This is a genomic window from Nocardia carnea, assembly GCF_029869215.1.
GTDB lineage: Bacteria > Actinomycetota > Actinomycetes > Mycobacteriales > Mycobacteriaceae > Nocardia > Nocardia carnea_B.
The window spans coordinates 1-57,671 of the sequence record NZ_JARWPM010000429.1; the positions used below are offsets into that span (position 1 = coordinate 1).

The window sequence follows — 57,671 nt, forward strand, 5'->3', positions numbered from 1 at the left end:
GCGCTGGGCTACCGCACCCCGGCCGAGTACGCTGCGGCCTGCACCCACACCCACCACCCCGTGGGCTGCGACATCAACTGAACACCGACCGAACGACACCGACTCTGAAACCGGGTGGTCGCGTTATCGGGGACTGGCCAACCTCATAGCTGACTGCGCGTGTATACCAGGTCTTCAGAGACATCGCCCTGCGTATCGCCTTTACTGCCGCCGATCGTAGACGGCAGCGGGCTTCAGGCTGCTGGGGTTCGTTCGCTTCGACGCTAGTGCTCGGCCAAGTACCGGTACACGGTCGCTCGGGAGCAACCGAGCATTCGAGCGATATCCGACGCAGCGATACCCTTGGCCTTCATATCTTTGGCCTTGGCAGCACTGGCGTCATTCACTTTACGTGGTCGCCCCCCTTTTCGGCCGTTAGCAGCAGCGGCGACGAGACCGGCACGGGTGCGCTCGATCATTGTGTCCCGTTCTAGTTGAGCAAAGGCGGCCATGATCGTGACCATCGCCTTGCCCATCGGCCCATCCGTATGAAGCCCTTCGGTGACACTCCGGAAGCCGATGCCGCGCTCGGTCAGTTCTTCGATGAGCTGGAGCACATGAACCGTATTTCGGCCCAGCCGGTCGAGCTTCCACACGACCAGCACGTCACCATCGCGGAGGTGATCCAGGCACCGGCCCAACTCGGACCGTTCGGTCTTCGCTCCCGATACGCCGTGATCGGTGAAGATGCGCCCGCACCCCGCTGCGTTGAGCGCATCCAACTGAAGTTGGGGGTCCTGGTCGGTGGTGCTGACTCGTGCGTATCCGATGAAGGCCACTGATTCGGTCCTGTCTCATAATCCCGTAGATCTACACGGTTTTGAGACTAATGGTTATGAGACGGGTTTTCAAGACACTCTTGGCACCGGTTTACCGAGGATGGTGAGAAACCGCCAGGAGTTCGGTCTCAGTCGCAACAAGGGATCGTTTTTGATACAAGCGACCGACCTCGAGTCAGAGTGCAGGCCACCTGTGAGATGTCGTCTCGAAGCGACAAGAGCTCTCGCCCTTGTTCCTGCGTGATGAACTCCCGCTGGGTTGCGACCTCGATAACCGCGAGAAGGACATCCTCGGCGTAGTCCTGCTTACCCTGCTCGATCGCTGCGGAGTACTCCCGGTTTGTCTCGGCTATCTGGTCTGCTAGATGCACGTGCCCGTTATGTCCATACGTGAGGCTGGAGCCCTTCACGGGGACGGTCGTGCCGATCAGTTCCCGCCAGTCGCTGTCCTCGATACGAACTTGTACATTCACCGACCCGAAGCTTGCAACGGTGCCGTGGGAGCGGCGACCGTATCCTCGCCCCCCTTTGACGACCTCGTCCCACACTGTGACTGGATCTCCGACCTTCAGATCCCGCCCCTGGCTATCGCGCCCGACTGTCACTTGCGTTCTCCTTCGTATGCAGGCTTCGCCGCTTGCATGACAGTACTCGAGCACGCCGACGTGCTACTGGGGAGAATTCGCCATCACCAGGCCGACGATGTAGCGGCGGCATCGGCTTCCGCAGAGGGACAGGTCAAGTCACACACGTGTCCAGGGGGCGTGCCCCCGCCCCGGGCTTAAGACCGGTGGTCAATGCGGCTGCCTGGTCTTGTACGGGTTTTCAATCCGTTTGACTCGGATTTTGTACCAGGATGGATAGTGAGTGATGCAATCAGCTATTCCGCTGCCCGGCAGCGGGTTCGATGCCAGCGCGGGCCAGCGCACGATTACCCGTGCGACGACTGCGGAGGAGAAGCCGACTGGTGGACCTACACCGGCGGCTGCCCGGAGGAGCAAGAAGGCTGGGTAGGCGATAGGCCAGTTACGTACTCTCCGAACCCGGCTCGATACGTTCCGATGTGCCGGACATGCCGTGAGTACCGCTAGGGCAGCGCCAACGAACAACGCGCCAACTTGCAATCATGTTATCATTTTTCATATGTACATTTGGTACGGTTCGCGCTCGCGTACTTACCGAAGTGCAGCACAAGCCATGCGGCTGGCAGTAGTGCACCAGCCGCATGACCTGCAGGTTTTACCGCTATCCCTCGCCGCGGTCGCCAAACTTAGCGAGAAGGATCAGCGTTAGGCCCGCGCTCTTGAGCGCAACCCAGGGCCATAGTGGGTCGAGTCCAAGTACGTCAGCGGACGTGCTGAGGACTTTGCCGGACATCGCCGCCCAGATCCTTAGTTGGCGGCGGTGTTCTGGCTCTTGGTTATCAGACGACTCGGTGTCGCCTGAATCGTTGGGCGGCGTGCCGCCCGGTTCCTCCGAGGGCGAGTGCCCTTCTTGCGGGGTGGACATGATGTCCTTCCTCAACAGCCCCGGCCCTGGAGGGTCCGCGCTAGGGCTGAAGCTCTAACTCCTTTCCCTGCCGCCTACGCCCTGGAGCTTCATCGTCCGGGGGCGGCAACGTTCGTGTGTTCCAACAGATTAGCTTGCCGTGTTTCCGAAAATTCGTCTCGCACAGGCTTTTGAGTCGCGTGAGCGCAACTTGAACCCCCAGTCAAAACTAGGACGATGACGCTTAGCGATCAGCCCGACCTCACCGGTTACCAGATTGGCTACAGTCAACTACGCTGCGGTCACAAACATTCAATGTGACTAGAGTCACATTTGATGCCGACCTGATTGAACGGTAGCGCGTGGAGCCGGGTTCATGCTCCAGGCGTATCGGTTGCGCCACTGAGCAAGCGCTCGTTCCAGCCCTTCGGGGGCGGCCAGGGAACACCCCAACTCAGCTAGTTGCTCCTTCGTCCAAACGCCGGCCGAAGTCCGGGCCGCTTCTATCTCCTCGGCGGCGGGGGTCGGTGCACCTTTCCGATGACACAGAGCCGTATGCAAAGGCAGCCCCGGAGTGCCACGGCGTGGTTGCTGGGTGGATCGTTGGAGGGCAACCGGGCTCCCCAGCCCTGTCTCCGTGGCCGGGCTCTATGCAGTCCCAGTCCCTGTGGGCCGAGTAATTCCCGTGCCCGCGTGCATCACCGAAGCGACCGACCGGCGTACCGGGGGCATCCGTACTTTGCGGTACCGGGGTGCCCCTTCGCTCCCTCCGCTTCACTCTCTCCCAGCGTGGTCGGAACCAGCGCCCGTTGATTGGCGTCCAATCGGTATGACTGAGCTGAGCCCGATACCCCAGTACGAACCGCCACTCGACACCAACAAGGTCCCTGACGAACGCTCTGCTAGGACGTGGCGCGACTGGTTGAGCGACCACCCCAAGGAACGTCAATCCGAAGTTGAGTCGCATCCGTCCGGCTAGGCATTGTGTGAATTAAGCATCCAGATGCGCCCGAATGGACGGTTGTAGGCTAAGCTAAGAATCTGACCGTGCCCCGCCCGGCGTTGGCGCGCCGGACGGGAAACAGCAGGTCAGCTCAGCTTTTGCGCTTGTACAGCCAGGAGCCGAGTAATACCAGACCACTTCCCAAGGTTCCGAAGATCGGGGAGAGTGGCAAAGGAGCACCGTCAAACACGGCAAGTGCTGGTGCTACCGTTTGAATAGCCCGACCGGTGCGGGCCATGTACTTACCGAGTGTCGCGAGCCGATACGAAGCTCGTGGCTCGCCCGGTCCCGGGTCCTCCGACGCTGCCGGAGCCTGATGCGCATTTTCCATTGCACCGCGTGCTTTCTCTGATCGCCCCTGCTGGCGCCGGGGCTCTTGGTTGAACTGTCATCGCAGGCCCTTTCTTTTGCGGTCACATCGCGTGGCCAGGTCACGTCGCGTGACCTACTCAGATACTAGTTCTTGTGGCCGACTGAAAGAAACAACACGAGATGTTGCGAGTCACAACCATGTGATTTCACTGCTGTAAGCCGCAGGACAGCACTTCGACACGCCGTGTTGGCGGTGGTGCAGATCACAATTTGTGATGTGGTATCGAGTCACAGCAAACACTGACATATACAGGCGTCCCAGCAGTACTGCTAAGTCCCGCCTGTCACTCCGGCAACCTGCGACCGTCACCTTCGCTGCCCCTCGGCGAGTCAGACCGGCGATGCAGATGCGAAAGAGCGCGAATGATCGCGGGTCGGGTTTCGGGGGGAGCGCCTCGTAGCGCGTAGATGTTCACGGCTGACCTGCCGAGCGGGATGAGTGCACCGCTGCCGAAGGTCGTTGCGAGCGCGATAGCAGTACCGGCGTCCATCTAAGTCCTTTGCCTCACTCGGGTCGAGCAAGGGGCGGGCGGCCTCGGCTCGACCAGTACGTGTCTGGTGGAACCAAGGTCCGGCCTCCGGCAAGCAGGATCTTGATGTATTCAGGTAGCGAGCGAAGTACAGACCATCGGAACCGTTGACATCTGCCGGTGAGTTGCCAACCCGCGATCACGCGGAAAGTTCCAGTGCTTGCTCCCAATGGAACGGGAGCAAGGCCAGCTCATCAGGAAGAGTACAGGCGCTGGGCAGTTCAATGCAATTGGCGCAATCCCTAACGGCCGGCTACAGACTCGGCCTCCTCTGCCGGTTGCCGCCCAAAGAATTTGCAGGTAGACCACCGAACGAATGCTCTACCTGTCCGGTCAGCTTGCCGGTGAGTCAGCTACCTCCTCCGCCAGCTGAACATCTTGTTCAACTCCGCGAGGATGTCCTTACGCTTCGCAGCCTCTACGCCGTCTTCCCGTAAGGCCAGCCAAGCGATGGTGATCTTGGTGATGGCGGCGAGTACCGCAGCAATGATCAAGCCGAGGGCGGTCGGCTGCATGTAGTCGATGAAGGTCGACACTCGGAAGATTCCTCTCTGACTTGGGTCGAGAGAGGATGTGCGTAACCTCAGCTCGACCAGTATCACTGGTGAACCAAGGTCCCGCTCTCCGGCAGACAGGAACTTGACTTACTCGGCCAAAGCCGAAACCCGTTCATGCTCCCTGCATCGAAGAGATCGCTACGCAGGGCCGGAGGGGGCCGGGGCACCATCCGCCTGTCCTGCTTCGTGCAGGACGCGTATGTCGATTGCCAGAAACGCTACATCGCACGAACCAGCGCGGCCAGTTGATGTAGTGCTCGACAACTGAGTACGCGATCGGGACCATAGCCGCGGCGGCCTTCGGCGCCGTCCTGTACACCGTGGTCACCGGGGAGAGCATCCCCGACGCCTTGACCGGGATCATCGAAAAGGCCCTGAACACAAGCGTTTAGGAACGCCGGTGTCCAGCGATGAGAGCGGTACGTGCGCGCGTCGCCGACCGCCCGGCGCGACAACAGAGCGGGCCGAGCAGTCGGCGGTGCTGCGCGGTGACAGGGGGTCGGTAACCGTCGAGGCGGCGATCGCGCTCGGTGCGCTCGCTGCCGCGGTAGCGCTGTGTGTGGGCGCGGTTTTCGCGGCGGTTGCCCAGGTGCGTTGTGTCGACGCCGCCCGCGAAGCGGCGCGGCTCGCGGCCAGGGGAGACCGGGCGGCCGCGGTACCCACCGCCCGCCGGGTGGCTCCGGATGGAGCGGATATCTCGTTGCGTGACGAGGGAAACCGCGTAGTCGCGGTGGTCACCGCAGACGCCCCGCTGCTGCCCGCGCTGCAACTGCGAGCCGAGGCGGTCGCGGTCCGTGAACCGGGCGAGGGCCCGTGAACCGGGGATGCCCCGTCCGCTCGGGCGACGGACTCTCGGCTGAGCCCAAGGCCGTCCGCCGGGGTTACCCGGGGCCGGTAGCGGCGGACGGCTCGAGCCCGGTACGTCTGTCCAGCGGTAACCGGGCCGGCCTACGCCCGAGGAATGGCTGTCGGTTCGGCCGGATGCGCGGTGACCGGGGGTCGGCCACGGTAACGGCATGCTTCGCCGTGGCCGCCCTGATCGCGCTGACCGTACTGGTGACCCACATCGGTGGGGTCGTCGTAGCGCGGCACCGCGCGCAGGCGGCCGCGGACCTGTCGGCGCTGGCTGCCGCCGCCGGACTACGCGACGGCGCCGAGGTGGGATGCGCCGCCGCCGAATCCCTCGGCCGGCGGATGCGGGCCGCGATAACCCGATGCCAAGTCGCGGGCTGGGATGTCCTGATCGAAGTGGAGGAAAAGGTACCGGTAGGTCCGTTCGGGGCGCGGCGTATACGTGCGATTGCGCGGGCCGGCCCGGTCGAAGAAGGGCGCTGAGGGACTTCGCGGATATTGGTCGACAACGAATTGGTCGTTCACTTAGCGGTGGCAATTAACTGCTCGTTACCGGAAATAGGAGTTCGTTATTGAAATGATCCGAATACATTGCCGCCGGCTACCGGCCGGTTAAGTGGCAACAATTCAGTTAACATGAGCGGCTTCCTTTTAATTCGGCGACGCGGCGGTCCGCGTGGTAGGTCGTGTGCCCACCAGTGAGCCGATGACCTGCGTGGTTCCGTTACGCGGTGGGTGCTGCGCGATCGGGCCCGCCCGGCTCGGCCAGAATCGCCGTCAACAACCGGACCGCTCCCGCTTTGTCCAGCGGGTCATTGCCGTTGCCGCACTTGGGTGATTGCACACACGACGGGCATCCGGAGCGGCAGGAACACGACTCCACGGCGGCGAGTGTGGCACCCAGCCAGCGCCGGAACAGGGCGTAGCCGCGCTCGGCGAAACCGGCCCCGCCGGCCTGTCCGTCGTAGACGAACACGGTGGGCAGGCCGGTATCGGGATGCCGGGCGGTGGAAACGCCCCCGATATCCCATCGGTCGCACGTCGCGACCAGCGGCAACAGCCCGATGGCCGCATGTTCGGCGGCGTGCAGCGATCCCGGCACGTCGGCCGGCGCGATACCGGCCCGGTCCAGCAGCTCCGGGGTGACGGTGTAGAGCACGGCCGCGGTGGACAGGCGCTGTGGCGGCAGATCGAGCTCGACCAGGTCGAGCACCTCGCCGGTGAGCGCGGTGCGAAGGTAACCGACGACCTGGCTGTGCACGGTGACCTCGGCCAATGCCGCCGTGACCTGCCCGAAGGCGCGGGTCTCCCGGACCGAATCGATCGTGATGGAGGTGATCTGCCGGGCACTGGTGGACCAGCCGGGGCTCTCCTCGTGGACGAAGGCCACCCCCGCTTCGAGATCCAGTTCGTCGACCACATAGGTCTCGCCCTGGTGCAGATGTACCGCGCCCTGATGGAGGGTCGCCGGGGCCCGGCCCGGGTCTGCCGTCCCGAGGAACCGCCCGGTCTCGCCGACCACGATCGCGACCTGTGTACCGATACCGCCGCGGACGTCGACCGAATCGTGTGGTGGCTCGGGTCCGGTATAGAACCAGTGCTGGCCGCCGTTGGACTTCCGGCGGCGAAGTAGGCCCTGACCTGCCAATTCCGCCAGGATCCGGTGGTTGCCGAACTGCTGTGCCTCGGCATCACCGAGCGGCAGTTCCATGGCCGCGCACAACAACTGCGGGCCCAGGACATAGGGGTTGGCCGGGTCGATGATCGTGGCTTCCACCGGCCGGTCCAGGAGCGCTCCGGGGTGGTGGACGAGGTAGGTGTCGAGCGGATCGTCACGTGCCACCAGCACGGCGAGTGCCCCCTGGGTGCGCCGTCCGGCCCGGCCGATCTGCTGGCGGAACGAGGCGACTGTGCCCGGGAATCCCGCGAGCACCACAGCGTCCAGCCCCGCGATATCCACGCCGAGTTCCAGGGCGTTCGTGGTCGCCGCGGCCACCAGTGATCCGTCGGTGAGGCCCGCTTCGAGGGCGCGGCGGTCTTCGGGCAGGTAGCCGCCGCGGTAGGCGGCGACCCGTTCTGCCAGGCCGGGGTCGATTTCCGCGAGCCGCTGCCGGGTGTGCAGGGCGATGAGTTCGGCGGCGCGGCGTGATCGGGCGAAGGTCAGCGTGCGGGCACCCTCCAGCACCAGATCGGCGGTGATTCGGGCGGCTTCGGTGGTCGCGCCGAGGCGTACGGGCGCCCCGTTCTCGCCGTGTACCGAGGTCAGCAGCGGTGGCTCCCAGAAGGCCACGGTGCGCGGGCCACGTGGGGAGCCGTCCTCGGTGACTGCCACGCAGTCCGCGCCGGTCAGCCGCGCCGCGGCCGCGGCCGGGTCCGCGGCGGTCGCCGAGCACAGCACGAATACCGGGTCGGCACCGTAATAGGCGGCCAGCCGGCGGAGCCGCCGCAGCACCAGCGCCACATGGGAGCCGAAGACTCCGCGGTAGGCGTGGCATTCGTCGACCACCACGTAGCGCAACCGGCGAAACAGCCGTGACCAGCGGCGATGCGATCGCAAGATGCCGAGGTGCAGCATGTCGGGGTTGGTGAACACCCAGCGTGCCTCCGCGCGCACCCACTGCCGGATCTCGGTGGGCGTATCGCCGTCATAGGCGGCGATCGCGATATCGCGCAGCGGACGGTGCCGGACGAGTTCGCCGGCCGTTCGCAGCTGGTCGGCCCCGAGTGCTTTGGTCGGCGCGATATACAGGGCGGTCGCCCGCGGATCGTCGTGTAATGCCGTGAGAACGGGCAGCTGGTAGCCCAGTGATTTGCCCGACGCGGTCCCGGTCGACACCACCACATTGCGCCCGTTGTGGGCATGTTCCGCGGTTTCGGCCTGATGGCTCCAGGGAGCTTCGATACCCTCCGCGCGCAGCGCTTCGACCACCGCCGTCGCCGCCCACAGCGGCCATTCGGTGGTTCGCGCGGCACGCCCGGGTACCTCCGCGATATGCGTCAGTCGCTCATCGGTATCCCCGGCGCCGCCGAGGACACGATTCAGCAACGATCGACCGTAGCTGGTCTCGGATCGGACCTCGCGCGTCATTCCGCCATGCCTTCTGTGCCGCCGGAAGGTGTGAAACACCGTCTTCCGCCGCTCGCTGCCTGCGGATTCGATACCCAATAGCGATCTGGGTCACAGGTGGGTACACGGTCCGTCGGCTGGTTATCGGTAAGCAAACATACCGGAGGTACAGATTCCGGCCGGCTATCCCTTACCCCTGCATTCGCGAGATCATTTTTTTTGCAAATTGTCGGTAACTCCGCTGTTGAATTTCCCGAAGACATGGTTCACTGGGTCTCGGTCGCAAGCTTCTGTGTTCGAGGGAATGGATGCAAAGTCCAAACCTTGGCAGGATCGATGTTGCGAACCGCTTACGAAGGCCCCCATGGGAGTCCAGAGTACAGGGGTTCGGAACAGGCCCGGTGGACGAAACTCAGTTGTCCGCCGTTCCGAGTAAGAAAAGAGAAGGAACAGAATGGCACAGGGAACTGTGAAGTGGTTCAACGCGGAGAAGGGCTTCGGCTTCATCGCGCCCGAAGACGGCTCCGCGGATGTCTTCGTCCACTACTCCGAAATCCAGGGTTCGGGGTTCCGTACCCTCGAAGAAAATCAGAAGGTCGAGTTCGAGGTTGGTCAGGGCACCAAGGGCCCGCAGGCCACCGGAGTTCGCGCGCTCAGCTGAGCGAGTACACCTCCCAGTTCGTCCCTCGATCCCGTAACGGGAGCGAGGGACGAACTATATGTGCAGTATGCGTACTTCCGCGCTCATCGCTCGTCCTCTGCGTACTCCCGAGTTCGTTACGGCCGCGCGTTCCTCGCGAGCTTCGGCATCGGCCGCATGTACCCCGGGAGCCGTACGAGCGATGGCGTCGTTGCGCCACTCCGCGGCTGCTCCGGCCGAACGCATCGCACCCGGCCGATCGCTGCCCGGCCGGATACCGGCCCGGTTCATACCGTCACCGAACCGTTCGGCCGCGGCACCGCGCGCTCACTCACCGCGAACCCACGCCCCAGGTCGGGCCGTATTCCGCGCGACGCCGATCCCGCCGGACTCCGGCCGGTCCCGCCGGCGTCGCGCCACGCGCGGGCCGGCGCCGGATGACCGTGCGCCCACCCCGCTCACATCGACAAGGCACGTCCTCGTGACCTACCGTGCGTGCTGTAGCGGCCTCGCGCCCTGCATACTGAACGGCATCGACGCGCCATCGCCCGATGGTCGCAACCGCTCGGCCACGCGCAGCGTCAAGGTATAAACGTGTCTGGTGGTGATGTTCGACTTCACCATCTGTTCATCCAGCCGCGTCCTGCGCCCCCAGCAGCGCTTCGCGGGTCGAGAAGGAAAGGGATTCGCCGGTGGCAACACGAGACCGTAGCGCAGCCGAGGCGGGTCGTCCCGTGCGTCGTCTCGTGATCGTCGAGTCTCCGACCAAGGCCCGGAAAATCGCGCCCTACCTGGGGCGGGACTATACGGTCGAGGCGTCCGTCGGCCATATCCGCGATCTGCCGCGGGGTGCTGCCGATGTGCCCGCCAAGTACAAGGGGCAGGACTGGGCCCGACTCGGAGTGGACGTCAACAACGACTTCGAACCCATCTACGTGGTGAGCCCGGAAAAGAAGGGCAAGGTCACCGAACTCAAGGGTCTGCTGGCCGACGCCGATGAGCTGTATCTCGCCACCGACCCCGACCGCGAGGGCGAGGCGATCGCCTGGCATCTGCTGGAGACGCTGAAACCGAAGGTGCCGGTGCGGCGGATGGTGTTCCACGAGATCACCGAACCCGCGATCCGCGCCGCGGCCGCCGATACCCGTGACCTGGACAACGACCTGGTCGACGCCCAGGAAACCCGCCGCATCCTGGACCGGCTGTACGGCTACGAGGTCAGCCCGGTGCTGTGGAAGAAGGTTATGCCGCGGTTGTCGGCGGGCCGGGTGCAATCCGTGGCCACGCGGGTGATCGTGCAGCGCGAACGCGAGCGGATGGCGTTCCGGTCGGCCGAGTACTGGGATATCGCGGCGAAGCTGGATGCCGGCGGCGACGCCGATTCCGCCAACCCGCGGGTCTTCTCCGCGAGGCTGGTCGACGTGGACGGTGCGCGGGTCGCCACCGGCCGTGATTTCGGTTCCGACGGACAGCTCAAGGCCGATTCCCGGGCCCTGGTGCTCGACGAGGCCCGCGCCCGGCGGCTGGCCGAGGCACTGCACGGCGCCGACCTGGTGGTCACCTCGGCCGAATCCAAGCCGTACACGCGCAAACCGTATGCCCCGTTCATGACCTCCACGCTGCAGCAGGAGGCCGGCCGGAAACTGCGGTTCACCTCCGAGCGCACCATGCGCACCGCGCAGCGGCTGTACGAGAACGGCTACATCACCTATATGCGTACCGACTCGACGACCCTGTCGGAGTCGGCGATCAATGCTGCCCGCACCCAGGCGACCCAGCTCTACGGCGCCGAATACGTACATTCGACTCCGCGGCAGTACACCCGCAAGGTCAAGAACGCGCAGGAAGCACACGAGGCGATCCGCCCCTCCGGTGATACGTTCGCCACACCCGGCCAGTTGCATTCCCGGCTGGACAACGACGAGTTCCGGCTCTACGAGCTGATCTGGCAGCGGACCGTCGCTTCGCAGATGGCCGATGCCCGCGGCACCACCCTCACCCTGCGGATCTCCGGTACCGCGGGAACCGGCGAACAATGCGTGTTCTCCGCCTCCGGCCGCACCATCACCTTCCCGGGCTTCCTGAAGGCCTATGTCGAGAGCGTCGACGAGGAGGCCGGGGGCCAATCCGACGACGCGGAGATGCGGTTGCCGCAGCTCGCCGAGGGTGAGGGTGTGACAGCGGTCGAATTGAATCCCGACGGGCACAGCACCAACCCGCCCGCGCGATACACCGAAGCGTCGCTGATCAAAACCCTCGAGGAACTGGGTATCGGCCGCCCGTCCACCTACTCCTCGATCATCAAAACCATTCTCGACCGTGGCTATATCTACAAGCGCGGTAGCGCGCTGGTGCCGTCTTGGGTGGCGTTCTCGGTGACCGGCCTGCTGGAATCGCATTTCGGCCGCCTGGTCGATTTCGACTTCACCGCCGCCATGGAAGACGACCTGGACGCGATCGCCACCGGCCGCGCTCGGCGTGGGCATTGGCTGTCCAGCTTCTACTTCGGCGGGGATGACGGCGCCGAGGGCTCGGTCGCGCGGTCCGGCGGGTTGAAGAAGATGGTCGGGGAGCGGCTCGACGATATCGATGCGCGCGAGATCAATTCGATCAAGCTGTTCACCGACGACGAGGGTCGCGACGTGGTCGTGCGGGTCGGCCGGTACGGGCCGTACCTGGAGCGTATGGTCACCGATCCCGACAATCCCGACGCGGAACCCACCTCGCAGCGCGCGAACCTGCCCGACGATCTGCCGCCCGACGAGCTGACCCCGGATGTCGCGGAGAAGCTGTTCGCGACGCCGCAGGAGGGTCGCGCACTCGGTGTCGATCCGGCGACCGGGCACGAAATCGTGGTCAAGGAAGGGCGTTTCGGGCCCTACGTCACCGAGATCCTGCCGGAACCGCCGGAGGAAGAGGCGGCGAAGAAGACCGCGAAGAAGAGCACCGGCCCGAAGCCACGCACGGGCTCGCTGTTGAAGTCGATGGATCCGGCGACGGTGACGCTCGACGATGCGCTGAAACTGCTTTCGCTGCCTCGCGTGGTCGGCACGGACCCGGCATCCGGCGAGGAGATCACCGCGCAGAACGGCCGTTACGGGCCCTATCTCAAGAAGGGCACCGATTCCCGGTCGCTGGCCACCGAGGACCAGATCTTCACGGTGACCCTGGACGAGGCGCTCAAGTTATACGCCGAACCCAAACGCCGGGGTAGACAGGCCGCGGCCGCTGCGCCGCTGCGGGAACTCGGCAACGATTCGGCCACCGGGAAACCGATGGTGATCAAGGACGGCCGGTTCGGGCCCTATGTCACCGACGGGGAAACCAACGCCAGCCTGCGCAAGGGCGACGAGGTGGAGTCGATCACCGACGAACGTGCCTCGGAACTGCTGGCCGATCGGCGCGCGCGAGGTCCGGTGAAGAAGGCGGCCAAGAAGACCGCCGCGAAGAAGGCACCCGCCAAGAAGGCCGCGGCGAAGAAGACCACCACCGCGGCGAAGAAGACGACCGCGAAGAAGACCACGGCGAAGAAGACGACCGCCAAAAAGGCCACCGCGAAGAAGGCACCGGCGAAGGCCGCGAGCCGCACGGCCACCGAGGACAACGAATAGCCCCGGGTTGTCGGACCCACCCCGTAGCCTCCCCCGCGACACCGATGCGAAGGAGTGCCGATGGCCGGCCGCCAGGAAAGTGACGACCTCGTCCAACTGCTCGACGAACAGCGCGAGATGTTCCGGATCACCCTGCGGGGGATCAGCGACGAACAGGCCAGACAGCGCACCACCGCCAGTGAACTCACGCTGGGCGGGCTTCTGCATCACCTGGTCAGTTGTGAACGCCTGTGGACAAAAGTCCTCGTGGAACGCGACGAAACCGCGGAACAGAAACTCGAAGACTTCGAGGGCCAGTACACCCTGGGCGAGGACGAAACCGTCGCCGGTCTCCTCGCGGAATGGGAACTCGTCGCCGCGAACACCGCGGAACTGCTTCGCACAGTGGACGATCTGGACGCCTCCATCCCGACTCCCACCAACCCGTGGGTACCCGGCCGGGTGTGGTGGTCGGCGCGTTTCCTGGTCTTGCACATCCTGCGTGAAATCGCCCACCACAGCGGTCACGCCGACATCATCCGCGAACAACTGGACGGTGCGAACACCACCGCTCAGCGTGCCGGGTAGGTGTGGGTTTCCGGCAGTAAGCGGCTGGGTGCGGGTACCCCATAGGCATGGGTTGCTGCGTGTATCACGCAGTGTCCACGCCGTGACCGAGCGAACGGATGCCGGTCGTGCCGGTGCTTGCGCGTACCGAACTCGGCCTCGATTCGGCCGGGTTCGCTATCGCGGCAGCCCTTCGTGTGCCCGACTCCAGCGGTGCACTCGGCACCGTGTTCCGCAGCCGCGCCCGTGGTCCGGTGAATCGCGGATCGTCCCGGCCGGATCGGGTCCATTAGTGTGTCCGACGTGACGGGTGTCTTCGACCGGCTGGTCGGGCAGGAGACGGTGGCGGCCGATCTGACCGCCGCCGCGACGGCCGCGCGCTCCGGCGCCGCCGAAGGGGCGATGACACATTCGTGGTTGTTCACCGGGCCGCCCGGGGCGGGCCGATCGGTGGCCGCGCTGTGTTTCGCCGCGGCCCTGCAGTGCACCGACCCCGACCGCCCCGGTTGCGGCCACTGCCACGCATGCACTACCACCATGGCCGGAACCCACGGCGACGTCCGCCGCATCATCCCCGAAGGCCTGAGTATCGCGGTCAAGGAAATGCGCGCCATCGTGCAGATCGCTGCCCGCCGCCCCAGCACGGGCCGCTGGCAGGTGGTCATCATCGAGGATGCCGACCGCCTTACCGAAGGCGCCGGTAACGCCCTGCTGAAGGCGGTGGAGGAGCCGCCCGGTCGCACCGTATTCCTGCTGTGCGCCCCCTCGGTCGATCCCGAGGACATCTCGGTGACCCTGCGTTCCCGCTGCCGCCACGTCCACCTGGTCACCCCGTCGGTACCCGCGATCGCGCAAGTCCTGCGCGACCACGACGGCCTCGACCCGGAAACCGCCGAATGGGCGGCCGCCGTGAGCGGTGGACACGTCGGCCGCGCCCGCCGCCTCGCCACCGACGACGAGGCCCGCGACCGCCGCCGCCGCGCCCTCGACCTGGTGGCCGCCGTCTTCCGTGGCAACGCCTACCTCGCCGCCGACGAATTGGTGAAAGCCGCCGACGACGAAGCCAAACAGCTCAGCGCCGAACGCGACGAACGCGAACGCGACGAACTCGCCACCGCCCTCGGCGCCGGTGGCACCGGCAAAGGCGCGGCCGGCGCCACCCGAGGTTCCGCGGGCGCCCTGAAGGACCTGGAAAAACGCCAGAAATCCCGCACCACCCGCACCGGCCGCGACGCCCTCGACCGCGCCCTCCTCGATATAGCCGGCCTCTATCGCGACGCCCTCGCCGTGAGCTTCGGCGACCCCACCGGCCTCACCATGAACCACCCCGATATGGCCGACCGCGCCCGCGACCTCGCCACCCGCATCCGCCCCGAGGGCCTGCTCCGCTCGATAGATGCCGTCCTCGCCTGCCGCGAAGCCCTCGACCTCAACGTCAAACCCCGTTTCGCCCTCGCCGCCATGGCCGCCACCCTCCTCGCCCAAACGTCCTGACCACCCGTTTTCGCGTTCCCCGGCCGGAGACGATAGACTCGCGACGCCGAACGGCACGCCGCCTTAGCTCAGTCGGTAGAGCGCTTCACTCGTAATGAAAAGGTCGGGGGTTCGATTCCCCCAGGCGGCTCCATACTTCTCGAGTCCGGTACCGACTCAACTGCCGAGCTGCGCTCCGGCTCACCGACCCGCTGCAGCACCCTCGGGTGTCACGTGGGCGAGGCCGGTGATTACCGCGGCGGCCCCGATCGCTGAGGCGGCGATCAAGGCGGTGGCCGGCCACCCGAACCATTCGACCGCCGCGGCGCCGAAGGCTGTGCCGAGGCTGCCGCCGACGAAGTAGACCAGCATGTACGCACTGTTGAAGCGTGCCGGGGCCGAGGGATCGATGGCCAGGATCGTGCTCTGGTTGGCCACTTGGGCGGCGAACAGCCCCGCGTCGAAAACTGCCAGGCAGACCAGCGTCACGACCGTGTTCGCGAGGCCGAAGCCCGCGCCGGCCGCGGCGATCCCGGCCAGGGCGAGGCCGACGAGGATCACCCGGCGGGCACCGTCACGGTCGGTCCGCGCGCCCGCGATCTGGGTGGCCAGGAGCCCTGTGAGACCCGCCAGCGCGTACAGTCCGATCCGTTCGGCCGAGTAGGAGTACGGGGGTTCGGAGAGCGCCACGGCGAGACCGGCCCACACCGCGCAGAACGCGAAGTACCACAGGGCGCCGCGAAGCGCGGCAACGCGCAGGGTCGCGTGGTGGATGAACAAGCCGGGCAGGGAACGCAGCGTGGCGAGGTAGCCGCGTTCGGCGTTGCCGGGTGTCGCGGGAAGCGCCACCAGGCAGGACGCGGCAACCACACCGCAGGCAGCGGCGAACACCAGCAGCATCCCGCGCCAGCCGAACGCGTCCGCGAGCCACCCGCCTACGATCCGGCCTGCGAGGATGCCGGCCGAGATGCCTGCGGTCACCATCCCCAAGATCGTTGCCCGCCGCCGCGGTGGAGCCAAGCGGCCCGCGACCGAGCTCAGACCTGCTCCGACGGCCGAACATGCTCCGATCAGGCCGACTATCGGACCCAGCAAGTGGACGGTGCCGACGGCGGCGCCGGCCGCGAGCGCACACCCGAGAACCGCGAACTGAGCTGCGAGGACGCGCCCGGGGGCAAAGCGGTCGACCAGCGGCACCAGCAGACCGAGTCCGATCATGTAGCCGACGGGGCCGCAGGCGAGCGCGATCCCGACGATGGTGATCTGCGTGCCCAGCGTATCCGCCACGTCCGCGATCGCGGGCTGCATCGGGTAGATGGTCGAGGTGCCGAGGGCAGCGGCCACCGCCATGAACAGGATGACGGGACCGCGGAGCTGGGCGGTGTCAGAAGTCTTGGGCCTGGTATCGATTCGCACTCGACCGACCGTAAGAACGCACGAACCGCGTTACCGGCGGAAATACGACATGACCGTCCGTCGTCGGCGGAACGTGCCGTCCGATTACCGCCAGCCGATCACGGGCCAGCAGTCTGATACTGATCGCATGACCGCCTCTTCCCAGCTTTCGCCCAGACTCGTATTGGAACGTATGTATCGAGCGGAAGCGGAGTACCTGGCCGCCGGCGGCCCCGGCAAGGCTTCGTTCTCCGCGCTTGCCCCGTTCTTCGCCTCCGATGTGGTGCTGTGGCAGGCGGATTCGCTTCCTTACGGAGGAATCTGGCGTGGTCACGACGGTATGGAACAGTTCTTCCTCGCCATGAGTGCGACATGGGACCGTTTCGAAATGACCGAACAGGTATTTCTGTCCGATACCAGTCCGCTCGTTGTCCTGACCCACGTGAACGCACGCTCCCGTGCCACCGGTCGGGAGTTGAACTTCCCCATCCTGCAAACGATCACGGTGACCGAGGGCCTGACCACCGAGGTACGGCCCTTCTACTGGGACACCGCAGCTATCGCCGAAGCCTGTTCGGTGCGCAACCGCTGAACGCCCAGGACTCGCGCGATCACTTCTTTGTAGATCGGGTTGGCGATCCGCACGGGATTGCCGCGAGCGATGAGCCCGAGGTCGGCTACATAAGCGGCATCATCGTTGAATGAAGATCGGTCGCTGGGGACTATGGAAAGGGGCACCGGTTCGTGGGTGGGTCGAGTCGGTAGCCATCTCGAGCTCGCGGCCAGAACACCGCCCATATAAGGATGCCCAGGGGAAGACCGATCGCGATTGCGAAGCCGAGATAGATCACCGTCTTGTACCCCACATCGACCACCGGGCGAAGGACAACCGTGGCCGTACAGTCTCCACGTCAGCCATGTCCATCACTCTGTTCAATTCCAGTGGGCCGAGGTGGTCAGGGGCGGGCAGGATCACCACATCTGCCTGGGCGTTGCGGACTTGATCGGCTACGGGTAGCACTGAATACACATCGGGCCAGATGATTCGGTAGCCGAGGTGCCGCGCGAGCCGGGAGACCTGCGCTCGGTCCCATTCAGGTGAGGTACTTACGTCGTCGTCGACCCATCCGAACGCGATCGGGTCTCCTTGCTGCCGCGTCTGGCCCCCTGCCGTTGTCTCTACGTGGAATGCACCCGCCGCCGGGGACCCTGAAGCGTCGGCGGTCGACCCGGCGGCGAGGCTGGACCGAGCTTGGCAAGGTTGGTGGCGCAACTTGTCCCACGCAGGGACAACGCACGTACCATGTGCCTTGTCGGTGCCATCGAGGGAGCACATATGAGCGACGATCAGTGCGACGAGGACAGCTATATAGGTCAGCGGGTGCGCCAGATTCGTGCCCGGCGGGGGATCTCACAGCAAGTACTCGCCGATCGGGCGGGGATGTCCCGGGGCGCAATCGCCAAGTACGAGAACGGTGAACGGCCGGTCGATTCGCGGCGGACGTTGCTTGCGCTTGCTGCTGCGCTCGGGGTCACCGTCGGTGACTTGACGGGCCACGATCAGGACAAGCTCGATCCGGCGACCGCTGGATTCCATGCGGTAGTACCGGAACTCGAAACGGTGATCTGGACGCGCGGCAATGTCACCGACACCCGGCCGCCGCGTTCGCTGGATGATTTGGCGGCCTCGAGTGAGCTGGCCACCAAGCTTCGCAACGATTGTGATTACGCCGCGCTCGGCCCGATGCTCGTACCGATGTTGACCGATGCCTACCGGCACGTGCGTGATGCCGACGGCGCGAACGCCGAACGGGCCTGGGATGTGCTGGGTACCGTCGCCTACGGTGTCGCATCGGCGTTGCGGGCACGCGGGTATCACGCCCTTGCTTGGACGGCTGCGCAGGAAGCCGAGCGTGCCGCGAGCCACGTCGGCGGTGTCGCGCCGATTGCCGCCGCAGTGTTCAGTCAGGGGCAGATCATGTTGTCGCGGCCCGGTGCGCTGCCTGCCGCGCTCGCCGCGACCACCGCGACGGCCGAGAAGATCGACTCCGAGGTGCGGACGGCCGGCGAGATCGAAACCTACGGAATGTTGCATCTACAGGGTTCGATCGTGGCGGCCACCATGGGTGGCGACCCGGAACCACATCTGGCCGAAGCTGCTGAGCAGGCGGGCAGGCTCGCTGGAGCGCGGCCGAATACGTCGATTGCGCGGAACGAGTCCTTCGGCCCGGCCAACGTTGCGCTTTGGCGTATGTCGGCCGCGATCGAGCGTCGCGAACCGGGTCAGGTGCTTGCGTTCGCGCAGACGTTGGCGCCGGGTGAGCTGCCGAACGAGGGTCGGCGCGCACAGTACTTCGTGGAGATCGGCCGCGCCCACGCCATGCAACGGAACTACCGCGATTCGTTGTATGCGCTGTTGCGGGCTGAACATGCCGCACCGCAACATGTTCGAACGATGGCGCCCGTCCGGGAATTGGTCGGGCATATGATGCGGACCGCGCGGCGTGATCTGACTACGGGTGACCTGGGGAAATTGGCGCAACGGGTCGGCGCGGTGCCCTAAGAGAAGACATCGATATGCCTTCCGGACGTCATCTGGTTGTTGTGCACCCGGGAGCGCTCGCGATCATGGAAATTCAGAAGCCGAGGCCGGCTGCGCCGGCTCTGATCGGTCAGGAGGCGCGCCCCAATGCGCCTGCTTTACGGCGCTGAGGAGTTACGGCCCGTATTCGCGACTGCTGAACGGTCTGCCTTTCATCTCGAAACGCGCGACGACTATGCGAGCGAGTCGGAATCCGAGTCGCTCGCGGCGTTCCGTGCTGACGAGACGATCGACCCAGGAGGGAAATGGTTCTCCGGCTGGACGGACCACGTTGCCGCTACGGTCGCGCGAGGGGTTGCGATGCGTCGCGCGCGAATTGTAAGTGAGCCGCACACGCTCTATACGCGTTACCTGCTCGCGCTGAGCCGCCACAACATCGAGGCCGGCGAGGACATCCGTTACTTGGCGCGGCACGAGGCCGATCCGTCCGACCCGGCAACCGAGGATTTCTGGCTGTTCGATGAGCGGGCGGTGGCATTCTCCCTGCTGGACGCGCGGGGGCTCTGGGTCGGCGCTGCGCTGACCGACGAACCGGTGATCGTCGCGCACGCGGTCGCGGTTCGTGATCGAGTGTGGGCTGCTGCGGCTCCGTTCGAGGAGTACCGCGGGAAGTGAACGGTGCAGCTCGGGCGAAAGCGGCTCTCGGTGCGAGACTCAGGGAGCTCCGCAGAGACGCTGGGCTGGACGATCGGCAGTTGTCCATGGCCGCCGTCTGGCACTGGTCTAAACATCCCGCATCGAGCACGGCACGGATTCAGGCGGATCAGCGGGCTTGGGTGGGGATGGGGGCGAGGGAGTTGCCCGGGCCGATGGAGGGGCAGTTGGTTGGGGGTGGGGTGCCGGCGAAGCGGTCGGTGAGGAATTGGGCGGCTTGGGCTTGGAAGAGGGGGAAGGCGGCGATGTGGTCGGCGTGGGGGTAGCGGGTGTAGGTGACCGGGACGCCGCGGTGGCAGTGCTGGTGGGCGAGGGCTTCGATATCGCGGGCGACCATTACCGAGTCGCCGATCGGGTCGCTTTGGCCTACGGCGAGTAACAGCGGGATGGTGGGGGTGCCGGCGGTGCCCATGATGTTGTCGTTGACGGCGGCCGCGGCGGCGGGGACGTCGAGGAGGGAAGTGTAAGGAGCGCGGACCATTTCGGCGTCCGTGAGGCCGGGGTAGCGCCTGGCGAACTGGCCGAGGCAGAGGTTTTCTACGGCGTCGGAGAGTTGTGTTCCGCGTTCGGAGAGGAAAGCGGCGGTGTCGAGGTCGTAGGCGCGGCGGAAGGCGACGACCATGGCCGGGATGACGCCCGCCCAGTTGGTGCTGCCGCTGACGTAGGGAAGGTTGTGGGCGAGGTGGACGGGGATCCCGCCCGCGGCCGCGCCGACCAGGGCGAGTTCGGGGGCGTAGTGCGGGGCGAGTTCGGCGGCCCATTCGGTAGGCACCGAACCGCCCGAGTATCCGGCCATCGCGACCGGTGTCGAGGCGGGTAGGCCCAGGATCTGTTCGGCGGCGCGGATGCCGTCGAGGGCGGCGTAGCCGGATTGCCGCCCGACGGTCCACTCCAGCTCCAAGCCCTCGTAATCGGGTACCACGACGGTGTACCCGGCGGCGAGAAAGCCGGCGATTATCGCCTGTTCCATGACTGCGCCGGTGTTGTCGGTGCGGCCGGTGAGCGTGTAGGAGGGGTTGCATTGGAAGCCGAGTGCGTCGTAGGCCATGTGGTACGAGAGCAGTCGCGTGGGGCCGGGGACGAGTGGCCGCAACACGGTGGTGACTGCCGCAGTCGGGGTGTTCTGCTGGGTGGTGGTCCGGTAGAGCACCTGGGTGCTGGTGATGGGTGTGGATAACTTCGGGAAGGCGAACGGCGCGGGCCGGGAACGCAGGACCGTGCCCGCAGCGGTGGTGGTCAGGGGTTGGTCGTAGGTGTAGAACGGGTCGTCGGACGGGTGTGGTGGCTGGGCTTGGGGGGCCGCCGGGATCACTGCTTGGCCGCCCGAGAGCAGCAAGGTCATGGTGACCAGCGCGCGGGCCATCCGCGACCGTGTCCCGGAACCGAATGCGACCGTCCTCATCGGCGACTCCGTTCCCCGGCGAACGCCGGGCGCTACCGCGGGCCGGTTCCGGAACGACCGGGCACCGTCGCGGCCTGACGGGTATGCACAAGCCTGAGCAGCGAAAACGTCTTCGGACGCCGCTGCATTGAAACGCACTCGTACGCTCGGGTCAACGAACCGGTCGCGCGGGTCGCGAATGAAACCTCCGGAAGCACGCGAGTATCACCCCCGGGGTGCAGCGCTGAGCCCCGTGCCGGGCGGACGTCTAGAGTTCCTCAGCGTGCTGTCGGCGGAGTGAGAACGGTGTGGACTCGCAGAAATCCGTTGCTGGGTTGACTGTTCTTTGGCGACAATCGGTGTCGAGCAGGGGAGTGGATATGGATCGGGGAATCATCTGGCGCTGGAACCCGAACAAGGGAACCGGTGTAATCCAGCTTGCAGACGAATCGCTCGTCTGGTTCCACTTCTCTGCCTTCGACAACGCCTCGGTCACCGATATCGCCGAGGGTCTACCGGTCGATGTCGCCATCGATCACACACCTCAGGGGGATTTTTCATGTCGCGCTTCACGTATACGGTTGTCCTCGCCTGCGTCTTGGCAATCCTGACTGCGGGTCCTGCCTCGGCTAAACCCGGGTACGTGGACTTCACGCCCACCAATACGTCCCATCGGTACGACGGAGCGCACGGAATATTCACCGCCGACGCCGTCTACGACCCCGCGAATTACAGACTGTTCTGGTCGTTGCGCCTGTCGGACTCCGTCAGGGCGATCGTTCAAGGCACAATGGCCTGCGGTGCCCATGTCGAAGGTAAACGGGGGTATTCAGACCATCACCCGTCGATCCCCGCGGACTACCTGTGGCACTCTTCCGTGCCGGGGTTGCGATTGGATACACAATATCGCCTGGTAGCCAATTGTGCGTTTACCGCAACGAACGGGCACACGACCGCGCCGGGGCGGGTGGACTACTCGGTGGTGTTCACGCTGCATTCCAGCTGACGATCAAATCATCCTGATGCATATCAGGTCGATGGTCCCGGCTCCTGCTTGACATATCGAACGCCACGGTCGTCACTTCGCAGCATTTCTCCAACTCGCCACCGCTCTCACCTGCTACAAGAAACTACCCACGTAAGAACCTCTCTACTTCGCGTGCGGTGCGGCGGACTCGTTTGCGGCGCTTTCGAGCCAGCTCTGGAGGATGGCCAGGCGTTCCTCGCGGTGGCCCGGGCGGAGGCGGTTGTTGCGTTCCAGGGTGGCCAGGCCGTGGAGGGTGCTCCAGACGGTTTCGGTGAGGGTTTCGACGTCGGTTCTCGCCGCGAAGGGGGCGAAGGTGGTGACCAGTTCGGCGAAGGCGTTGCGGAGGGGTTCCGGGGCGCCGTCGCCGAAGGTGAGGTCGGTGGGGAGGACGAACATGGCGTCGTAGAGGGCGGGGTTCTCGGCGGCGTAATCGGTGTAGGCGCGGGCTACGGCGGCCAGGGCGGCCGACTCGTCCGCGGCGGTGGTGCGGGCACGGCGCAGGGATTCGGCCAGTTCGGTGATGCCGTCGAGGGCCACCGCGGTGACGATGGCACGTTTGCCGGCGAAGTGGCTGTAGAGAACCGGCTGGCTGTATTCGATGCGGTCGGCGAGTTTGCGGACGGTGACGGCGTCCCAGCCTTCGGTCTCGGCCAGTTCGCGGGCGGTGTCGACGATCAGCCGGTGCCGGTCGGCGCGTTCCCGTTCTCGCCTGTTCTGGATTCCCATCCCTTCAAGTTAGCAGCGCTAGACAAAGTAGCTATCGACAGATAGTGTCGCTATTCAATATAGCAATGCTAGATATGGAGTTGGCCATGATCACCCTCGTCCAAGTTCTCGCCGGGCTCGCCCTCGTCACCAACGGTGTCGTCTACGGTGCCGATGCTGTCGCCGCACTCGTCACGCGCTCGGTCAATGCCCGGCTGGACGACACGACGATGACCCTCAACGCCGGCTGGGGTCACTACTTCGCCGATAAACGCATGCCGCCGATCGGCATCACCGGATTGGCCGGTGCGCTCGCCGCCGCCGTCGTGGCGGGGCTCGGCGGCTACCCGGTTGCGGCGGCAGCGGCGGCCGTGGCCGTGGTTTCGCTGGTCGTCTGGCTTATGCTGTACGCCCGGATCGCGAAGCCGGTCAATATGGCGCAGAAGACGGCAGCGCTTTCCGGGGTGATCCCGGATAACGCCCGTGCGTTGCAACAGCGTTGGGAAAGCGTCATTTTCGTGCGGGTTGGACTGCAGGTGATCGCGCTGATCGCCTTGGTGGTCGTGATCGCCGCTGTCTGACCGGCGGGCCATACGAACGAACCGGCCGAGCGCCGGTTCGTTCGCGTCATGCTGTGGGTATCGCGAGCGGTCGGCCGGTGGCCGTCGATGGCGTCCAGATCCCACCGGTTACCGTCACGATGGTCGATCATCCGCTCGAACTTCACGGTCGAAATGCGGAACCCGCGCCGGGGTCAGGTGAGTGAATTCGCATCGCCAGCGGCCGTCTCGCCGGACGAATACGTCCGAAGTCCACTCGTCGTTCTCGAACGGCTGCCCCTCGTAGGTGCCGGTATTGACTACCCGAGCAACGACAACAGCGGTGTCGCCGAGGACACGCACCGAACTGATCTTGCTCGTCATCGTGTGGTGGATTACCGCACCGCTGCTGACCACCGCCAGGAAGGCGCTGCCCGGGTACGGTCCTTCCGGCGAGACGAATGTCCACTCCGCGGTAGCGAAGTGAGCGATCCGCTCGGTGTCGTTGGCGGCGAGCGCTGTATCCCAATCTCGAAAGATCTCGGTGAAAATGTCCAGTTCCGCCGCTGGTGTCGAGTGCGTCATGAAAACCACGATCGTCGCCGACGCCGTGACCGGTCTTGGAGATATGGAATGCCGGCACAACCCGTCGACCTCCCGACGAATGAGTGGCGCAGCGAACGAACCGGTCGAGTGTCGGTCCATTCGCGGTTCTGCCCGCGGGATCAGTTGGCGAGGTCGGGGTGCGCGCGACCGGTGACCACCCGCATATCCACGAAGGTGAGAATGCCGGGCGGCGCGGCGCAGACCGTGGGGATCGAGTTGACGCAGTGCGCGGCGGTGACCACGATCCCGGGGTTGCGGAGCAGGCCCGCGGTGACACTGGCCGGATGCCAGCCGTGGATGACGACCGAACAATCCGGATCGCCCTTCACCTCAACCTCGAAGCGTTCACCACCGGGGCCGAATTTCCAAGGGGGATCCAAATTTTCCTCACCCATCAGCCAGTTCACCGCTACCCGCACCACCTTCGTCTCACCGATGAACGCCTCCCAGGCGAAGCGCTGCGCCGCGACCCGGCCGGGTTCGATCACGCCCGCCGGTGAATCGATCGCCGCGGTGGCGACGGCCAGTTCGTGGCTGCTGCGGACCTCCGCCTCGGCGAAACCCAAGGTGTCCAGGCACATTCGCACCGACTGCTCGAAGCCGCGGGCGAGCAGGCCCAGCATCGGGCCGGCCTTCGCCTCCTCCGGCGTCGCGCCGAAACCCATGATGTAGCGGACGACATCGGGTGCGTTGTAGGTGCGGATATCGGAGAATTCTTCGCCGCGGACGAAGGTGATCGCCGAGGAGAGGCCGCTGAAGAAGAGGGGCTGCTGTTCGGTCGCGCCACCGGGGTCGATTCCGGTGCCGTGCAGGGTCGCTCCGCCCTCGATCGCCGCGGGTTCCATTTTCGACCGCTCCTTCTCGGTCGGCCAGAACCAGCCGAGGGGAGTGACGACGTTCTTGCCGGATCGCAGGATCGCCTGCACCTGCCCGGCGTCGGGCAGCAGCGGCGCGTACAGGACGCAATCGGCGTCGAGGGCGAGAATTTCCTCGACGCTGTGGGTCGCGACGACACCGGTCTTGTCCAGCCCGACGATATCGCCGACATCCTTGCCGGACTTCTCCGGTGAATGCACCCAGCAGCCGACGAGTTCGAGGTCGGGATGCCGCAGGATATGTTCGATCGCGGCCTGTCCGACACCCCCGGTCGCCCATTGAACAACGCGCAAAGCCATCGTGCGAACCTACCTGCCCCGGGGTCGCCGGGGTCCGGGAACGCGCGTACCACTCGCCCGGTCCCGCTCAGTGGCCGACCGAGGCCAGGGTGGTGTCCGCCGTTGCTTGTCGAAGGGGCGAGAAACGTGCCGGGTCGAGTGGGTGGCGCAGCAGGCGCAGCAGGCGCGGCCGGTGGCGCCCGGGCTGTGGTCGTTGAGTGTGGTGGCGGATCCCGCCGAACCTTCCCAGCCGCGGAGGCGCACCGGTAGACGCGACCGCCTCTGCCTACGCGGAGACAGGCCGGTCGCTCCTACCGGGCGAGGATTCGATCTCAGAGCACGATGACGTTCTTGCCGCGTGTATGGCCGGTCTGGCTCGCGGCGAATGCCTCCGGAACCTCTTCGAGGGAGAAGGTGCGGGCAACCGGGACGGTGAGGTCGCCCTTGGCGGCGAGGTCGGCCAGTCGCTGGGTTTGGGTGCCGTCGGGGCGGACCCAGACGATATGCCCACCGTGTTCGGCGACGCTGTTGTCGGCGATCGAGGCGTGCCGGCCGCCGGGCGCGAGGACTGCGAGCGTGGTGTCGAGCTGGCCGCCGACGAAATCGGCCACCGCCGCAACGCCGTCGGGGGCGAGTTCGCGGATGCGCTCGACTACGCCGTCGCCATAGGCCACCGGTTCGGCGCCGAGTTCACGCAGGTAGTCGTGGTTGCCGGGGGAAGCCGTGCCCAGCACGCGAGCGCCGCGGGCCTTCGCGATCTGCACACCGAGACTGCCGACGCCGCCGGCCGCGGCGTGGATCAGCACCGTGTCGTCGCCGGTGACCCCGAGCAGGTCGAGGGTCCGCAGCGCGGTGCCGCCGGCCAACGGCAAGGCCCCGGCCTGCTCCCACGGCAGATCGGCCGGTTTACGCGCGACGTGCGCCGCCTCGACCGCGACCAGTTCGGCGAATGTCCCGGCGTGCAGCACGTCTTTACGGGCGTAGGCCAGCACCTCGTCGCCGACCGCGAATTCGGGAGTGTCCAGCCCGGTGCCGACCACGGTCCCGGCGACATCCCAGCCCGGAATCACCGGGAACACCGCATCGATCAGGCCGTCCAGCCCGCCCGACATCACCTTCCAGTCGACCGGATTCACCCCGGCCGCCCGCACCTCGATCAGGACCGAACCGGGGAAGAGTTTGGGATCGGGCAGGTCACGGACGCGGATATCGTTGTTGTCGGTGCTGTAGCGGTCATAGGTCGCTGCGCGCATAGCTCCATTCCTATCGGTTGGCGGTGTCGTTGCGTGCAACGACGCGCCACGGCCGATATTCCGGTTCGCGCGAGAGGGTCCACCGAGCCGGGCATCGTCGACCGGACTCGGGGACCTCCGCTCAGCCCGCGGCCTTCGACTGCGAGCTGGTGCGGTTCAGGATGGCGGCGAGTTCGGCGTCGAAACGATCGGCATCCTCGATATTGCCCAGGTGGCCGGTGGGCCAGACCTGGTAATCGGGGTGATTACCGGCCGCGCGCATGGTGTCGGCGATGATGCGTGACATCCGTTCGGGCAGGAGCCGGTCGTAGCGGCCCGCGATGATCGTGGTGGGGACGGTCAGGTTCGCGGCGGCTTCGCCCAGCTCCAGATCCGCCAGCAGCGCGGCGTGCCGGCCGCGGGCCAGCGGGCGGCAGGAGCGCACGATACTCAGCGCGAATTCGGCCTGTTCGTTCGTGGCGCCGCGGGCCATGATGCGCTCTTTGAGCAGCTCCCGCGCCGCCCAGCCGCCGGGCAACGGCAGCGGGGAGGTGAGCAGGGATTCGGCGAAGATCATCGGCAGCCGGATCGGGGAACCGAGCAGGGTGAGCGGCTGGCTGCCGACGCTGAGCGGTTTGTTCAGCAGCGGCAGCAGATCGGTGTCGTAGCGGATATTGCCCGAAGTGGTGTTGGCCAGCACCACCGCGCGGGCGCGGCGGGCCACCTGATCGGGGTGCCGGGCCGCCCAGGCTTGCAGGGTGATACCGCCCATGCTGTGGCCGACGAGCAGGGCTTTGCGGCCGGGGCGCAGGGTCGCGTCGAGGACGGCGGCGAGATCGTCGGCGAGGGTGTGATCGGCCAGGGCGGCGCGGCCCAGCGTGCTCTCGCCGTGGCCGCGCTGGTCGTAGGAGATCACGCGGTAGCGGTCGGCGAAAGTGTTGATCTGCGGGTGCCAGTACTCGATACAGCAGCTCCAGCCGTGGATGAGCACGATCGGCTCGGCATCGGCGGGACCGTAGGAGTGGACGCGCAGGCGGGCGCCGTCGACCGTGGTGACGGTGGAGACGTCAGGCGCATCGACCGGGGCGTTGAACACCGCGTTCTTGAACCGGCGGGCGCGCAATGCGGCGCGGTAGGGGGCGGTCAGCGCCCCGTGGTGCGCCTGCGATAGCGCGGACAACGATTTCACCAGCATCAGAACACTCCTTTGTGCCTGCTGACACGGTAACCTGCAAGCTGGGTGCTTACAAGAGCAAGCGCCGCACCGGAGTTCACGCCCGGAATGTGGTTCTCATACCGGATGTCGGTTCTGCGGGCGGTGCCGTTAACCCAGAATTTCCCAATCTCCACGGTTTCTATGCATGCGTGGCCCAAACGGAGCAAGCATCTCCGTTGGTTGTGGCGTCAACCGCCGCGCCCGGACTACGGTGAGAACTGTGAAGGACTCGGACGCGGCGCGGCCACCGCTGGTGTCATCCGGAGCGCCGGGCGGCGGCGAACCGGAGTTCATGGCGGACGCGACGGGTCATGCAACCCGTCGTCGCGGTGGGTTGCTCGGGCTGGCACTTCCCGCCGCGGTCGCGAGTGCGGGGGTGGGTGCCGTTCTGCTGTTGCATGTGCGCGACCCGCATATCCCGGGCTCGTACGGGCTGTGCCCTTCCTACGGGCTGTTCGGTGTGTACTGCCCCGGATGCGGGGGTATGCGGGCAGTGCACAACCTGACCGAAGGGAACATCATCGATTCCCTGCACAGCAATCTGCTGGCGTTGCCGGTGCTGGTGCTGTTCGCGCTGTGGGTGGGTGATTGGGCCGTCCGGGCCTGGCGCGGCGAAGGGCCGCGGCTGCCCGGGATCAGCCTCACCACCACCTGGGTGCTGCTCGGCTCACTCGCCGCGTACACCGTCTTGCGCAACACGCCGTGGGGTACCTGGCTGACGCCGGTGTGACACGGTCGGGTCGAATGAATACCGACCGACGAGGTGGAGATGCGCGATTCGCTGAAGGACCGGGTCCGGGACAAACTGCTGCGGCAGCTCGCCGAGGACGGTCCGCCCGGACCCGAATCCGAGGATCCACGTCTCATCTCGGTGGTCGCCGATCTGGACGCCCTGGACAGTGTGGGCGAGGACGATCCGCTGATCGAACAGCTGGCGGGCCGCTACCTGGTTTTCTGACCGGCCGGCGGCAGCGGCGGCAGCGGTTCGGAGTACAGCCAGTCCTGCCACAGGGGATGCAGGGGTACCACGCTGTAGTGGCCGACCAGGTCGGTGAACTCCTCGGTGGAGACCGAGCCGTGGCGGTGGCGGGCGGTCCAGTCCCGGATCAGCCGGAAGAACGCGGTATCGCCGAGTTCCAGCCGCAGCGCGTGCAGGGTGAGGGCGCCCCGCTTGTAGACGCGGTCGTCGAACATGAGCGTGGGGCCCGGATCGCCGACCACGATGTTCTGTGGTTCCCGGTGCAGAGTGTGCCAGGCCGCGCGGGCGAGCTGATCGGCGCTCGGGCCACCGGAGGCTTCCGACCAGATCCACTCCGCGTAGCAGGCGAACCCCTCGTGCAGCCAGATATCGCACCAGTGCTGGATGGTGAGACTGTTGCCGAACCACTGATGGGCGAGTTCGTGGGCGACCAGGCGTTCCGCGCCGCGGCGGCCGTCGCAATGGTTGGCGCCGAAGATGGAGATGCCCTGCGCTTCGATAGGGATCTCCAGCTCGTCCTCGGTGACCACCACCGAATAGCTCTGGAACGGGTACGGCCCGAACAGGTCGCCGAAGACCGTCATCATCTGCGGCTGGCGAGCGAAATCGTGGTCGAATTCGGCGCGTAACCGGGGCGGGATCACCGCGTACATGGGTACCGGCGCGTCGTGATCGGTGAGCCGGTGTTTGCGATAGCGGCCGATCTGCACGGTGGCCAGGTAGCTGGCCATCGGTTCGGCTTGCTCGTACACCCAGGTGGTCTGCCCGGCCTTGGTCTGTTTGCCGGCCAGGGTGCCGTTGGCGAGGGTGTGGTACGGGGTGTCGGTGGTGATCGAGATCCGGTAGCTGGCCTTGGAACTGGGGTGGTCGTCGCAGGGGAACCAGGACGCCGCGCCGTTGGGCTGGCTGGCCACCAGCGAACCTTCGGTGAGTTCCTCCCAGCCCACTTCGCCCCACGGCCCGCGGACGGGTTTGGGTGCGCCGGCGTACTGGACGACGAACTGCAGGATCCCGCCCGCCGGGATCCGCTGCCGCGGGGTGATGGTGAGTTTGCCGCGCTGATGGTTGTACTTACCGGCCTTGGTGCCGTTGACCAGCACTTTCGACACCGCGAGGGCCTGCGAGAGGTCGAGTGAGTAGCGGGGGCGTTCGGCCGTGGTCACCGCGGTGATCACGGCGCGGCCGGCCAGCCGGTTACTGGCGACCTTGTAGTTCAATTCCAGTTCGTACCGCGAGACGCGATAGCCCCGGTTTCCGTTCTGCGGGAGATAGTCGTCGATGGGGGCGTCGTAGAACCTACTCCCCATCAGCGGTCGGTCTCCTCGTCCGCCGGATCGGTCTCCGCGGTGCGCACCGGACCCGACCAGGGGGCGATGGGGTTACCCCACCATCTCGTGGAAGGCGGCACGGTATCGCCGCGCATCACCAGGGAGGCCGGACCCACGGTCGCGCCCGCGCCGAGGGTGGCGGCGGGCAGGGCGACGCAATGCGGGCCGAGAGTCGCACCTGGCTCCAGGGTCACGGTGTCCATGGCCATGATGCGGTCGTGGAACAGGTGGGTCTGCACCACGCAACCGCGTTCCACGGTCGCCCCGTCACCGAGTGTCACCAGGTCTGCCTCCGGAAGCCAGTAGGACTCGCACCATACCCCGCGGCCGATCTTCGCGCCGAGCGCTCGCAACCAGAGGTTCAGTACGGGCGTACCGGTCGCCGCCCGGGCGAACCACGGTGCCGCAACGGTTTCGACGAAAGCGTCCGAGACCTCGTTACGCCAGACGAACGAACTCCACAACGGATGTTCCTCGGCCCGGATACGGCCCACCAGAACCCATTTCGCGGTCACCGCGCTCGCGCAGGCCACCGCGCCCGCCACCATCAGCACGACCCCGGACAGCAATGCGGCGGCGAGGAAGCCGAGACCGCCGGCCAGGCGGGCGAGGGTGAACAGCACCGCGAGGCCGATGGCGAAGGTCACCACCACCGCGGCCAGGCGGCACGTTTCGAAGGCGCCGCGGTAGATCCGCAGCCGCAGCGGTGGGTCGAAGGTGCGGTCGGTATCGGCGTTTCCGGCCGCGCGGCGCAGCCGCACCGGTGGGCTACCGAGCCAGGACGAACCGGCCTTGGCCTTGCTCGGTGCCGCCGACAACACCGCGACCAGGCCGTTTTTCGGCACCCGCCGGCCGGGCGCGGTCATCCCCGAATTGCCGAGGAAAGCGCGTTTACCGACCTTCGCCTCCCCGATGTGCAGCCAGCCGCCGCCCAATTCGTAACTGGCGATCATGGTGTCATCGGCGAGGAAGGCACCGTCGGCGACGGTGGTGAATTTGGGCAGCAGCAGCACGGTGGACGCCTCGACCCGTTTACCGACCTTCGCGCCGAGCAGCCGCAACCAGATGGGAGTCAGCAGGGAGGCGTACAGCGGGAACAGGAAGGTCCGGGCCGAATCGAGCAGGCGCTCGGTGGCCCATACCTGCCACCCCACCCGGCTGCGCACGGGGTGGTAGCCCTCGGTCAGGCCGATACTGAGCAGCCGGACCGCCACGATGGTCGCCACCGCGTACAACACCAGGCTGAACAGGGTCGCCACCGGCAACCAGAGGAATGCGGGGACCAGTGCGTCCGCCAGGGTCGCGGTATCCCGGATACCCCACGCGATCACCGCCAGGCCCACCGCAAGCCCGGCCAGCGGCAGCGCGCCCAGGGCCAGCGAACCGATCCCGTAGGCCAGTACCCAGTGCACGGCCCGTTCCGGCGTCTCCGCAGGCCAGCGGTGCCGCGCGCGGCCTACCTTCACCGCCGGTGAACCGGCCCATTCCTGGCCGGCCTTCACCTTCCCGGCAACCGCCGACCCGGCCGCGATCTCCGCGTCGCGGCCGATCCGGGTCCCGGGCAACAGCACCGATCGAGCCCCGACCACCGCGCCCTTGCCCACCACGATCGAACCGATGTGCACGGTATCGCCGTCGATCCAGTAGCCGGACAGATCGACCTCGGGTTCCACGCTGCACCCGTCGCGCAGTTCGAGCATGCCGGTGACCGGGGGCAGGGTGTGCAGGTCCACGCCCTTGCCGACCTTCGCGCCCAGCGCCCGGGCGAACGGCACCATCCACGGGGCGCCGGACAGGTTTTCTGCCCCGCTGGCCTCGGCCAGCCGCACCGCCGCCCACAATCGCACGTGCACCGAACCGCCGCGCGGATAACTACCCGGGCGCACCCCGGCGAGCAGTGTGCGGGCGCCGGCCACACAGATCGCCATCCGGCCGAGCGGGGTGATGAACACCAGGAACAGCAGGACGGTCCACCACCAGGACAGGCGGGGAAGCCACGGCAGCAGGTCGAACCAGGCCGTGACCCCGGCGGCCACCGCCAGCCAGGTGACCCACTGCAGCCCGGTGAGCGTGGTCAGGGCGACCGTCGCGGCGATCTGGATCAGCTGCGCCGAACGCGGGGTCGGCGCCACCTCGCGGGTTTCCGCGACCGCACCCGGACCGCTGTCGTCGAGAAGTTCGGTCAGGGCGCCGAGCCGCGGATGATCGTAGATATCGGCGACTGTGATCCGCGGATACCGAGCCCGCAACGCGGTCACCAGCTGCGCCGCCGACAGCGAGCCGCCGCCCAGTTCGAAGAAATCGGCTTCCGCACCGGTGATCTCCGCGCCCAGGACATCGGTCCAGATCTGTGCGACCCACGCGGCGGTACCGGTGAGCCCGTGGTCGGTTGCGGAGTCGGCGCCGGCCAGCGGCCACGGCAGCGCGTTGCGATCGACCTTGCCCGAGGTGCGGGTGGGCAGTTCCGGTACCACCACCAGGCGCGGGATCAGCGGTGCGGGAAGCTGCCCCGACAGCCGGGCCCGGGCCGCGGCCAGGTCGTAATCGTCCGGGACCCCGGTGAGGTAGCCGATCAGGACCGGCGACCCGGTGGCGGTGGTGCGCACCGCGGCGGCCGCGCCACTCACCCCGGGGAGATGTTGCAGCGCGTTGTCGATTTCGCCGAGTTCGATCCGGCGGCCTCCGATCTTCACCTGATCGTCGGCGCGGCCGAGGAACACCAGCCCGGCGCTGTCGTTGCGAACCAGGTCACCGCTGCGGTAGGCGCGCTCCCAGCCCAGTGTCGCCAGCGGGGCGTACTTCTCGGCGTCCTTCGCGGGGTCGAGGTAGCGGGCCAGGCCCACCCCGCCGATCACCAGTTCACCGGATTCTCCCTCACCCACGGGGGCACCGTCCGCGTCCACCACGGCGAGGTCCCAGCCGTCCAGCGGCAGCCCGATCCGCACCGGGCCGGTACCGTCCAGCAGCGCCGCGCAGGCCACCACGGTGGCCTCGGTGGGGCCGTAGGTATTCCATACCTCGCGGTCGTCGTCGGCGAGGCGTTCGGCCAGTTCCGGCGGTACCGCTTCGCCGCCGAAGATCAGCAGGCGCACCGATTCCAGGGCTTCCGGCGGCCAGGTGGCGGCGAGGGTCGGGACGGTGGAGACCACGGTGATGCCCTGCCGGACCAGCCACGGGCCGAGATCGGCGCCGGTGCGTACCAGCGCGCGCGGCGCCGGGACCAGGCAGGCGCCGTGCCGCCAGGCCAGCCACATCTCCTCGCAGGAGGCGTCGAAAGCCACCGACAAGCCGGCCAGCACGCGGTCGCCGGGGCCGAGCGGGTTCTCGCGCAGGAACAGCCGGGCCTCGGCATCGACGAAGGCGGCGGCATTGCGATGGGTCACCGCGACACCCTTCGGTGTGCCGGTGGAACCGGAGGTGAAGATGATCCAGGCGTCGTCGTCGGGAGTAGGCAGTCCGGGGGATTGCCCACCGGTTGCCGGACCCGGTTCGCCGGCCGCGGGACGATCCGCGGCGGGCTCGATACCGGACGCGGTCGCGATGGCCGTGACCTGTGCCTCACCGAAAACCAGCCGCGCGCGCTCCTCGGGATCGTCCGCGTCGACCGGAACATAGGCCGCGCCGGCATGCAGTACCGCCAGGATCGTCAGATACAACTCCCACGTACCCGACGGCATCCGGACACCCACCCGGTCGCCCCGGCGGACGCCGGCCGCGATCAGCGCGCCGACCGAATCATCGATTTCCGTCAGCAGCTCGGCATAGGTCAGGGTGCGGTCGGCGGTTGCCAAGGCGGGCGCGTCGGGATGGTGTGCGGCCGTCTCGGCCAGGACCTCGACCAGGGTGCGGGCAGCCGGGGCCGCATCGGCGCGCCGGAGCCCGCTCTCCTCTTGCAGCTGCGACTGCATCTACCCGGCCCACCTTCCATCGCGCCCAGCCGACGGACTTGTTGTCTCATACCAGGGTTACCGCGCGGCAAACAGCGGTAGACCGGGTGAACAGCCTACCGGCGTGGGTGGAGGGGCGATCAGTCCGCGTCGTCGGTGAGCGGGGTGGGGCGGTAGTAGCGGCCCTTGTAGTAGAGCAGGGGAACGGTGGGCGGTTCCTCTTCGGTGTCGTCGTGCACCTTCACCACCCGGCCCACCACGAGAGTGTGATCGCCGATCGGGATGAGCTGTTCGACGGTGGTGCGCAGCCACAGCGGGGTGCCGTGCAGTACCGGTTCGCCGGTGTCCAGGGCCGACCAGAGAGCGGGGTCGCTGAAACGGTGCGCGGCGGTCCGGGCGAACCGCTGAGCCAGATGGCGCTGGTGTTCGCCCAGGAAATGGATCACCACCGAGTGCGCGGCGGTCAGGGCGGCGAGACTGGACGACGTATCGCTGATGTTGAAGGAGATGAGCGGCGGATCCAGGGAGAGCGAGGCGAACGAGGTCGCGGTGAAACCGACCGGGCCGGTGGCCGAGTTCAGCGTCACGATGGTGACGCCGGACGGGTAGTGCCGCATCGAGGCGCGGTACTGCTCGGCGGTGATACCGCTGAGGTCGTCGGGGATCCGGATTCCGGTGTCGGGCCGTGGTGCTTCGGTCACCCCGCCGACGCTACGCGCGGAACCGGGCGCTCGCGCGGGCCGGTCCGCTGGGCGGGAAGCCCGTTATTCCATCTCGAGGGAGAGTCCGGCGGTGATCCGCAGCAGCTCGGGATACGAGGTGCGGAACACGGTGCCCGGGCAGCCGCCGGCCGCCAGCAGTTCACCGAACCCGGCCAGCATGCTGTCCACCCAGGTGGGCAGGTTCACCGGATGACCCACCGGCGCGATACTGCCCGGCAGCTGCCCGGTGTACTTCACGGCCAGATGCGGCGGCGCCGGTATCAGGACGCCGTCGAGGCGGGCGCCGGTCCGCCGCGCATCCACCTGGTGCGCGGCGGAAACCAGCAGCAGGATCGGTTCGTCGCCGAGCAGGAAGACCTGCGCCTGCACCAATGCCCCCGGATCCACCTCCATCGCCTGCGCCGTTTCCACGGGACCCACTGCGGATTCCGGCACGCTGACGATCAGGCCGTGGTGTCCGCGAGCTATCAAGGTATCCGAGACCCGGCAGGTTATCGGTGGAAGCGACCTGCGCATGGTCACAGGGTAGGACGAACCGGGCCCCGGGGGCGCTGTTCGCCGATGCGGGGCCGGTTCCGTCCCGGCGAGTGGACACCGGCCGTCGCCCAGCCGTTGCGGGTCGACCCGGATGCCGAAGGCGCGGCTGCGGGGCAATCGACCCGCCCCGAACTCCCGGAGCGAGCCATTAGTCTGAACCGATGACAGAGTGGCAGGCTTTCACCGTCGAAACCAACGATCGCGTCGCCCGGGTGACGCTCACCGGCCCGGGTAAAGGGAACGCCATGGGCCCGGATTTCTGGCGGGAACTGCCGGAGATCTTCCGCGGTCTAGACGCCGACCCGGAGGTCCGGGCGATCGTGCTCACCGGTTCGGGTAAGCATTTCTCCTACGGACTCGACCTGCCCGCCATGAGCGGCACCTTCGGCCCGCTGATGGCCGATCGCGCGCTGGCCGCCCCGCGCACCGATTTCCTCGGCGAGATCCGCCGCCTGCAAGACGCGATCACCGCGGTAGCCGAATGCCGTAAACCGGTTGTCGCCGCGATTTCCGGCTGGTGCATCGGCGGCGGCCTCGACCTCATCGCCGCCGCCGATATCCGCTACGCCAGCGCCGAAGCGAAGTTCAGCCTGCGCGAGGCCAAGGTCGCGATCGTGGCCGATGTGGGTTCGCTACAGCGCCTGCCCGGCATCATCGGCGAAGGTCACCTGCGTGAATTGGCCTATACGGCCAAGGACATCGACGCCGCCCGCGCCGAAAAGATCGGTCTGGTCAACGATGTCTACCCCGACCAGGAAGCGGCCCTGGCCGCCGCCGAAGCGACCGCCCGGGAAATCGCGGCCAACCCGCCCCTGGTGGTTCAGGGCGTGAAAGACGTCCTGAACCAACGCAATTCCAGCACCGTCGCCGAGGGCCTGCGCTACGTCTCCGCCTGGAACGCCGCCTTCCTCCCCTCGGAAGACCTCACCGAAGCCATCCAGGCAGTCTTCGAAAAGCGCACCCCGGACTACAAGGGCCGCTAGCGGTGCTCTCGGCGCGCCGATGCGCGGGGTTGCGGTCCCGTATCTCGGCGCGCCGGGGGCTCAGTGCCCGCCTTTGTCCTTCAACCGCTGGAAGGACGCCTCGATCTCGGCCTCGGCCTCGGCCCGTCCGACCCATTCCGAGCCCTTGACGTACTTGCCGGGCTCCAGGTCCTTGTAGCGCTCGAAGAAGTGCTTGATCGCGGCCAGTTCGAATTCCGGGACGTCGGCGAGGTCCTGGATATGATCCCAGCGCGGATCGCCGGCCGGTACGCACAGGATCTTGTCGTCGCCGCCGGCTTCGTCGGTCATCCTGTACATGGCCACCGGGCGGGCCTCGACGATCACCCCGGGGAACACCGAATCCGGCAGCAGGACCAGGGCGTCCAGCGGGTCGCCGTCTTCGCCCAGGGTGTCCTCGATGAAGCCGTAGTCGGCCGGGTAGGCCATCGAGGTGTACAGGAACCGGTCCAGCCGGACCCGGCCCGTTTCGTGGTCGACCTCGTACTTGTTACGCGACCCCTTGGGGATCTCGATGGTGACGTCGAATTCCACGCCAACTCCTTCCGCTGCTGTCACGATGCGCCGTGGCGGCCGGCCCGGCCGGCGCACCCGGTTGTTCGCCGAGAACGGTAGCGGACCGGACCCGGATAGGGTTGTCCGCGGGCACATGGGCCGGCCGGGGTCCCGGTGCCGAGGACGGTACGAGGAGACGACGGCAACGTGGTGTGGCAGGGCGGCAGCGGGATGAACGGTACGGCGGGACGCCGGCGCCGCGGGATACGCGCATGGGTGATCACCGTGCTGGTGGGGCTGCTGGGAGCGGCGGCCGTGGTGGCCGCGGTACTGCAACCGTGGACTCCGGAGTTCCGGCACGGCGGGCTCACCATCGCCGCGCCGCCCGCACCGGTCGACCCGGTGCCGGAGATCGTGCCCGCGCCGGAGACCGGTCCGGCGCCCAGCCCGGCCGGTGTGGCGGCGGCGCTCGGCCCGGTGGCGGCCAACCCCGATCTCGGTGGTTTCGCCGGGTCGGTGACCGACGCCGCGACCGGCACCGTCCTGTGGAATTCCCGTGCCGACGAACCGCGGGTGCCCTCCTCGACGGCCAAGATCATGACCGCCGCGGCGGCCCTGCTCACCTTGCCCGCCGATCAGCGGGTGCAGACGCGGGTGGTCGCGGGTGCGGCACCGAACGAGATCGTGCTGGTGGCCGGTGGTGACCCCACGCTGACCGCGCAGCCCGGCGGCGACGGCTACTACCCGGGCGCGGCCGGCCTGACCGATCTCGCCGATCAGGTCCGGTCCGCCGATGTGCGGGCCGACACCGTTGTGGTCGATATCTCGCGCTATTCCGGTGCGACGATGGCGCGCGGCTGGGAACCGGCCGATATCGGCGGTGGTTCCATCGCGCCGCTGGAACCGGTCATGCTCGACGGCGGCCGCCTCGACCCGCTGGTGGAGTATTCCCCCCGGTCCGGTACACCGGCGCTCGATGTGGGCCGCCGCTTGGCGACCGAACTGGGCCTGGATCCCGCGCGGGTGCGGATCGGCACCGCGCCGCAGGGGACCAAACGCCTGGCCGAGGTCGCTTCCGCGCCGTTGCGCGACCGGTTGCGCGACATGATGGTGTATTCGGACAATGTGCTGGCCGAGACGATCGGCCGGGAGGTCGCGCAGGCCACCGGCCGGCCCGCGTCGTTCGAAGGGGCGGCCGCCGCGGTCGCCGCGGTGCTCACCGAGCACGGTTTCGATCTGACCGGTGTCACCATGTTCGACTGCAGCGGCCTGTCGACCGACGACCGGATCCCCGCCCGGGTGCTGGACCGGATCCTGGCCACCGCGGCGGGGCCGGGCGCGGACGAGGCGCCGGAGCCCACGACCCCCAAACCGCTGATCCCGCCGATCGGCGCCGGCGCGAAAACCGAACCGGCCGACCCCGGTGTCACGTTGACCGAAACTCTGGTCCCGTTGCTCGATTATCTGCCGGTGGCGGGCGGTACCGGCTCGCTGACCAGCCGCTACGTCACCCAGAATCAGGCCGGGGCCGGATGGGTGCGCGCCAAGACCGGAACTCTCTCGGTGGCCAGTACGTTGGCTGGGTACGTGCTGGATCGTGACGGCCGGGTGCTGACCTTCACATTGATGTCGAGCGATCGTCCGCCGGAGGTCAGCCGGCCCGCGCTGGATGCCGTCGCGACGACGCTGCGCAACTGTGGATGTTCCTGACGGCTGGAGGGCGCATGACGATTCGACAAGGTCCTGCCGGGCCCGGCGCCACGGAGTCGCCCGAGACCGGTACCCCCGATTCCGAGCGGCGTACCTTCGCCGGCGCGGTGGACTGGCGCTGGGCCGCCCGCACCGGGGCGGCGCTGGTACCGGCCGGGCCGCGGACTTCCCGCCTCGCCGCGGAACAGGCCGTGGCCGAACTGGCCGAGTCGTCGGTGCGGGCCGAAGCCCCGGTGCGCGCGGTGACCGGCCTGCTCGACGACCAGCCGGTACCCGCGGCGCGGATCGTCGACCGCCCCGGCTGGATCGGCGCGGCCGCCGATTCCATGTCCCTGCTCACCGGCACCGGGACCACCGGCGAGAATGGTGGGCCGGGCGGCATTCTGGCCGGTAAACCGGCCGGTGTGCAGGTGGGCGCCATGCTGGCCTTCCTGTCCACCGCCATCCTCGGCCAGTACGACCCGTTCACCGGCCCCGACGGCACGTTGCTGCTGGTGGCGCCGAATATCGTCGGGGTCGAACGGGCGCTGGGCGTGACTCCGGCGGATTTCCGGCTCTGGGTATGCCTGCACGAGGTGACCCACCGGGTCCAGTTCTCGGCATCGCCGTGGTTGTCCGGCTATATGCGCGAGAACGTCGAAGTGCTCGGTGATATCGAGGACGAGGCGACCATGGAGATGCTCGGCCGCCTGATCGCCGAACTCAAACTGCGGCGCAGCGGTAAGGCCGGCGACGATCCCAACTCGCGCGGCGTGGTGGGGCTACTGCGCGCCACCCAGCCACCGGCCCAGCGCGAGGCGCTGGACCGGCTCCTGATGCTGGGCACCCTGCTCGAAGGGCACGCCGATCATGTGATGGACGCGGTGGGCCCGAGCGTGGTGCCGACCGTCGAACAGATCCGGTCGGCGTTCGACCGGCGCCGCACCCGTCCCACCAACCCGGTGCAGCGGCTGCTGCGCGCGCTGCTCGGTATCGACGCGAAGGTCGCGCAATACGTGCGCGGGAAGGCCTTCGTCGACGAGGTGGTGGATACGGTCGGCATGCAGCAGTTCAATGTCATCTGGACGGACGCGAACACCCTGCCGCGCACCGAGGAGATCGACGAACCCCGCCGCTGGATCGCCCGGGTACTGGACTGATCCGCGGCCGGCGAGTTCGCTGCTCGCGCGGGCCGGTAGGTACAACGACCGCGCCGGGCGACGATGAGTGAGCGGAGGAGCGGCGGGTGGACAATCGCGACAGCGGGCCGGCCCGGATGGCGCCCGAGGTTCCGCTCGAACGCCCGGGGCCGGTCCGGTTGCCGGAAACGCCGGCGGTACTCGATATGCGGCATGCGGTGCGGGATTGGCTCGCGCGGTACAGCGCCGCGGGCGCGGTGGCGGTCGGTGTTTCCGGTGGTGCCGATTCGCTCGCGCTGACTGCCGCGGTCGTTGCCGAAGGGACGGCCGTGGACGCGCTGGTGGTGGACCATCGGCTACAGCCGGGCTCGGCTACCGTCGCGGAAACCGCAGCCCGGACGGCGCGGGCGCTGGGCTGCCGGTCGGCCCGGGTGCTGGCCGTCGAGGTGGGCCGCGAGGGGGGAATGGAAGCCGCCGCGCGTACCGCCCGTTACCGCGCACTGGACACCGCCCGGGGTGCGCTACCGGTCCTGCTCGGGCATACCCTCGACGATCAGGCCGAGACCGTGTTGCTCGGGCTCGGCCGCGGTTCGGGTGCCCGCTCGATCCAGGGTATGGCGCCCTTCGACGACCCGTGGGGCCGGCCGCTGCTGGGTGTCCGGCGCGATACCACCCGGCAGTTCTGCGCGGATCTCGGGCTCTCGCCCTATGAAGATCCACACAATTTCTCTCCGGAATTCACCCGGGTCCGGCTGCGCACCGACGTGCTGCCGGTGCTCGAGGATGTCCTCGGCGGTACCGCGGCCGTGGCGCTGGCGCGTACCGCCGAACTGTTGCGCGAGGACAATGCCGCGCTCGACGAGTTCGCCGCCGGATTGCTGGTCCGGGCCGGTGCCGAGCCCGCCGAACTGTCCTGCGAAGTGCTCGCCGGCGCTCCCGCGGCGGTCCGGCGCCGGGCCGTCCGGGCCTGGCTGCTGGAACGTGGCGTACGGGTGGTGACCGGGGCACATATCCGTGCCGTCGACGAGCTGGTGGTGGCCTGGCGCGGGCAGGGCGGGGTCGCGGTGAGCGGCGGAGATCGGGGGACCCGGTTGGTCGTCGTCCGGGAGCATGGCAGGCTGACACTTGCCCGCGCCGACCGGGCGAGCCGAGACCGAAGGGAAACCAGCTGACGTGTACGGGGACGATATCGCTTCGGTCCTGATCACCGAGGAAGAAATCGACGCCAAGGTCAGCGAGCTGGCCGAAGTGATCTCCAAACGGTACCCGGCCGATGCCCCGGAAGGGGATCTACTGTTGGTAGGGGTACTCAAGGGCGCGATCTTCTTCATGACCGATCTCGCCAAGGCCTTGCCTATCCCGACCCAGATGGAATTCATGGCCGTTTCGTCCTACGGTTCGTCGACCTCGTCGTCCGGGGTCGTGCGGATCATGAAGGACCTGGACAAGGACATCGCCGGCCGCAATGTGCTGATCGTCGAGGACATCATCGATTCGGGGCTCACGCTCTCCTGGTTGATGCGCAATCTCTCCACCCGTAACCCCGCCTCGCTCGAGGTGGTCACCCTGCTGCGCAAACCCGATGCGCTGCGCACGCAGGTCGAGGTGGCGAATGTGGGATTCGATATCCCCAACGAGTTCGTCGTCGGCTACGGCCTGGACTACGCCGAGCGGTACCGGGACCTGCCCTATATCGGCACCCTGCATCCGCGCGTCTACGGCGGCGAAAGCGACTGAGGGTTCGCCGGCGAGGCCGGCGAACCGAACCGTACGGGCTCCGGCAAGGGTGCCGAGTTCGGCGAGGATCACGGAGGGTTCGGGCCGCGTCGTGCTTCAGCGCCCGATGCGCCGAGTGCGCGACTGTCCGGTGCCGAAGCACGACTCCCGGGGCCGCCCCCACGGCGCCGGGCGCCGCGAAATTACGCCGAGATGGCGGGCGGTGCCGCGAAACCACCCGCGACGGCGCGCTGGCCGAATTCGAGGATGGTCGGCCGGGTATCGTCGGCGCGCCAGGCGACGGCGAGTTCACACGGCGGGATGCCGGTGAGCGGCCGCGCGGTGAGGCCGGGCCAGCGGTACATGGGCACGTTGTTTTCCGCGAGCAGGCATAGTCCCAGCCCCAGGCCGACGGCTTCCAGCCGGTCTTCCGGGGTGGCGGCTTCCGCGCCGATCTTCGCCGGCCGGCCGCCGCGGGCGTCGTTGCCGAGCCAGAAATCGCGAACCGCGCCGGCTTCGGCGGGCAGCGCGATGAACGGTTCGTCCAGCAGATCCGCGAAGTCGATCAGTTCCTGGCCCGCCCGCGCATGGTTCTCCGGGAGCAGGACCCAGCGCCGCTCGGTGCGCAGCACCTGCCAGCGGTAGCGGTTCGGGTCGGGCAGCGGGAGCCAGACCAGTGCCAGATCGGCCTGCCGGCCGGACAGACCGCTGGACGGGTCGGTCCAGGACGCCTGGTGCAGCGCGAGACGGTGGCCGCTGGCGCTTTCCAGATCGTTGAGCAGGCCGCGGCCCAGGTTCGACTGCAGGCCGACGCGCAGTACTTCGCCCGCTTCCTGCAATGAGCCGTTGGTGGTCTCCCAGAGTTCCAGGATCTTGCGGGCGCCGCCGAGCAACTCCTTACCGGCAACCGTGAGCGCGACGCTGCGCTGGTTGCGATCGAACAGGACCACATCGAGCTGACGTTCCAGCTGCCGGATCTGACGCGACAGGGTCGGTTGAGCGATGTGCAGCCGCTGGGCGGCGTTGGTGAAGTGCAGTTCCTCGGCGACGGCGACGAAATACCGCAGATCGCGCAAATGCGGGTCCATAGCACCTTGCTATCAGAATAGTTGCCGAATTTCCAGCCCTAATATGTTCGGAAGGTCCGCAATGCGGGCCCGAAACAGTCGGCAGGTTTGTTAGTGACAGCTTATTGGGTGTCACCGTGATGCGCATCATCGGTTTTCCGCCGCGCGGTCGGTGGGCGGTCCGCGGGCGATACGACGTAAAGCGCCGGGCGTTTCCGGTGGTAGGGCTGTTCATGGAATGTGTGGTGCCACCTCGGGCGATGAAGCGAGCGGATCTGCCGGCCGGGCGGCGCGGGGGTGAATTCCCATGCCATCTACTCGACTATGCACGTCAAGTGATATTGATCACAATAGGGTTTCGATGTCGTCCGTGCGACATAAAAGAGCGCGCCGCGGCCCCCTCGAACGGAACCGCGGCGCGCGTCGAATCCGGTCGTCAGGTGTTGCGGATCCGCTCCTCGTAGGCCTTGCGTTCCTCGGCGTCCACATCGTCGAGGAAGGTCTGCCCCGAGCCCATCGACCGGCCCAGGGCATCACCCACCGATTGCGGCAGCAGATTCACGAAAACCGACATGGCTCCCGCTGCCCGGGTCACCCGCGCCTTCGCCTTGGGTTTGGCGATCAGCCGCACCACCGCGGCGGCGATATCCTCCGGCTCGGCCGCCGGCAGCCCCTTGGGGGCGGCGACCCCGGAGCCGAGCTCGGTCCGGGTCAGTGTGGGCAGGACCGACGAGAACGACACCCCGGTGCCCCGGTACTCCTCGCGCAGCGTATCGGTGAAGCCCAGAACCGCGTGTTTGGAGGCGTTGTAGGTGGCCAGGCCCGGGATATGGGTCTCGCCCGCCAGAGAGGCGATATTGATGATGTGCCCGCGCCCCCGCGCGAGCATCCGGGCCAGGGCGATCTTGGAGCCGAGGATCACCCCGTAGACGTTGATATCCAGGATCCGGCGGGTGATCTGGTCGGGCTCCTCGACGAGCCGGCCCGTCGGCATGATGCCGGCGTTGTTGATCAGCACGTCGATCGGGCCGAGTTCGCGTTCGACATCGTCGAGGAAAGTGCTGAACGACTGCTGATCGGTGACATCGAGCCGGCCGTAGTGGTCGAAATCGTGCTCGGTGCCCGATTCCTTGACCGTCTTCTCGTCGATATCGCCGATCGCGATCTTGGCGCCCAGTTTCGCCAGCGCCACCGCGGTGGCCAGGCCGATCCCGCGTGCGCCGCCCGTGATCACGACAACCTTGCCGCGGATGGAATCGGTCTTCACTTCTTGTCTCCCTTGAGTCGGAGCAGGGCGGGGATATCGATCCGGCGCATACCGCGCGCACCGGCCGCGCGCATGGCGCCCAGTCCGATCAGGATCTTGTTCAGGTCGTAGGGCATCCAGGTGAGTTCGCGTTCCTGGGTCGGCAGGATCGGCGTGGTGATCGCCTTGGCCTTGCAGTACTTGCGCACGCCTTGCGCGCCGCCCCAGCGGGCACCCACACCGGAATCGCCCCAGCCCCCCATCGGCAGCGCGAAGTTGAACAGGTTGGCGAAGATATCGTTGATGTTCACCGCGCCGGCGTTCAATGCGCGCGCGACTCGTTCGCCGCGGGCCTTGTCCCCGGTCCAGACCGAGGCCGACAACCCGTAGACGGAATCGTTGGCCAGCCGGATGGCTTCGGCCTCGTCGGCCACCTTCATCACCGGCAGGGTCGGGCCGAAGGTTTCCTCGGTGATACACGACATGCTGTGGTCGACATCGACGAGCACGGTCGGTTCGAAGAAGGTGCCTTCCCCGGTGCGTTTGCCGCCGGTGAGTACCTTGGCGCCGGCGGCCACGGCTTCCTCGACATGCCGGGAGACGATCGCGACCTGGCTTTCGTTGGCCATGGCACCGATATCGTGGCGCGGGGTGCGATCGTCGCGACCCTGCCGCAGGGATTTGACGTTCGCGGTGAGTTTGGCGACGAACTCGTCGTACACCGGGGCCTCGACGTACACCCGTTCGACCGAGATGCAGACCTGCCCGGAGTTGAACATGCCGCCGAACGCGATACCGTGCGCGGCGCGTTCGAGGTCGGCATCGGCCAGCACGATCGCCGGATCTTTTCCGCCCAGCTCCAGGCTGTACGGGATCATGCGGGCCGCGCAGGCGGCCGCGATCCGGCGGCCGGTGGCGGTGGAGCCGGTGAACTGGATGTAATCGGCGTTGTCCACGACCGCCGCGCCGGTGGCGCCGGCGCCGGTGACGACGGCGAGCACCGGGGGCGCCCCGATCTCCGACCACCCGCGGGCGAGTTCGAGCGCCGACAGCGGGGTGACCTCGGAGGGTTTCAGGATCACGGCGGCACCGGCCGCCAGCGCCGGGATGACGTCGAGGATCGGCATGGCCAGCGGGAAGTTCCAGGGCGTGATCACGCCGACCACGGGATACGGTTCGAAAACGGTGGTCAGCCGTTTCACCCGGGAGAGGGGGCTGTGCGGCGACGGATGCTCGTCGGCCAGGAATTTGGGTGCGCGCCGCGCGTAGTAGCCGATCAGATCGCTGCCGAAGATCGGGTCGATGAGGGCGTCCACCCGGGGTTTGCCGGTTTCGGACTGGAGTACGTCGGCGAGCGCCTCGGTGTTGTCGATGATCCAGTCCTGCAGTTTCAGCAGCCATTCCTTGCGCCCGGTCGCGCCCATGGCCGCCCATTCGCGCTGGTGTTCGCGTAGTTCGGCGATCCGCGCGGCAACCTGGTCGGCGGGGGTATCGGCCACGCTGCCGACGATTTCGCCGGTGGCGGGATTGAGAACCCGGATTTCCGGATCCGGGGGCGGGCCCGCTGCGGGCTCGGTATCGGGTCGTCCCGATTCGGTATTGGTCACTGCTGTTCTCCCACTGCGTCGTGCTGGAACCGCTGGTGGCCGATCAGCGATCGGCGCAGTCCGATCGTGACACAATTCATTGGTAATCGCCTCAACATCTCACGGATGGGAGACGACTCGTTACGGACACCGCGCCCGGTCGCGGCGCCCGAGGGGTTTCGGTTACAGGTTTTCCCTGGCCAGCCGGCGCAGCGGCGGTTCGGTTGCCGGAGGAACCCGGCGGTCGGGTAACTCCGCCAGTAAAGCGGTGGTCGCCTCGGCGACTGCGGCCACGGCCTTGTCCACCGCGGGTTTGGTGGCCGAACTGAGTCCGGACAGGCCACCGACCTTGCGCACATATTGCAGTGCTGCGGCGTAGATCTCCTGCTCGGTAGCGGCGGGTTCCAGACCTCGCAAGACGGTGATATTTCTACACATGAATGCACATTAGCTCCGGATCTACCCGCGTGACAGGCCAAGCCGCAAATGTGAAAACACATTGACCGGACCGGGGGCGAACCGGGGTCCTACACTCACGGTATGGCTGCTGCCGGATTGCCCACGCCGACCCCCATCCCCTATCCGGAGCTCGACAAGCGCGAGGAAGACCATTGGTCCGGCGCGCAGATGGACGACGACCGCCTGCGGGCGCTGTCGCTGGGTGCCTTCTACTCGGCGCGCTGGGACGCCTTCCACGATGCGATGCTGCTCGGCCCCGAGCGCGACCATCCACTCGGCGACCGGCGCGAACTCGCCATCGACACGCTCACCGGAGCCTGGGGCATCACCGACGGAACCGAGGCCCGGGCCTCCATGGAACAGCTCCTCGAAGGTATGCACGCACCGCTGTACGCCCTGGTGCATCCGCTGGTCACCGCCTCGCTCAACGCCAGCGAACGCGACCGCTTCGGCGAACGCGCCGACCGGCACCGGGCCTTCCTGCGGCAGGTCGCCTCGTTCCGTGGGATCGACAACTCCGAAGCCCTGGTCCGCGACTACGACATCTGGTCGCAGGCCATCAAGATCGGCTTCACCGATCATCTGTCCCGGCCCCTGCCGGCCGATATCCACGCCTGGGATCTGGCCCGGGTGGTCGCGGTGGCCCGGATGTCTTTCACCGCCGGCTACATCGAAGAGGACGTGGCCTGGGATTACCTGGCCCGCGCGCTACCCTTGGCCCAGCGCAAATACCGCAACTGGCGGCAGTTCGGCGACGCCTATATCACCGGCTGGACCTACTGGCAGGCCTGTGAGGACCTCGCCGAACTCAAAGACGGCGGCGTCGACCGCCGGATGGAGTTGTTGCGGCTGTGGCTGCGCCCCACCAGTCCCTGGCGCCGTATCGGCCTGCACTGACCGATTCCGGCGCTCGATTCGCGGCGCGCATGCCTCAGTGCCGGCCGGCGAGCCAGTCCTCGAAGGTGGTCGGCGCCAGCCGGGCATTCTCGTCGGGTAGTAGAACGTTCCCGGCCATCTCGGGTCCGAAGATCGACGACCAGGTCGGCAGCAGGTCGACTCGGTGGCCGCGGGCCTGATGGGTCCGGCGGGCCATATCGACGAGATCCTGGGGCGCGGGACCGGCGATATCGCGGTACCGGCCCTGCGGCGGGCCCGCGGCCACTTCGGCCAGGATGTCCGCCACATCCGCGGGGGCGATCGGCTGGATCAGCAGTGGGGCGATGGGGGCGACGCCGTCCTGCTCGGTCCAGCCGCTCACCATGGCGGCGAAATCGTGGAATTGGGTGGCGCGGACGATCGTCCACGGCACGGGTCCCGCGGTGACCAGGCGTTCCTGTTCCCGCTTGCCGGCGTAGTGCGCGTTGCCGTCGACCCGGTCCACTCCGACGATGGAGAGCAGGACGTGGTGGCCCACGCCGGCCCGCTCCGCGGCCGCCAGCAGATTCCGTGTCGCTGTGCCGAACCAGGCGACGGCCTCGCCGCGGTCGGTGGCGGTGCAGTTGGTGGTATCTATCACCGCGTTCACGCCGGCCAGTGCGGCATCCAAGCCCTCGCCGCTCAGTAGATCCACACCACGAGCCCGACTGATGGGCACGACATCGTGACCGGCCGCCTGTAGTGCGGCGACGGTGCGGGAGCCGATGTTTCCGGTCGCTCCGGCGACGGCGAATCGTGCGGTCATGGCTGTCCCTTCCAGAAGTGAGTACAGCGGCCAACCTATCTCGGACTAAATAGATCCGCAATATCTTGGATAGACTCACCAGCATGAAACTGCCGGTGAGTACGGAATGGCTGCTGCACTGTGCTACCTCGCTGGCGCAGCTCGAAACCGGTGCGACGGCGTCGGCGGCTCAACTCGCGCAGTATTTCGACCTGCCCGCGCCTTACCTGGCCAAACAGCTGCAGAGCTTGGTTCGAGCCGGTCTGCTGAGCGCGACCACCGGGCCGCGCGGGGGATTCCGGCTGGCCCGGCCCGCGGCGGAGATCACCCTGTTGCAGATCATCGAAGCGATCGACGGTGCGGCGTCACCCTACGAATGCCGGGAAATCCGGCAGCAAGGCCGGGGCGCCCTGCCCGCCGAACAGTGCCGTGAACCCTGTCTGCTCGCCGTGAAGATGGCCGAAGCGCACGAAGCCTGGCGGAGCAGCCTGGCCGCGACGTCCCTCGCCGAACTGGTCGGCGAACTACCCGACTGGGCACCCGAGCGTACGCGCCGTCGTCTCACCGGCGGCGCGGCCCAGTGAACCGGCCCGGCGACAACATGTGCAGGCGGCTCGACCGACTTCCTATCGCCCGTACCGCGGCGGCGAAGCCTCAGATACCCGGCAGGGAGCGCAGGATGCCGCGGCCGTAGCGCTGGAACTGGGTGTCGTCGACCATGCCCAGCGAATGCCGTTCGACCAGCAGTTCCCACTCCGAGTACAGGTGGGCGACGCTCGGATCGGCCGGACCCGCCGAACCGTCCAGGGCCACCAGCCGGACCGCGAAGTTGACCGCGTAGGTCACCCGCTCGGTATCGGCGCGGTCCAAACCGGTGAAGCCCATGGTGGTGTTGCCGTCGTGTACTTCGATCAACGGGCGGCGGTCGCCGGCGAGCAGCCCGGTCGCCATCGACGGTGGTTCCTCGGTGGCCCGGGCCCGCATGATCATCTCGATCGGCAATTCGTGCGCGTACGGTTCGTCGGGGCCCAGGGCGATCAGCAGCAGGCGCCGGGTCGTCACCGTGAGCAGGCAGGGATCGTCGTCGCCGACCGGTGGATGTGCGATGACATAGGCAGTTTCCAGCACATACTCGTCGCCGGTGACGAGGCGGTGCAGGTCGGTCAGGGCCGGTTCACCGCGCCCCGGCACCGACATCCGGCGAATCGCCCGGTCGACATCGGCGCGGACCGGCCCGCGGTCGGTGACCTCGACGGGAGGCGCGGTCAGGTCGGGGGCGGCGATATCGATCCGCTGGGCGGCCAGGATCTGATCATTGATACGGGAAACGATGCCGGCGGCCGCCGGAACATCGTGCTCGGCGATCAGCACGGGGAGTGGCGTCCGGTCAGCGGGCACCCCGACCAGTACCGGGGTCGGATAACGCAGATAGATTTCGATCACCACCGCGTCGTCGGCGCGGCGACTGAGCCGCACCTCCAGCAGGTCGGTGACCGCGACGTCCAGGACGCGCTCGCCGTCGGTCTCGGTATCGCCGTCGGCTCCGGGCCGCAGGACGATCAACCGTCCCGCACCGTGCCGGACGATTGCTGTGGGTGTCCGTAACTCGACTATGTCCATACCCCCTGCGCTCGGGTCGTACGTCGATCAACATGGGTGGGGCGTGCGTGCCATGATTGTGATCACTACGAGATATCACAGACCACGACGCCGGGAACCACGGTGGTTTTCCGGCCGTTTACCTGTTGAACTGCATCACCAGCCGAACTCCTCGCTTGCGATAAGTCAGGAAGCGCGATGTATCGAGTAGACCGTACGCGGTAACGTGGCATGTCCGCATCCGAATCCGCCCACCGGGCGGCCGCGGAAGTGGGTTGCGCCGCTCGAGACGGACGCATCGCTAGGCAAAAACGCGGAGACGCCTGAAAGGACTGGCCGCCCGGCCGACGCTCTATGAACCGCAAGACAGTGTTTCGCACCCTGGCGATAATCGCGGGCATTCTGCTCGTGATCTATCTGTTCAGCTTCTTCGGCAACGACACCCGCGGCTGGCAGAACGTCGATACGTCGGTGGCCCTCGAGCAGCTGAAGAACAAGGACAACATCACCCACGTTCAGATCGATGATCGCGAACAGCAGCTGCGGATCGAGCTGAAGAGCGGTAACGACGCCACCGAGGGTCAGAACAAGATCATCGCCAAGTATCCCGGCGGTAGCGACACCTCGGCGCAGATCTTCCGGGCTGTGCAGGATTCCGGCGCGCAGTACAACACCGTCGTCAAACAGGAGAGCTGGCTCACCCAGATCCTGTTGTTCGTGCTGCCGATGGTGATCCTGCTCGGCCTGTTCATCTTCGTGATGTCGCGGATGCAGGGCGGCGGCCGCGGCGGGATGATGGGCTTCGGCAAATCCAAGGCCAAACAGCTGTCGAAGGATATGCCCAAGACCACCTTCGCCGATGTGGCCGGCGCCGACGAAGCGGTCGAAGAGCTGTACGAGATCAAGGACTTCCTGCAGAATCCGGTGCGCTACCAGGCGCTGGGCGCCAAGATTCCGAAGGGCGTACTGCTCTACGGCCCGCCCGGTACCGGTAAGACCCTGCTCGCTCGGGCCGTGGCCGGTGAGGCCGGAGTGCCCTTCTTCACCATCTCCGGCTCGGATTTCGTGGAAATGTTCGTCGGTGTCGGTGCGTCCCGGGTGCGCGACCTGTTCGAACAGGCCAAACAGAACAGCCCGTGCATCATCTTCGTCGACGAGATCGACGCGGTCGGCCGCCAGCGCGGCGCCGGGCTCGGCGGCGGGCACGACGAACGCGAACAGACCCTCAACCAGTTGCTGGTCGAGATGGACGGCTTCGGTGACCGCACGGGCATCATCCTGATCGCCGCCACCAACCGCCCCGATATTCTCGACCCCGCACTGCTGCGCCCCGGCCGGTTCGACCGGCAGATCCCGGTCAGCAATCCAGACCTGGCCGGTCGCCGGGCGATCCTGCGGGTGCATTCGCAGGGTAAGCCGATCGCGCCGGAGGCCGACCTCGACGGTCTGGCCAAGCGCACCGTCGGTATGTCCGGTGCCGATCTCGCCAATGTCATCAACGAGGCCGCGCTGCTCACCGCGCGCGAGAACGGGTCCACCATCACCGGCGACGCCCTCGAGGAATCGGTGGACCGGGTGATCGGCGGCCCGCGCCGCAAGAGCCGGATCATCAGCGAGCACGAGAAGAAGATCACCGCCTACCACGAGGGCGGCCACGCCCTCGCGGCGTGGGCGATGCCCGATATCGAGCCGGTCTACAAGGTGACGATCCTGGCGCGCGGCCGCACCGGCGGTCACGCCATGACCGTGCCCGAGGACGACAAGGGCCTGATGACCCGCTCGGAGATGATCGCCCGGCTGGTCATGGCGATGGGCGGGCGCGCGGCCGAGGAACTGGTGTTCCACGAGCCCACCACCGGTGCGTCCTCCGATATCGACCAGGCCACCAAGATCTCCCGGGCCATGGTCACCGAATACGGCATGAGCGCGCGCCTGGGCGCCGTCCGCTACGGGCAGGAACAGGGCGATCCGTTCCTCGGCCGGTCCATGGGCACCGCCTCGGACTATTCGCACGAGGTCGCGGGCGCGATCGACGAGGAGGTCCGCAACCTCATCGAGGCGGCGCATACCGAGGCCTGGTCGATCCTCAGCGAGTACCGCGATGTGCTCGACGATCTGGCCACCGCACTGCTGGAACGCGAAACCCTGCACCGCAAGGATCTCGAAGTGATCCTGGGTGCGGTGCAGAAGCGTCCGCGGATCACCGCGTTCAACGATTTCGGTGATCGGGTGCCGTCGGACAAACCGCCGGTGAAGACTCCGGGTGAACTGGCCGCCGAACGCGGTGAGCCCTGGCCGCCGGAACCCAAGATTCCGGCCGGGGTCGCCCAGGGCGAGCCCGCCGCCGCGGGCAGCCTGCCGCAGCCCGCCGGGTATCCGGGCGGCCCGGTCGCGCAACCCGGTTACGGGCAGCCCCCGGCCGGCTATCCGGTGCCGCAGCAGCCCGCGCCCGTCTATCCGCGCGGCGGGACGCAGGGGTCGCGCCCGGATTACGGCGCCCCCGCCGGCTGGTCGGCACCCGGTTGGCCGCCGCGTGAACAGCCGCAGGCCCCGCCCGCCGAACGCGGCTACGGCGGTCCCGCGGCCGAGCAGCCGCGCCACGCTCACCCGGGTACCGACCCCGGCGGGCAACGGCACGAGGGCGGGCCGTCCTACGACCGTGGCCAGGGCGATTCCGGTTACGGGTCCGGCGAGGAGCCCGGACGTGGCGGCGCACACTCCTGGGACGGCCCGAACGGCCGGCAGTAATCCGGCGCCGATTACGCTCGGACCTGTTCGGCGCCCGGTGAGTACTGCCGCGCCCGAGATGTGGAGGTGTCCTATGTCGGCCGATCAGCAGACCAACGGCCATACGACCGGTATTCCCGCCGAATTGGGCGAGACCGGCGGTCCGCTGCCGGAATTGATCGCCCGGCACACGGGTAAGCCGTTCGACCAGGTGCGTGCCGAGAACGCCGTACGGGAGCTGCTGCTCGCGGTCGGGGAAAACCCCGACCGGCCGGGGCTGGTCGATACGCCCGCCCGGGTCGCGCGCGCCTACCGGGAAATGTTCGCGGGCCTGTACGTCGAACCCGACGCGGTGCTGAACACCACCTTCGACGAGGAACATCAGGAATTGGTACTCGTCCGCGATATCCCCATGTACTCGACCTGCGAACATCATCTGGTGTCGTTCCACGGAGTCGCGCACGTCGGCTATATCCCGGGCCCGCACGGGCGGGTGACCGGCCTGTCGAAACTGGCCCGCCTGGTGGACCTGTACGCCAAGCGGCCGCAGGTCCAGGAACGGCTGACCAGCCAGATCGCGGACGCGGTGATGCGCAAACTGGATCCGCGGGGCGCGATCGTGGTGGTCGAGGCCGAACATCTGTGTATGGCCATGCGCGGTATCCGCAAACCCGGGGCCAGCACCACCACCTCCGCGGTACGCGGGCTGTTGCAGACCAACTCGGCCTCGCGCGCCGAGGCCCTCGACCTGATCCTGCGCAAGTGAGCGATCAGCCGCCGATCACCAGCACCCCGACCCTGACCGGTGTGGTACCCCGGCCGGGTATCACCCCTCGTCCGGGCCGGTCGTGCGTCGTCATGGGCATCGTGAACGTGACCAGCGATTCGTTCTCCGACGGCGGCCGCTACCTGGACCCCGACCGGGCGATCGAGCACGGGGTGCGGCTCTACGAGACCGGCGCCGACATCATCGACGTGGGCGGCGAATCCACGCGGCCCGGCGCGGTGCGGGTCGAGGCGGACACCGAGATCGAACGGGTGGTGCCCGTCATCACCGGGCTGGTCGCGGCCGGCGTGCCCACCAGCGTCGACACCATGCGGGCCGTGGTCGCGGAGGCGGCCGTCGCGGCCGGGGTGTCGGTGATCAACGATGTATCCGGCGGACGTGCTGATCCGGCGATGGCCGAGGTGGTCGCGGCAGCCGATATCCCGTGGATCCTCATGCACTGGCGGGCCGCCGCCGATTACCGGCATACCGGCCCGGCCGATCACTACGACGATGTCGTGGCCGAAGTGCAGGCCGAACTCGGGGTCCAGGTGCGGCACGCGGTCGCCGCGGGGGTGGACCCGGCCCGGCTCATTCTCGATCCCGGCCTCGGGTTCGCGAAGAACGCCGAGCACAACTGGGCACTGCTCGCGGCGCTGGACCGTTTCGTCGCCGACGGTTTCCCGGTGCTGATCGGAGCCTCCCGTAAGCGGTTCCTGGGTTCGCTGCTGGGCGATCAGACCGGTCCGCGTCCGCCGTCCGGGCGGGAAACCGCGACCGCGACGATCTCCGCGCTCGCCGCCTGGCACGGCGCCTGGGGCGTGCGGGTGCACGATGTGCGTGGTTCGCAGGACGCGATCGCGGTCACCGACGCCTGGCGCCGCGCCGCCGCGGGAGCCGTCCGGTGAGCACCCGGCCCGGCGATCGGATCGAACTGCGTGGTCTGCGCGTTTTCGGTTATCACGGGGTTTTCGAGCACGAACGCCGGGACGGGCAGGAATTCGTCGTCGATCTCACGGTCTGGACCGATATCTCCGCCGCCGCGGCCACCGACGATCTCGCCCATACCGTGGATTACGGCGCTCTCGCCGATCTGGCGGTGGGCATTGTGCAGGGGCCACCACGGAATCTGATCGAAACCGTCGCCGCCGAAATCGCCGAACGGGTCCGCGCCGTGCCCGGTGTCGCCGACGCCGAGGTGGTGCTGCACAAGCCGAGCGCGCCGATACCGCATCGTTTCACCGATGTGCGGGTCGTTACCTCCGGTAGCCGTGAACAGGGGCCGCGATGACGCGCGCGATCCTGTCCATCGGCTCGAACCTGGGGGACCGGCTCGCGTTGCTGCGCGGCGCCGTCGCCGGATTCGGCCCGCGTATCCGGGCGGTCTCGCCCGTGTACACCACCGCGCCGTGGGGCGGGGTGGAGCAGGACGATTTCCTCAACGCCGTCCTGATCGCCGAGGACCCGGCCTACGACTGCCGCGACTGGCTCGCACACGGCCGGCGGCTCGAACGGGCCGCCGGACGGGAACGAACGGTGCGCTGGGGGGCCCGGACACTCGACGTGGATATCGTCACCTGTGCCGAACCGGCCCCCGGTGGTTTCCGCGCCTGCCGCAGCACCGACCCCGAACTGACCCTGCCGCACCCACGGGCGCACGAGCGGGCATTCGTGCTGGTTCCGTGGCTGGATGTGGAGCCGGATGCCGTACTCGAGGTGGCCGGTGCCGCCCGCCCGGTGCGGGAACTGCTGGCGGAACTGGACGCCGCGGAGGTCGCCGGGGTCCGGCGTACCGGCCACACGCTGGCATCTGCCGGGGGAGCCGCACCATGACTCTCGGGGGCGGTGACAAGAACACCAGCGGCGGGCCCGACGACGACGATACGAAGTTGAAACCCACCCGTATCCGGGAGCTGTTGGCCAATGTCGCGATCGCGGCCGTGATCGCCTGGGTGGCCACTCGGCTGGCGTACGGCAGTTTCCCGCCGATCTCGTCGCTGGCGGGGGCTTCGCTCTACCCGGTGGCGCTGCTGGAAGCCGTACTGGGCTTCTATATCCGAATCCGGGTCGGCAACAGTGAGATCGGTGCGGACGGCCGCCGGCTGCATCCGATCACGGTCGCCCGCGCACTTGCCCTGGCGAAGGCATCGGCGCAAGTCGGTTCGCTGGTCGCCGGTGTCTGGCTGGGGTTCCTGCTGTGGATCTTCCCGCAGCGCGGCGATCTCCGAGCCGCCGACGCCGACTATCCGGGCGCCCTCATCGGCTGTGGTGCGGGTATCGCGCTGGTCGTCGCCGCGTTGTGGCTCGAGTACTGTTGCCGGGCCCCGGACGACCCGACCGATCCCGCCCCTTCGTGAACACATTGTGACCGCCGCGTTCTCGGTGATCGATCACGCCTTTCCCGACCTGGGCGAGGCTGCCGAACGCGGCTACCCTTGCGGTCATGGTGTCACCGTCCCGCAGTAGTTCTTCCGCGCGCCGCCGGGAAGATGTGGGCAAACTTTTCCTCGGCGCCCTGGTTCTGCTCGGCCTGGTGGCCAGCGTTTTCCTGGTCTTCAGCGACAAGGTGCAGTTCCTGCGGGTGGGCTTGGTGGTCGCACTGTGGGCGGCGGTGCTCGGCGCCTGGGCGGTGAGCCGGTACCAGACCAAGGTGCGCGACCTGCGCCGCACCTACGAAATCGAACTCGAACGCGAGATCAGCGCCCGCCGCGAACACGATCTCGGGGTCGAGGCGCGGGTGCGGGCGGAAGTCGGCGCCGACGCGTCGGAGATGGCCGCGTTACGTGCCGAACTGGCGGTGCTGCGCCGCCAGTTGCAGCGCCTGTTCGACGGGGAACTTCCGCCGGAGCGACCGGCACTGCGGGCCGCGGCCTTCCGCGTCCAGGAGTTGCCCAGCGCCGGGGAAGGGCCCGTGGTCACGGATGCCTGGCCCAACGGTCAGGACCGGCCGGGGGCGGCGGGTACCTGGCCCGGTGGCGAGGACGGTGAGCGCCGGGCCGTGGACGCCTGGGCGAACGTGGCCGCTAGCTGGTCGCACGCGGCGGACGGCTGGGTCGATCCGGAGGCCGGTGAGCCGGTCGATCCGGCCGTCGGCGATGTGGTCGATCCGGCGGGCGAGGGCCGCGCCGATTCGGCGGCCGATGCCGCGGCGCCGGCCGGCGAACGCAACGGCGTGACTCCCGTCTACGACAGCGACCATCCGAGCCGGCCCCGTTTCGCGAGTCCCGATGATGCTCCGGTGACGGCCGAAACAGCGATCGTGCGGCTCGACGACGAGCCGCCGTACGTTCGCGCGACCGCCGATATTTCCGGGCCGAGCTGGTCGGACGCGTTCACCGAGGTGCAGGACGATCCGGCCCAGGCCGACGGTTACGGCCGGGCGGGCCACGCCGAGACCGTACAAGGCCCGCCGCACCCGGCTGCGGAGTTCCACGGACCGCCGGTGCCGCCCATTCCCGCGCAACGTCCGGCGCAGCCACAAACGGACCCGGCGGAGAAGGCCGCGGCCGGGAAGTCCCGGGAACGGATCTCCCGGATACCGGCCAAATTGTCGTCCCGGAACTCCCGGCGCCGCCGCACCCAGGCCGACCCGAGCGGTTCGCGCCGGTTGTCGGTGGCCGAGATCATGGCGAACCTGCGCCAGGAAGAAGAGCAGCGCAGCTCCTGAAGTGCGGCGCAGCGCGAGTGCGGTGGAGATCACCCGGCGCGCACATGGCGCATCGGTGGACCGCGGTCCTATCCTCGATGCGTAACGTCCGGTACCCGCAGAGCGGGACTGGAACGACTTCGAGAGGACACTGGTGACCTCGCCACGCGTAACTCCTGGCAATTCGGCCGCGAGTGGTGATCCGGCGCCCGCACGACTGACGGTGGGAATCGTCTCGGCGGGACGTGTGGGATCAGCACTCGGCGCCGCGCTCGAGCGCGCCGGACATGTCGTGTTCGGCGTAGCCGCCATCTCCGATGCCTCCGTGCACCGGGCGCGTACCCGGCTGCCCGAATCGCAGATCCTGCCCGTGGAAGAGGTCGCCGCCCGGAGCGAACTACTGATCCTCGCGGTGCCGGACGCCGAACTGGCCGGCCTGGTCCGTGGTTTGGCGAGTGCGCGGACGGTCCGGCCCGGCACGATCGTCGCGCACACCTCCGGTGCCAACGGCATCGGAATCCTGGCGCCGCTGGCCCAGGCCGGCGCCCGGCCGCTGGCCATCCACCCCGCGATGACCTTCACCGGCCACGACGAGGATCTGGCGCGTTTGGCGAACGCGTGTTTCGGGATCACCGCGGCCGACGAGATCGGCTACGCGATCGCGCAGTCACTGGTCATCGAGATGGGCGGGGAACCGGTCCGGGTGGCCGAGGAAAACCGTACGCTCTACCACGCCGCCCTCGCCCATGGCAGCAACCATCTGGTCACGCTGGTACTCGACGCGGTACAGGCGCTGCGCGAAGCGCTGGCCGGGCCGGGGCTGCTCGGTCAGCAAACGGTCGACGACCAGCCGAACGGCCTGCCCGAGCGTCTGCTCGCACCGCTGGCGTCCGCCGCGCTGGACAACGCGCTGCGCCGCGGCCAGGCCGCTCTGACGGGTCCGGTGGCCCGCGGCGATACCGTGGCCGTGGCCGCGCACCTGGATGCGCTCGCCGCGGCCGACCCGCAGGTCGCCGCGGGATATCGGGCGCTGTCGCGGCGCACCGCCGAACGGGCCCAGGCACCCGCCGAACTCCGGGACCTGCTGGAGGGTCATTCCGCTTCGAAGGAGGGCGCATGAGCGTCGAATCTCTGCGCGGGGCTTTCCGCACCGGTGAACTGACGGTGCAGCACGACCCTGCGGTACTGGCCAAAACTGTCCGCGCGTTGCGCGCCGCCGGCCGTACGGTGGGCTTCGTGCCCACCATGGGCGCCTTGCACGAGGGGCATCTGGAGCTGGTCCGGCGTGCCAAACGCACCAACCAGGTGGTCGTGGTTTCGATCTTCGTCAACCCGCTGCAATTCGGTGCCGGCGAGGATCTCGACGCCTATCCGCGGACACTCGACGCGGATGTCGAATTGCTGCGCGCCGAAGGTGTCGCCCTGGTGTTCGCCCCGAGTGCCGGGGATATGTACCCCGACGGTCCGCGCACCACGGTGCAGCCGGGCCCGCTGGGTGCCGAACTCGAGGGCGCGTCCCGGCCGACCCATTTCGCCGGAATGCTCACCGTGGTGGCGAAGCTGTTGCAGATCGTGGCCCCGCACGAGGCGTTCTTCGGGGAGAAGGATTACCAGCAGCTGGCCCTGATCCGGCAGCTGGTCCGCGACCTGAACTTCGACGTGAAAATCGTTCCGGTGCCCACCGTCCGCGAGGCCGACGGCCTGGCCATGTCCTCCCGCAACCGCTACCTCGACCCCGCCCAGCGCGAACTCGCGACCACCCTGTCGGCCGCCCTCCTGGCCGGTACCCGGTCCGGCGCGGCCGGCCCGCAGGCTGTCCTCGATGCCGCCCGGTCGGTACTGAACGCCGCCCCGGAGATCGCGGTGGACTACCTCGAACTGCGCGCCGCGGACCTGGGCCCCGCCCCGGAGACCGGCAACGCCCGCCTCCTCGTCGCGGCCCGCGTCGGCTCCA

52 protein-coding genes, 1 tRNA gene and 1 pseudogene (1 of these 54 running past the window's edge) are annotated in these 57,671 nt (G+C 67.6%); 32 read left to right on the forward strand and 22 right to left on the reverse strand.

The features are described from left to right. Window positions 1-263: 263 nt before the first annotated feature. The 3 genes from QH276_RS31920 to QH276_RS31930 form a co-directional block, all read right to left on the reverse strand. A complete protein-coding gene (locus tag QH276_RS31920) occupies window positions 264-818 on the reverse strand; it encodes a recombinase family protein (protein WP_280397459.1) in 555 nt (184 codons plus the stop codon). A 128-nt stretch (window positions 819-946) separates the two neighbouring features. Further along, window positions 947-1,423: a hypothetical protein gene (locus tag QH276_RS31925; RefSeq protein ID WP_280397460.1), complete on the reverse strand. Its 477-nt coding sequence runs from the start codon at window positions 1,421-1,423 to the stop codon at window positions 947-949. Window positions 1,424-4,564: 3,141 nt separating this feature from the next. Further along, window positions 4,565-4,747, reverse strand: a complete 183-nt coding sequence (locus tag QH276_RS31930) for a hypothetical protein (RefSeq protein ID WP_280397461.1) — start codon at window positions 4,745-4,747, stop codon at window positions 4,565-4,567. A gap of 278 nt (window positions 4,748-5,025) precedes the next feature. Here QH276_RS31930 and QH276_RS31935 point away from each other — a divergent pair. From QH276_RS31935 to QH276_RS31945, 3 genes and pseudogenes are all read left to right on the forward strand, one after another. Next, window positions 5,026-5,160 (forward strand): annotated as a pseudogene (locus QH276_RS31935) (DUF4244 domain-containing protein); the annotation flags it as partial. An 86-nt stretch (window positions 5,161-5,246) separates the two neighbouring features. Beyond that, the gene (locus tag QH276_RS31940; protein WP_280397467.1) at window positions 5,247-5,585 is read left to right on the forward strand and encodes a TadE family type IV pilus minor pilin; all 339 of its coding nucleotides are present in this window, start codon (window positions 5,247-5,249) and stop codon (window positions 5,583-5,585) included. A gap of 164 nt (window positions 5,586-5,749) precedes the next feature. Beyond that, window positions 5,750-6,103: an Rv3654c family TadE-like protein gene (locus tag QH276_RS31945; protein ID WP_280397451.1), complete on the forward strand. Its 354-nt coding sequence runs from the start codon at window positions 5,750-5,752 to the stop codon at window positions 6,101-6,103. 241 nt (window positions 6,104-6,344) lie between these two features. Here the strand turns inward: QH276_RS31945 and QH276_RS31950 are convergent, their stop codons facing one another. Continuing rightward, the gene (locus QH276_RS31950; RefSeq protein ID WP_280397450.1) at window positions 6,345-8,708 is read right to left on the reverse strand and encodes a DEAD/DEAH box helicase; all 2,364 of its coding nucleotides are present in this window, start codon (window positions 8,706-8,708) and stop codon (window positions 6,345-6,347) included. Between the two features lie 433 nt (window positions 8,709-9,141). Here QH276_RS31950 and QH276_RS31955 point away from each other — a divergent pair, with 433 nt between their 5' ends. The 5 genes from QH276_RS31955 (at window position 9,142) to QH276_RS31975 (ending at window position 15,111) form a co-directional block, all read left to right on the forward strand. Beyond that, on the forward strand, window positions 9,142-9,348 hold the full coding sequence (locus tag QH276_RS31955; RefSeq protein WP_011206895.1) for a cold-shock protein: 207 nt from the start codon (window positions 9,142-9,144) through the stop codon (window positions 9,346-9,348). 671 nt (window positions 9,349-10,019) lie between these two features. Beyond that, the gene (topA, locus tag QH276_RS31960) at window positions 10,020-12,938 is read left to right on the forward strand and encodes a type I DNA topoisomerase (protein WP_280397570.1); all 2,919 of its coding nucleotides are present in this window, start codon (window positions 10,020-10,022) and stop codon (window positions 12,936-12,938) included. A gap of 60 nt (window positions 12,939-12,998) precedes the next feature. Then, window positions 12,999-13,505: a DinB family protein gene (locus tag QH276_RS31965; protein ID WP_280397571.1), complete on the forward strand. Its 507-nt coding sequence runs from the start codon at window positions 12,999-13,001 to the stop codon at window positions 13,503-13,505. Between the two features lie 282 nt (window positions 13,506-13,787). After that, a complete protein-coding gene (locus QH276_RS31970) occupies window positions 13,788-14,978 on the forward strand; it encodes a DNA polymerase III subunit delta' (protein WP_280397572.1) in 1,191 nt (396 codons plus the stop codon). A gap of 57 nt (window positions 14,979-15,035) precedes the next feature. Beyond that, a tRNA-Thr gene (locus QH276_RS31975) sits at window positions 15,036-15,111 on the forward strand. 47 nt (window positions 15,112-15,158) lie between these two features. Here the strand turns inward: QH276_RS31975 and QH276_RS31980 are convergent. Continuing rightward, entirely contained in the window at window positions 15,159-16,373 is a 1,215-nt protein-coding gene (locus QH276_RS31980) for an MFS transporter (protein WP_280397573.1), read from the reverse strand. Window positions 16,374-16,500: 127 nt separating this feature from the next. Here QH276_RS31980 and QH276_RS31985 point away from each other — a divergent pair, with 127 nt between their 5' ends. The 3 genes from QH276_RS31985 (at window position 16,501) to QH276_RS32000 (ending at window position 19,569) form a co-directional block, all read left to right on the forward strand. Beyond that, entirely contained in the window at window positions 16,501-16,944 is a 444-nt protein-coding gene (locus QH276_RS31985; RefSeq protein ID WP_280397574.1) for a nuclear transport factor 2 family protein, read from the forward strand. Window positions 16,945-17,688: 744 nt separating this feature from the next. Continuing rightward, a complete protein-coding gene (locus tag QH276_RS31995; protein WP_280397575.1) occupies window positions 17,689-18,915 on the forward strand; it encodes a helix-turn-helix domain-containing protein in 1,227 nt (408 codons plus the stop codon). Between the two features lie 126 nt (window positions 18,916-19,041). Continuing rightward, window positions 19,042-19,569 carry a DUF6879 family protein gene (locus QH276_RS32000; RefSeq protein ID WP_280397576.1) on the forward strand — a complete coding sequence of 176 codons (528 nt, stop codon included), beginning with the start codon at window positions 19,042-19,044 and terminating at the stop codon, window positions 19,567-19,569. Between the two features lie 148 nt (window positions 19,570-19,717). Here QH276_RS32000 and QH276_RS32005 read toward each other — a convergent pair whose 3' ends face one another. Next, window positions 19,718-21,010, reverse strand: a complete 1,293-nt coding sequence (locus QH276_RS32005; protein WP_432278574.1) for a lipase family protein — start codon at window positions 21,008-21,010, stop codon at window positions 19,718-19,720. Window positions 21,011-21,297: 287 nt separating this feature from the next. Here QH276_RS32005 and QH276_RS32010 point away from each other — a divergent pair, with 287 nt between their 5' ends. Both QH276_RS32010 and QH276_RS32015 read left to right on the forward strand, forming a co-directional pair. After that, entirely contained in the window at window positions 21,298-21,600 is a 303-nt protein-coding gene (locus tag QH276_RS32010) for a hypothetical protein (RefSeq protein WP_280397577.1), read from the forward strand. A gap of 32 nt (window positions 21,601-21,632) precedes the next feature. Next, window positions 21,633-21,995: a hypothetical protein gene (locus QH276_RS32015; RefSeq protein WP_280397578.1), complete on the forward strand. Its 363-nt coding sequence runs from the start codon at window positions 21,633-21,635 to the stop codon at window positions 21,993-21,995. Between the two features lie 144 nt (window positions 21,996-22,139). Here the strand turns inward: QH276_RS32015 and QH276_RS32020 are convergent, their stop codons facing one another. Then, window positions 22,140-22,742 (reverse strand): TetR/AcrR family transcriptional regulator, encoded by a 603-nt coding sequence (locus QH276_RS32020; protein WP_280397579.1) that lies wholly within the window; start codon window positions 22,740-22,742, stop codon window positions 22,140-22,142. Window positions 22,743-22,807: 65 nt separating this feature from the next. Here QH276_RS32020 and QH276_RS32025 point away from each other — a divergent pair, with 65 nt between their 5' ends. Next, window positions 22,808-23,302 carry a DUF1772 domain-containing protein gene (locus tag QH276_RS32025; RefSeq protein WP_280397580.1) on the forward strand — a complete coding sequence of 165 codons (495 nt, stop codon included), beginning with the start codon at window positions 22,808-22,810 and terminating at the stop codon, window positions 23,300-23,302. Between the two features lie 114 nt (window positions 23,303-23,416). Here the strand turns inward: QH276_RS32025 and QH276_RS32030 are convergent, their stop codons facing one another. From QH276_RS32030 to QH276_RS32045, 4 genes are all read right to left on the reverse strand, one after another. Next, window positions 23,417-23,845: a nuclear transport factor 2 family protein gene (locus QH276_RS32030; protein ID WP_280397581.1), complete on the reverse strand. Its 429-nt coding sequence runs from the start codon at window positions 23,843-23,845 to the stop codon at window positions 23,417-23,419. 140 nt (window positions 23,846-23,985) lie between these two features. Then, complete coding sequence (locus QH276_RS32035) at window positions 23,986-25,041, reverse strand: NAD(P)H-dependent amine dehydrogenase family protein (protein WP_280397582.1); 1,056 nt, start codon at window positions 25,039-25,041, stop codon at window positions 23,986-23,988. 311 nt (window positions 25,042-25,352) lie between these two features. Next, on the reverse strand, window positions 25,353-26,273 hold the full coding sequence (locus tag QH276_RS32040; protein ID WP_280397583.1) for an NADP-dependent oxidoreductase: 921 nt from the start codon (window positions 26,271-26,273) through the stop codon (window positions 25,353-25,355). A gap of 121 nt (window positions 26,274-26,394) precedes the next feature. Next, window positions 26,395-27,447, reverse strand: coding sequence for an alpha/beta fold hydrolase (locus QH276_RS32045; RefSeq protein WP_280397584.1), 1,053 nt, complete (start codon window positions 27,445-27,447; stop codon window positions 26,395-26,397). Between the two features lie 241 nt (window positions 27,448-27,688). Here QH276_RS32045 and QH276_RS32050 point away from each other — a divergent pair, with 241 nt between their 5' ends. Both QH276_RS32050 and QH276_RS32055 read left to right on the forward strand, forming a co-directional pair. Continuing rightward, a complete protein-coding gene (locus QH276_RS32050) occupies window positions 27,689-28,198 on the forward strand; it encodes a DUF2752 domain-containing protein (RefSeq protein WP_348536604.1) in 510 nt (169 codons plus the stop codon). Window positions 28,199-28,237: 39 nt separating this feature from the next. Continuing rightward, the gene (locus QH276_RS32055) at window positions 28,238-28,426 is read left to right on the forward strand and encodes a hypothetical protein (RefSeq protein ID WP_280397585.1); all 189 of its coding nucleotides are present in this window, start codon (window positions 28,238-28,240) and stop codon (window positions 28,424-28,426) included. On the opposite strand, the gene QH276_RS32060 is transcribed toward QH276_RS32055, so the two are convergent. The 4 genes from QH276_RS32060 to QH276_RS32075 form a co-directional block, all read right to left on the reverse strand. Beyond that, window positions 28,411-29,754 (reverse strand): M1 family metallopeptidase, encoded by a 1,344-nt coding sequence (locus QH276_RS32060; RefSeq protein ID WP_280397586.1) that lies wholly within the window; start codon window positions 29,752-29,754, stop codon window positions 28,411-28,413. The two genes, QH276_RS32055 and QH276_RS32060, sit on opposite strands and share 16 nt — an antisense overlap. After that, window positions 29,754-33,683: a Pls/PosA family non-ribosomal peptide synthetase gene (locus tag QH276_RS32065; protein WP_280397587.1), complete on the reverse strand. Its 3,930-nt coding sequence runs from the start codon at window positions 33,681-33,683 to the stop codon at window positions 29,754-29,756. Before QH276_RS32065 ends, QH276_RS32060 begins: the two co-directional genes overlap by 1 nt. A 119-nt stretch (window positions 33,684-33,802) precedes the next feature. Beyond that, on the reverse strand, window positions 33,803-34,363 hold the full coding sequence (locus tag QH276_RS32070; protein WP_280397588.1) for a flavin reductase family protein: 561 nt from the start codon (window positions 34,361-34,363) through the stop codon (window positions 33,803-33,805). Window positions 34,364-34,426: 63 nt separating this feature from the next. Further along, window positions 34,427-34,900: a YbaK/EbsC family protein gene (locus QH276_RS32075; RefSeq protein WP_280397589.1), complete on the reverse strand. Its 474-nt coding sequence runs from the start codon at window positions 34,898-34,900 to the stop codon at window positions 34,427-34,429. Window positions 34,901-35,082: 182 nt separating this feature from the next. Between QH276_RS32075 and QH276_RS32080 the strand changes: the two genes are divergently transcribed. Further along, window positions 35,083-35,904, forward strand: coding sequence for a crotonase/enoyl-CoA hydratase family protein (locus tag QH276_RS32080; protein ID WP_280397590.1), 822 nt, complete (start codon window positions 35,083-35,085; stop codon window positions 35,902-35,904). A gap of 60 nt (window positions 35,905-35,964) precedes the next feature. Here QH276_RS32080 and QH276_RS32085 read toward each other — a convergent pair whose 3' ends face one another. Continuing rightward, a complete protein-coding gene (locus QH276_RS32085) occupies window positions 35,965-36,456 on the reverse strand; it encodes an inorganic diphosphatase (RefSeq protein ID WP_280397591.1) in 492 nt (163 codons plus the stop codon). 192 nt (window positions 36,457-36,648) lie between these two features. On the opposite strand from QH276_RS32085, the gene QH276_RS32090 reads away from it, so the two are divergent. From QH276_RS32090 to hpt, 4 genes are all read left to right on the forward strand, one after another. Beyond that, window positions 36,649-38,127 (forward strand): D-alanyl-D-alanine carboxypeptidase/D-alanyl-D-alanine-endopeptidase, encoded by a 1,479-nt coding sequence (locus QH276_RS32090; protein ID WP_280397612.1) that lies wholly within the window; start codon window positions 36,649-36,651, stop codon window positions 38,125-38,127. Between the two features lie 14 nt (window positions 38,128-38,141). Further along, the gene (locus QH276_RS32095; RefSeq protein ID WP_280397592.1) at window positions 38,142-39,266 is read left to right on the forward strand and encodes a zinc-dependent metalloprotease; all 1,125 of its coding nucleotides are present in this window, start codon (window positions 38,142-38,144) and stop codon (window positions 39,264-39,266) included. Between the two features lie 185 nt (window positions 39,267-39,451). Continuing rightward, window positions 39,452-40,417 carry a tRNA lysidine(34) synthetase TilS gene (gene tilS, locus QH276_RS32100; RefSeq protein WP_280397613.1) on the forward strand — a complete coding sequence of 322 codons (966 nt, stop codon included), beginning with the start codon at window positions 39,452-39,454 and terminating at the stop codon, window positions 40,415-40,417. Window position 40,418: 1 nt separating this feature from the next. Continuing rightward, window positions 40,419-40,982: a hypoxanthine phosphoribosyltransferase gene (gene hpt, locus QH276_RS32105; protein ID WP_280397593.1), complete on the forward strand. Its 564-nt coding sequence runs from the start codon at window positions 40,419-40,421 to the stop codon at window positions 40,980-40,982. 182 nt (window positions 40,983-41,164) lie between these two features. On the opposite strand, the gene QH276_RS32110 is transcribed toward hpt, so the two are convergent. The 4 genes from QH276_RS32110 to QH276_RS32125 form a co-directional block, all read right to left on the reverse strand. After that, window positions 41,165-42,049: a LysR family transcriptional regulator gene (locus QH276_RS32110; protein WP_280397594.1), complete on the reverse strand. Its 885-nt coding sequence runs from the start codon at window positions 42,047-42,049 to the stop codon at window positions 41,165-41,167. Between the two features lie 415 nt (window positions 42,050-42,464). Continuing rightward, on the reverse strand, window positions 42,465-43,295 hold the full coding sequence (locus tag QH276_RS32115; RefSeq protein WP_280397595.1) for an SDR family oxidoreductase: 831 nt from the start codon (window positions 43,293-43,295) through the stop codon (window positions 42,465-42,467). Beyond that, window positions 43,292-44,881, reverse strand: coding sequence for an aldehyde dehydrogenase family protein (locus tag QH276_RS32120; protein WP_432278575.1), 1,590 nt, complete (start codon window positions 44,879-44,881; stop codon window positions 43,292-43,294). Before QH276_RS32120 ends, QH276_RS32115 begins: the two co-directional genes overlap by 4 nt. 162 nt (window positions 44,882-45,043) lie before the next feature. Continuing rightward, entirely contained in the window at window positions 45,044-45,298 is a 255-nt protein-coding gene (locus QH276_RS32125; protein WP_280397596.1) for a DUF2277 domain-containing protein, read from the reverse strand. A 102-nt stretch (window positions 45,299-45,400) separates the two neighbouring features. Here QH276_RS32125 and QH276_RS32130 point away from each other — a divergent pair, with 102 nt between their 5' ends. Beyond that, complete coding sequence (locus QH276_RS32130; protein WP_280397597.1) at window positions 45,401-46,216, forward strand: DUF1266 domain-containing protein; 816 nt, start codon at window positions 45,401-45,403, stop codon at window positions 46,214-46,216. A gap of 34 nt (window positions 46,217-46,250) precedes the next feature. Here QH276_RS32130 and QH276_RS32135 read toward each other — a convergent pair whose 3' ends face one another. Next, complete coding sequence (locus QH276_RS32135; protein WP_280397598.1) at window positions 46,251-47,000, reverse strand: SDR family oxidoreductase; 750 nt, start codon at window positions 46,998-47,000, stop codon at window positions 46,251-46,253. Window positions 47,001-47,083: 83 nt separating this feature from the next. On the opposite strand from QH276_RS32135, the gene QH276_RS32140 reads away from it, so the two are divergent. Further along, on the forward strand, window positions 47,084-47,563 hold the full coding sequence (locus tag QH276_RS32140) for an RrF2 family transcriptional regulator (protein WP_280397599.1): 480 nt from the start codon (window positions 47,084-47,086) through the stop codon (window positions 47,561-47,563). A gap of 70 nt (window positions 47,564-47,633) precedes the next feature. On the opposite strand, the gene QH276_RS32145 is transcribed toward QH276_RS32140, so the two are convergent. Continuing rightward, window positions 47,634-48,599 carry a hypothetical protein gene (locus tag QH276_RS32145; protein WP_280397600.1) on the reverse strand — a complete coding sequence of 322 codons (966 nt, stop codon included), beginning with the start codon at window positions 48,597-48,599 and terminating at the stop codon, window positions 47,634-47,636. Between the two features lie 333 nt (window positions 48,600-48,932). On the opposite strand from QH276_RS32145, the gene ftsH reads away from it, so the two are divergent. The 9 genes from ftsH to panC all read left to right on the forward strand — a co-directional run. Further along, window positions 48,933-51,326, forward strand: a complete 2,394-nt coding sequence (gene ftsH / locus QH276_RS32150) for an ATP-dependent zinc metalloprotease FtsH (RefSeq protein ID WP_280397601.1) — start codon at window positions 48,933-48,935, stop codon at window positions 51,324-51,326. Window positions 51,327-51,399: 73 nt separating this feature from the next. Further along, window positions 51,400-52,071 (forward strand): GTP cyclohydrolase I FolE, encoded by a 672-nt coding sequence (gene folE, locus QH276_RS32155; protein ID WP_280397602.1) that lies wholly within the window; start codon window positions 51,400-51,402, stop codon window positions 52,069-52,071. A gap of 92 nt (window positions 52,072-52,163) precedes the next feature. Further along, window positions 52,164-52,979: a dihydropteroate synthase gene (folP, locus tag QH276_RS32160; protein ID WP_280397615.1), complete on the forward strand. Its 816-nt coding sequence runs from the start codon at window positions 52,164-52,166 to the stop codon at window positions 52,977-52,979. After that, on the forward strand, window positions 52,976-53,362 hold the full coding sequence (gene folB / locus QH276_RS32165) for a dihydroneopterin aldolase (RefSeq protein WP_280397603.1): 387 nt from the start codon (window positions 52,976-52,978) through the stop codon (window positions 53,360-53,362). The genes folP and folB overlap by 4 nt, the downstream gene beginning before the upstream one ends. Beyond that, a complete protein-coding gene (folK, locus tag QH276_RS32170; RefSeq protein ID WP_280397604.1) occupies window positions 53,359-53,904 on the forward strand; it encodes a 2-amino-4-hydroxy-6-hydroxymethyldihydropteridine diphosphokinase in 546 nt (181 codons plus the stop codon). Before folB ends, folK begins: the two co-directional genes overlap by 4 nt. Then, window positions 53,901-54,428: a DUF3180 domain-containing protein gene (locus tag QH276_RS32175; protein WP_280397605.1), complete on the forward strand. Its 528-nt coding sequence runs from the start codon at window positions 53,901-53,903 to the stop codon at window positions 54,426-54,428. Before folK ends, QH276_RS32175 begins: the two co-directional genes overlap by 4 nt. Before the next feature lie 86 nt (window positions 54,429-54,514). Continuing rightward, the gene (locus QH276_RS32180) at window positions 54,515-55,738 is read left to right on the forward strand and encodes a DUF6779 domain-containing protein (protein ID WP_280397606.1); all 1,224 of its coding nucleotides are present in this window, start codon (window positions 54,515-54,517) and stop codon (window positions 55,736-55,738) included. A 133-nt stretch (window positions 55,739-55,871) separates the two neighbouring features. After that, window positions 55,872-56,837, forward strand: a complete 966-nt coding sequence (locus tag QH276_RS32185; protein ID WP_280397607.1) for a Rossmann-like and DUF2520 domain-containing protein — start codon at window positions 55,872-55,874, stop codon at window positions 56,835-56,837. Continuing rightward, on the forward strand, window positions 56,834-57,671 hold the 5' portion of the coding sequence (gene panC, locus QH276_RS32190; protein ID WP_280397608.1) for a pantoate--beta-alanine ligase. Its footprint extends 125 nt past the window's final position; the window shows 838 of its 963 coding nt (coding positions 1-838); it begins with the start codon at window positions 56,834-56,836; its stop codon lies off the right edge, out of view. Before QH276_RS32185 ends, panC begins: the two co-directional genes overlap by 4 nt.

Coding starts and splice junctions, on each gene's coding strand:
- folP (WP_280397615.1), top strand. CDS start 52,164: ATGGGCATCGTGAACGTGACCAGCGATTCGTTCTCCGACGGCGGCCGC.
- QH276_RS32025 (WP_280397580.1), top strand. CDS start 22,808: ATGCTAGATATGGAGTTGGCCATGATCACCCTCGTCCAAGTTCTCGCC.
- QH276_RS32080 (WP_280397590.1), top strand. CDS start 35,083: ATGACAGAGTGGCAGGCTTTCACCGTCGAAACCAACGATCGCGTCGCC.
- QH276_RS32045 (WP_280397584.1), bottom strand. CDS start 27,447: ATGCTGGTGAAATCGTTGTCCGCGCTATCGCAGGCGCACCACGGGGCG.
- QH276_RS32095 (WP_280397592.1), top strand. CDS start 38,142: ATGACGATTCGACAAGGTCCTGCCGGGCCCGGCGCCACGGAGTCGCCC.
- tilS (WP_280397613.1), top strand. CDS start 39,452: ATGCGGCATGCGGTGCGGGATTGGCTCGCGCGGTACAGCGCCGCGGGC.
- QH276_RS31985 (WP_280397574.1), top strand. CDS start 16,501: ATGACCGCCTCTTCCCAGCTTTCGCCCAGACTCGTATTGGAACGTATG.
- QH276_RS32175 (WP_280397605.1), top strand. CDS start 53,901: ATGACTCTCGGGGGCGGTGACAAGAACACCAGCGGCGGGCCCGACGAC.
- QH276_RS32065 (WP_280397587.1), bottom strand. CDS start 33,683: ATGCAGTCGCAGCTGCAAGAGGAGAGCGGGCTCCGGCGCGCCGATGCG.
- QH276_RS32130 (WP_280397597.1), top strand. CDS start 45,401: ATGGCTGCTGCCGGATTGCCCACGCCGACCCCCATCCCCTATCCGGAG.
- QH276_RS31965 (WP_280397571.1), top strand. CDS start 12,999: ATGGCCGGCCGCCAGGAAAGTGACGACCTCGTCCAACTGCTCGACGAA.
- QH276_RS32000 (WP_280397576.1), top strand. CDS start 19,042: ATGCGCCTGCTTTACGGCGCTGAGGAGTTACGGCCCGTATTCGCGACT.
- QH276_RS32075 (WP_280397589.1), bottom strand. CDS start 34,900: ATGCGCAGGTCGCTTCCACCGATAACCTGCCGGGTCTCGGATACCTTG.
- QH276_RS32040 (WP_280397583.1), bottom strand. CDS start 26,273: ATGCGCGCAGCGACCTATGACCGCTACAGCACCGACAACAACGATATC.
- QH276_RS32055 (WP_280397585.1), top strand. CDS start 28,238: ATGCGCGATTCGCTGAAGGACCGGGTCCGGGACAAACTGCTGCGGCAG.
- QH276_RS32145 (WP_280397600.1), bottom strand. CDS start 48,599: ATGGACATAGTCGAGTTACGGACACCCACAGCAATCGTCCGGCACGGT.
- QH276_RS31995 (WP_280397575.1), top strand. CDS start 17,689: ATGAGCGACGATCAGTGCGACGAGGACAGCTATATAGGTCAGCGGGTG.
- QH276_RS32020 (WP_280397579.1), bottom strand. CDS start 22,742: ATGGGAATCCAGAACAGGCGAGAACGGGAACGCGCCGACCGGCACCGG.
- QH276_RS32135 (WP_280397598.1), bottom strand. CDS start 47,000: ATGACCGCACGATTCGCCGTCGCCGGAGCGACCGGAAACATCGGCTCC.
- QH276_RS32005 (WP_432278574.1), bottom strand. CDS start 21,010: ATGAGGACGGTCGCATTCGGTTCCGGGACACGGTCGCGGATGGCCCGC.
- QH276_RS31955 (WP_011206895.1), top strand. CDS start 9,142: ATGGCACAGGGAACTGTGAAGTGGTTCAACGCGGAGAAGGGCTTCGGC.
- ftsH (WP_280397601.1), top strand. CDS start 48,933: ATGAACCGCAAGACAGTGTTTCGCACCCTGGCGATAATCGCGGGCATT.
- QH276_RS32035 (WP_280397582.1), bottom strand. CDS start 25,041: ATGGCTTTGCGCGTTGTTCAATGGGCGACCGGGGGTGTCGGACAGGCC.
- QH276_RS32180 (WP_280397606.1), top strand. CDS start 54,515: ATGGTGTCACCGTCCCGCAGTAGTTCTTCCGCGCGCCGCCGGGAAGAT.
- QH276_RS32110 (WP_280397594.1), bottom strand. CDS start 42,049: ATGGACCCGCATTTGCGCGATCTGCGGTATTTCGTCGCCGTCGCCGAG.
- folE (WP_280397602.1), top strand. CDS start 51,400: ATGTCGGCCGATCAGCAGACCAACGGCCATACGACCGGTATTCCCGCC.
- QH276_RS31950 (WP_280397450.1), bottom strand. CDS start 8,708: ATGACGCGCGAGGTCCGATCCGAGACCAGCTACGGTCGATCGTTGCTG.
- QH276_RS32060 (WP_280397586.1), bottom strand. CDS start 29,754: ATGGGGAGTAGGTTCTACGACGCCCCCATCGACGACTATCTCCCGCAG.
- folK (WP_280397604.1), top strand. CDS start 53,359: ATGACGCGCGCGATCCTGTCCATCGGCTCGAACCTGGGGGACCGGCTC.
- QH276_RS32030 (WP_280397581.1), bottom strand. CDS start 23,845: ATGACGCACTCGACACCAGCGGCGGAACTGGACATTTTCACCGAGATC.
- QH276_RS32140 (WP_280397599.1), top strand. CDS start 47,084: ATGAAACTGCCGGTGAGTACGGAATGGCTGCTGCACTGTGCTACCTCG.
- QH276_RS31945 (WP_280397451.1), top strand. CDS start 5,750: ATGCGCGGTGACCGGGGGTCGGCCACGGTAACGGCATGCTTCGCCGTG.
- QH276_RS32125 (WP_280397596.1), bottom strand. CDS start 45,298: ATGTGTAGAAATATCACCGTCTTGCGAGGTCTGGAACCCGCCGCTACC.
- QH276_RS32090 (WP_280397612.1), top strand. CDS start 36,649: ATGAACGGTACGGCGGGACGCCGGCGCCGCGGGATACGCGCATGGGTG.